Annotated in this window: 55 protein-coding genes and 1 tRNA gene (1 of these 56 only partly in view); 32 read left to right on the forward strand and 24 right to left on the reverse strand. The window is 68.5% G+C overall.

From position 1 onward, the window contains the following. The 5 genes from GT007_RS09100 to GT007_RS09120 form a co-directional block, all read right to left on the reverse strand. Window positions 1-482 (reverse strand): hypothetical protein (locus GT007_RS09100; protein ID WP_408015538.1); only part of this gene is annotated, 482 nt, incomplete at its 3' end. A gap of 190 nt (window positions 483-672) precedes the next feature. Next, the gene (locus tag GT007_RS09105; RefSeq protein WP_160121292.1) at window positions 673-1,047 is read right to left on the reverse strand and encodes a phage tail fiber protein; all 375 of its coding nucleotides are present in this window, start codon (window positions 1,045-1,047) and stop codon (window positions 673-675) included. A 28-nt stretch (window positions 1,048-1,075) separates the two neighbouring features. Beyond that, window positions 1,076-1,390: a hypothetical protein gene (locus tag GT007_RS09110; protein ID WP_160121293.1), complete on the reverse strand. Its 315-nt coding sequence runs from the start codon at window positions 1,388-1,390 to the stop codon at window positions 1,076-1,078. 33 nt (window positions 1,391-1,423) lie between these two features. Continuing rightward, a complete protein-coding gene (locus GT007_RS09115) occupies window positions 1,424-3,991 on the reverse strand; it encodes a glycosyl hydrolase family 28-related protein (protein ID WP_160121294.1) in 2,568 nt (855 codons plus the stop codon). A gap of 42 nt (window positions 3,992-4,033) precedes the next feature. Beyond that, window positions 4,034-4,696, reverse strand: coding sequence for a hypothetical protein (locus GT007_RS09120; RefSeq protein ID WP_160121295.1), 663 nt, complete (start codon window positions 4,694-4,696; stop codon window positions 4,034-4,036). Between the two features lie 227 nt (window positions 4,697-4,923). Here GT007_RS09120 and GT007_RS09125 point away from each other — a divergent pair, with 227 nt between their 5' ends. From GT007_RS09125 to GT007_RS09145, 5 genes are all read left to right on the forward strand, one after another. Beyond that, a complete protein-coding gene (locus GT007_RS09125) occupies window positions 4,924-6,012 on the forward strand; it encodes an extracellular solute-binding protein (protein WP_160121296.1) in 1,089 nt (362 codons plus the stop codon). Beyond that, a complete protein-coding gene (locus GT007_RS09130; RefSeq protein WP_160121297.1) occupies window positions 6,009-6,947 on the forward strand; it encodes an ABC transporter ATP-binding protein in 939 nt (312 codons plus the stop codon). The genes GT007_RS09125 and GT007_RS09130 overlap by 4 nt, the downstream gene beginning before the upstream one ends. After that, window positions 6,944-7,774, forward strand: coding sequence for an ABC transporter permease (locus GT007_RS09135; protein WP_160121298.1), 831 nt, complete (start codon window positions 6,944-6,946; stop codon window positions 7,772-7,774). Before GT007_RS09130 ends, GT007_RS09135 begins: the two co-directional genes overlap by 4 nt. Then, window positions 7,771-8,547: an ABC transporter permease subunit gene (locus GT007_RS09140; RefSeq protein WP_160121299.1), complete on the forward strand. Its 777-nt coding sequence runs from the start codon at window positions 7,771-7,773 to the stop codon at window positions 8,545-8,547. The genes GT007_RS09135 and GT007_RS09140 overlap by 4 nt, the downstream gene beginning before the upstream one ends. Before the next feature lie 125 nt (window positions 8,548-8,672). Next, window positions 8,673-9,986, forward strand: a complete 1,314-nt coding sequence (locus tag GT007_RS09145) for an MFS family transporter (RefSeq protein WP_160121300.1) — start codon at window positions 8,673-8,675, stop codon at window positions 9,984-9,986. On the opposite strand, the gene GT007_RS09150 is transcribed toward GT007_RS09145, so the two are convergent. Next, window positions 9,983-10,642 (reverse strand): GntR family transcriptional regulator, encoded by a 660-nt coding sequence (locus tag GT007_RS09150; protein ID WP_160121301.1) that lies wholly within the window; start codon window positions 10,640-10,642, stop codon window positions 9,983-9,985. The two genes, GT007_RS09145 and GT007_RS09150, sit on opposite strands and share 4 nt — an antisense overlap. 53 nt (window positions 10,643-10,695) lie before the next feature. On the opposite strand from GT007_RS09150, the gene tcuA reads away from it, so the two are divergent. The 4 genes from tcuA (at window position 10,696) to GT007_RS09170 (ending at window position 15,635) form a co-directional block, all read left to right on the forward strand. Beyond that, the gene (tcuA, locus tag GT007_RS09155) at window positions 10,696-12,093 is read left to right on the forward strand and encodes an FAD-dependent tricarballylate dehydrogenase TcuA (protein ID WP_160121302.1); all 1,398 of its coding nucleotides are present in this window, start codon (window positions 10,696-10,698) and stop codon (window positions 12,091-12,093) included. 10 nt (window positions 12,094-12,103) lie between these two features. Beyond that, a complete protein-coding gene (gene tcuB / locus GT007_RS09160) occupies window positions 12,104-13,201 on the forward strand; it encodes a tricarballylate utilization 4Fe-4S protein TcuB (protein ID WP_160121303.1) in 1,098 nt (365 codons plus the stop codon). Window positions 13,202-13,281: 80 nt separating this feature from the next. Further along, the gene (locus tag GT007_RS09165) at window positions 13,282-14,415 is read left to right on the forward strand and encodes a M20 family metallopeptidase (RefSeq protein WP_160121304.1); all 1,134 of its coding nucleotides are present in this window, start codon (window positions 13,282-13,284) and stop codon (window positions 14,413-14,415) included. After that, on the forward strand, window positions 14,412-15,635 hold the full coding sequence (locus GT007_RS09170; protein WP_160121305.1) for a c-type cytochrome: 1,224 nt from the start codon (window positions 14,412-14,414) through the stop codon (window positions 15,633-15,635). Before GT007_RS09165 ends, GT007_RS09170 begins: the two co-directional genes overlap by 4 nt. A gap of 281 nt (window positions 15,636-15,916) precedes the next feature. Here GT007_RS09170 and GT007_RS09175 read toward each other — a convergent pair whose 3' ends face one another. Then, the gene (locus tag GT007_RS09175) at window positions 15,917-16,501 is read right to left on the reverse strand and encodes a cysteine hydrolase family protein (RefSeq protein ID WP_160121306.1); all 585 of its coding nucleotides are present in this window, start codon (window positions 16,499-16,501) and stop codon (window positions 15,917-15,919) included. Window positions 16,502-16,579: 78 nt separating this feature from the next. Between GT007_RS09175 and GT007_RS09180 the strand changes: the two genes are divergently transcribed. Further along, complete coding sequence (locus GT007_RS09180; RefSeq protein ID WP_160121307.1) at window positions 16,580-17,416, forward strand: LysR family transcriptional regulator; 837 nt, start codon at window positions 16,580-16,582, stop codon at window positions 17,414-17,416. Here GT007_RS09180 and GT007_RS09185 read toward each other — a convergent pair. Next, window positions 17,398-18,660 (reverse strand): D-amino acid dehydrogenase, encoded by a 1,263-nt coding sequence (locus GT007_RS09185; protein ID WP_160121308.1) that lies wholly within the window; start codon window positions 18,658-18,660, stop codon window positions 17,398-17,400. The genes GT007_RS09180 and GT007_RS09185 overlap by 19 nt on opposite strands. A 6-nt stretch (window positions 18,661-18,666) precedes the next feature. Beyond that, entirely contained in the window at window positions 18,667-19,818 is a 1,152-nt protein-coding gene (gene alr / locus GT007_RS09190; RefSeq protein WP_160121309.1) for an alanine racemase, read from the reverse strand. A gap of 135 nt (window positions 19,819-19,953) precedes the next feature. On the opposite strand from alr, the gene GT007_RS09195 reads away from it, so the two are divergent. Then, a complete protein-coding gene (locus GT007_RS09195) occupies window positions 19,954-20,406 on the forward strand; it encodes an Lrp/AsnC family transcriptional regulator (protein ID WP_160121310.1) in 453 nt (150 codons plus the stop codon). A gap of 4 nt (window positions 20,407-20,410) precedes the next feature. On the opposite strand, the gene GT007_RS09200 is transcribed toward GT007_RS09195, so the two are convergent. Both GT007_RS09200 and GT007_RS09205 read right to left on the reverse strand, forming a co-directional pair. Further along, on the reverse strand, window positions 20,411-21,628 hold the full coding sequence (locus GT007_RS09200; RefSeq protein WP_160121311.1) for an ABC transporter substrate-binding protein: 1,218 nt from the start codon (window positions 21,626-21,628) through the stop codon (window positions 20,411-20,413). A gap of 56 nt (window positions 21,629-21,684) precedes the next feature. Continuing rightward, window positions 21,685-22,662, reverse strand: a complete 978-nt coding sequence (locus tag GT007_RS09205) for a LysR family transcriptional regulator (protein ID WP_160121312.1) — start codon at window positions 22,660-22,662, stop codon at window positions 21,685-21,687. Between the two features lie 90 nt (window positions 22,663-22,752). Here GT007_RS09205 and GT007_RS09210 point away from each other — a divergent pair, with 90 nt between their 5' ends. From GT007_RS09210 to GT007_RS09245, 8 genes are all read left to right on the forward strand, one after another. Then, window positions 22,753-24,222 carry a 4-hydroxyphenylacetate 3-hydroxylase family protein gene (locus tag GT007_RS09210; RefSeq protein WP_160121313.1) on the forward strand — a complete coding sequence of 490 codons (1,470 nt, stop codon included), beginning with the start codon at window positions 22,753-22,755 and terminating at the stop codon, window positions 24,220-24,222. Beyond that, window positions 24,222-24,632, forward strand: a complete 411-nt coding sequence (locus tag GT007_RS09215; RefSeq protein WP_160121314.1) for a RidA family protein — start codon at window positions 24,222-24,224, stop codon at window positions 24,630-24,632. The genes GT007_RS09210 and GT007_RS09215 overlap by 1 nt, the downstream gene beginning before the upstream one ends. Window positions 24,633-24,738: 106 nt before the next feature. Then, window positions 24,739-25,779 (forward strand): ABC transporter substrate-binding protein, encoded by a 1,041-nt coding sequence (locus GT007_RS09220; RefSeq protein ID WP_160121315.1) that lies wholly within the window; start codon window positions 24,739-24,741, stop codon window positions 25,777-25,779. A gap of 4 nt (window positions 25,780-25,783) precedes the next feature. After that, complete coding sequence (locus GT007_RS09225) at window positions 25,784-26,632, forward strand: ABC transporter permease (RefSeq protein ID WP_201451847.1); 849 nt, start codon at window positions 25,784-25,786, stop codon at window positions 26,630-26,632. Then, window positions 26,629-27,423 carry an ABC transporter permease gene (locus GT007_RS09230; RefSeq protein WP_160121316.1) on the forward strand — a complete coding sequence of 265 codons (795 nt, stop codon included), beginning with the start codon at window positions 26,629-26,631 and terminating at the stop codon, window positions 27,421-27,423. Before GT007_RS09225 ends, GT007_RS09230 begins: the two co-directional genes overlap by 4 nt. Beyond that, the gene (locus GT007_RS09235; protein WP_160121317.1) at window positions 27,410-28,489 is read left to right on the forward strand and encodes an ABC transporter ATP-binding protein; all 1,080 of its coding nucleotides are present in this window, start codon (window positions 27,410-27,412) and stop codon (window positions 28,487-28,489) included. The genes GT007_RS09230 and GT007_RS09235 overlap by 14 nt, the downstream gene beginning before the upstream one ends. 46 nt (window positions 28,490-28,535) lie before the next feature. Further along, entirely contained in the window at window positions 28,536-28,778 is a 243-nt protein-coding gene (locus GT007_RS09240; RefSeq protein ID WP_160121318.1) for a type II toxin-antitoxin system ParD family antitoxin, read from the forward strand. After that, window positions 28,775-29,095: a type II toxin-antitoxin system RelE/ParE family toxin gene (locus GT007_RS09245; RefSeq protein WP_160121319.1), complete on the forward strand. Its 321-nt coding sequence runs from the start codon at window positions 28,775-28,777 to the stop codon at window positions 29,093-29,095. Before GT007_RS09240 ends, GT007_RS09245 begins: the two co-directional genes overlap by 4 nt. Here the strand turns inward: GT007_RS09245 and GT007_RS09250 are convergent, their stop codons facing one another. Continuing rightward, window positions 29,096-29,485, reverse strand: a complete 390-nt coding sequence (locus tag GT007_RS09250; protein WP_160121320.1) for a RidA family protein — start codon at window positions 29,483-29,485, stop codon at window positions 29,096-29,098. Between the two features lie 46 nt (window positions 29,486-29,531). Here GT007_RS09250 and GT007_RS09255 point away from each other — a divergent pair, with 46 nt between their 5' ends. Both GT007_RS09255 and GT007_RS09260 read left to right on the forward strand, forming a co-directional pair. Beyond that, window positions 29,532-30,731, forward strand: a complete 1,200-nt coding sequence (locus tag GT007_RS09255; RefSeq protein WP_160121321.1) for a Zn-dependent hydrolase — start codon at window positions 29,532-29,534, stop codon at window positions 30,729-30,731. A gap of 58 nt (window positions 30,732-30,789) precedes the next feature. After that, window positions 30,790-30,866 (forward strand) — tRNA-Arg (locus tag GT007_RS09260). Window positions 30,867-31,162: 296 nt separating this feature from the next. On the opposite strand, the gene GT007_RS09265 is transcribed toward GT007_RS09260, so the two are convergent. The 12 genes from GT007_RS09265 to GT007_RS09320 form a co-directional block, all read right to left on the reverse strand. Continuing rightward, window positions 31,163-34,330: a type I restriction endonuclease subunit R gene (locus GT007_RS09265; RefSeq protein ID WP_160121322.1), complete on the reverse strand. Its 3,168-nt coding sequence runs from the start codon at window positions 34,328-34,330 to the stop codon at window positions 31,163-31,165. Between the two features lie 7 nt (window positions 34,331-34,337). After that, window positions 34,338-36,119 carry a DUF262 domain-containing protein gene (locus tag GT007_RS09270; protein ID WP_160121323.1) on the reverse strand — a complete coding sequence of 594 codons (1,782 nt, stop codon included), beginning with the start codon at window positions 36,117-36,119 and terminating at the stop codon, window positions 34,338-34,340. 52 nt (window positions 36,120-36,171) lie between these two features. Further along, window positions 36,172-37,449, reverse strand: a complete 1,278-nt coding sequence (locus tag GT007_RS09275; RefSeq protein WP_160121324.1) for a hypothetical protein — start codon at window positions 37,447-37,449, stop codon at window positions 36,172-36,174. After that, a complete protein-coding gene (locus GT007_RS09280; protein ID WP_160121325.1) occupies window positions 37,446-37,970 on the reverse strand; it encodes a hypothetical protein in 525 nt (174 codons plus the stop codon). The genes GT007_RS09275 and GT007_RS09280 overlap by 4 nt, the downstream gene beginning before the upstream one ends. Next, window positions 37,967-39,202, reverse strand: coding sequence for a restriction endonuclease subunit S (locus GT007_RS09285; protein ID WP_160121326.1), 1,236 nt, complete (start codon window positions 39,200-39,202; stop codon window positions 37,967-37,969). The genes GT007_RS09280 and GT007_RS09285 overlap by 4 nt, the downstream gene beginning before the upstream one ends. Next, window positions 39,202-41,037, reverse strand: coding sequence for a class I SAM-dependent DNA methyltransferase (locus tag GT007_RS09290; protein WP_236571575.1), 1,836 nt, complete (start codon window positions 41,035-41,037; stop codon window positions 39,202-39,204). Before GT007_RS09290 ends, GT007_RS09285 begins: the two co-directional genes overlap by 1 nt. Before the next feature lie 143 nt (window positions 41,038-41,180). After that, entirely contained in the window at window positions 41,181-41,489 is a 309-nt protein-coding gene (locus GT007_RS09295; RefSeq protein WP_201451849.1) for a hypothetical protein, read from the reverse strand. An 80-nt stretch (window positions 41,490-41,569) separates the two neighbouring features. After that, on the reverse strand, window positions 41,570-42,898 hold the full coding sequence (locus GT007_RS09300) for a recombinase family protein (RefSeq protein WP_160121327.1): 1,329 nt from the start codon (window positions 42,896-42,898) through the stop codon (window positions 41,570-41,572). Next, on the reverse strand, window positions 42,895-43,395 hold the full coding sequence (locus tag GT007_RS09305; RefSeq protein WP_160121328.1) for a DUF2924 domain-containing protein: 501 nt from the start codon (window positions 43,393-43,395) through the stop codon (window positions 42,895-42,897). Before GT007_RS09305 ends, GT007_RS09300 begins: the two co-directional genes overlap by 4 nt. 240 nt (window positions 43,396-43,635) lie before the next feature. Next, entirely contained in the window at window positions 43,636-44,331 is a 696-nt protein-coding gene (locus GT007_RS09310; protein WP_160121329.1) for a hypothetical protein, read from the reverse strand. Next, on the reverse strand, window positions 44,328-44,609 hold the full coding sequence (locus GT007_RS09315) for a helix-turn-helix domain-containing protein (protein WP_111470928.1): 282 nt from the start codon (window positions 44,607-44,609) through the stop codon (window positions 44,328-44,330). The genes GT007_RS09310 and GT007_RS09315 overlap by 4 nt, the downstream gene beginning before the upstream one ends. Continuing rightward, window positions 44,606-45,340: an ImmA/IrrE family metallo-endopeptidase gene (locus GT007_RS09320; protein WP_160121330.1), complete on the reverse strand. Its 735-nt coding sequence runs from the start codon at window positions 45,338-45,340 to the stop codon at window positions 44,606-44,608. Before GT007_RS09320 ends, GT007_RS09315 begins: the two co-directional genes overlap by 4 nt. Before the next feature lie 297 nt (window positions 45,341-45,637). On the opposite strand from GT007_RS09320, the gene GT007_RS09325 reads away from it, so the two are divergent. The 11 genes from GT007_RS09325 to GT007_RS09375 form a co-directional block, all read left to right on the forward strand. After that, on the forward strand, window positions 45,638-46,213 hold the full coding sequence (locus tag GT007_RS09325) for a sigma factor (RefSeq protein WP_160121331.1): 576 nt from the start codon (window positions 45,638-45,640) through the stop codon (window positions 46,211-46,213). 63 nt (window positions 46,214-46,276) lie between these two features. Beyond that, a complete protein-coding gene (locus GT007_RS09330) occupies window positions 46,277-46,588 on the forward strand; it encodes a hypothetical protein (protein WP_236571576.1) in 312 nt (103 codons plus the stop codon). Then, a complete protein-coding gene (locus GT007_RS09335; RefSeq protein WP_160121399.1) occupies window positions 46,588-47,130 on the forward strand; it encodes a hypothetical protein in 543 nt (180 codons plus the stop codon). Before GT007_RS09330 ends, GT007_RS09335 begins: the two co-directional genes overlap by 1 nt. Beyond that, on the forward strand, window positions 47,130-47,972 hold the full coding sequence (locus GT007_RS09340) for an ATP-binding protein (protein WP_160121333.1): 843 nt from the start codon (window positions 47,130-47,132) through the stop codon (window positions 47,970-47,972). Before GT007_RS09335 ends, GT007_RS09340 begins: the two co-directional genes overlap by 1 nt. 35 nt (window positions 47,973-48,007) lie before the next feature. Next, window positions 48,008-48,724, forward strand: a complete 717-nt coding sequence (locus GT007_RS09345) for a hypothetical protein (protein WP_328798941.1) — start codon at window positions 48,008-48,010, stop codon at window positions 48,722-48,724. A 7-nt stretch (window positions 48,725-48,731) separates the two neighbouring features. Beyond that, complete coding sequence (locus tag GT007_RS09350) at window positions 48,732-49,187, forward strand: DUF6511 domain-containing protein (protein WP_236571577.1); 456 nt, start codon at window positions 48,732-48,734, stop codon at window positions 49,185-49,187. Window positions 49,188-49,564: 377 nt separating this feature from the next. Next, a complete protein-coding gene (locus GT007_RS09355) occupies window positions 49,565-50,344 on the forward strand; it encodes a hypothetical protein (protein ID WP_160121335.1) in 780 nt (259 codons plus the stop codon). Next, the gene (locus GT007_RS09360) at window positions 50,341-51,117 is read left to right on the forward strand and encodes a hypothetical protein (protein ID WP_160121336.1); all 777 of its coding nucleotides are present in this window, start codon (window positions 50,341-50,343) and stop codon (window positions 51,115-51,117) included. Before GT007_RS09355 ends, GT007_RS09360 begins: the two co-directional genes overlap by 4 nt. Beyond that, complete coding sequence (locus tag GT007_RS09365) at window positions 51,114-52,406, forward strand: ATP-dependent DNA helicase (RefSeq protein ID WP_160121337.1); 1,293 nt, start codon at window positions 51,114-51,116, stop codon at window positions 52,404-52,406. The genes GT007_RS09360 and GT007_RS09365 overlap by 4 nt, the downstream gene beginning before the upstream one ends. Then, window positions 52,399-55,344: a DUF7146 domain-containing protein gene (locus tag GT007_RS09370; RefSeq protein WP_160121338.1), complete on the forward strand. Its 2,946-nt coding sequence runs from the start codon at window positions 52,399-52,401 to the stop codon at window positions 55,342-55,344. The genes GT007_RS09365 and GT007_RS09370 overlap by 8 nt, the downstream gene beginning before the upstream one ends. Window positions 55,345-55,471: 127 nt before the next feature. Further along, window positions 55,472-55,998, forward strand: partial view of a crossover junction endodeoxyribonuclease RuvC gene (locus GT007_RS09375; protein WP_160121339.1) — the 5' portion only. 22 nt of this gene lie beyond the right edge of the window; the window shows 527 of its 549 coding nt (coding positions 1-527); it begins with the start codon at window positions 55,472-55,474; its stop codon lies beyond the right edge, outside the window.

Genomic DNA, 55,998 nt, shown 5'->3' on the forward strand with positions numbered 1-55,998 from the left:
GGAGGCTGCGGCGGTTGCGGCAGCGGCGGCGGCGGTTCGGGCTGGGGCTGCGCCTCGGCCAGCTGGGGCGGGGCGGGGGGTGTCGGCGGGGCCTCCGGCAGCGGGGGCGCGGGGCGCGGCGATTCGGCAGGGGCCGGCGGTTCGGTCACGTCGGGCACGTCGCCCTCGGGCGCGCCGGCGGCCTGGGGCGTGGGCTCGCCGCTCTCGAACACCATCTCGATCGCGGGCGAAGGCAGGTTGGAGGAGGATTCGGGCCGGTGCAGGTCCAGCAGCAGCACCGCCACCACCGCCGAATGGGTCAGCAGCGAGGCCAGGAACCACCAGGGCAGTGTGTCGCGCCCCGGGCGGCGGGGGATTCGCGCATGGTCGGGCGCGGGCCAGCTGGGGGGCTGGGGCTCCAGGCGCGGACGCGCACGTCCGCGCGCGCCGAAGCGCGGCAACAGGCTGGGGGCGGCTGGCGTCTGGCGCGCCTGCCTCGTCATGCGGTGCGGAAAGCCAGCATTGGCCCATGGATGGGCCGCCGGGGCGCTTCCCGCAAGCCGCCAGCCTGTTTCAAAGCGTTCAGCTTCAGGCGCGGGGCCGGTTCCGGGCGCCGCCCGCGTGCCCTGAAGCCGCGCGCGATGCGGCGAATCGGGGGCGATGGCCGGCATGGCCACCGCCCCCCGCCCTGGCTTAGCCCGCCGTGATGGTCAGGTTGCCCGGGTTCACCGTGACGGTGCCCGCCCCGGTGACGGAGGTGGCGGCCGACAGCGCGCCCCAGGTCAGCGGGTTGCCGCCGGCCGCGGCATCGAACAGGCCGATATGCGTCAGCGTGCCGACCGCGCCCGTGAAGGTGAAGCGCACCGCCTCGGCATTCGACTGCACGCCGGTGCCGGTGAAGGTGACGCGCTGGCGGGCATAGCCATTGCCCGAGGGCTCGCCGGTGATGCCGGTGGCGTCCGTGCCGCCGGTGCCCATGGCGCAATACACCGCCGTGGGCAGCGCGGGGGCGCGGCCGCAGAGCGAACGGCCGACCAGGTTCTTCGCGAAATCGGAAAGCGTGGACATGCGGGGGTTCCTTTCGGGGGAAGGGGGATCAGATGTCGGTGGCGGCGGCGAAGCGGGAGGGCAGGGGCTCGCCCTGCGCATCCTGGCCGGAGGGGGCGGCGCGCACGGCGCCGTAGATGGCCGGGATGCTCAGCTCGCCATCCGCCATCAGGCCCGCGGTGGCGAAGCGGAAGTTGAAGCGCGCCAGCGGGTTCTTGCCGGCCTGGCGCGCGGCCTGGTCCAGATAGCCGTGCAGCTGGGCCTCGACGACGCAGGCCGGGAAATCGGCCTGGACATGGGTCAGGCGCCAATAGGTGGCGGAGGCGCCGGTGCCTTCGACCTCGATGGGGCAGGAAAGGGCCATGGGGGGTCTCCTTGGAAACAGTGGGGGAAGGGATCAGCTGGCGGTCACGACCTCGACATCGGCGTAGCGGGCCACCCAGTTGATGGTGGTGCCGGCCGCGCCGGTGCCGCTGATGGCGATGCCGCCATTGGTGGTGTCGGCCGTGATGGTCAGGCGCCAGGCGCTGCCGGTGCCGTTGCTGGCGGTGGGTGCGATGCTGGCGCCAGCGCCTTCGAACACCGCGACGGAAGCGGCGCCCGAACCGCGCACGGCCGACAGGTCCACCAGCCACTTCGCGGCGGCCGTGCCGCCGGTGGCCTTGGCGATCACGGTCAGGCGCCCCGAATAGGCAGCGAAATCCGGCAGGTTGAGGGTGTTGGCCGTGCCGGCGGGGGTCGCGTCGGCCGTCAGCCGCGTGACCGTCGCGTCGGTGGTCTGGCGGCGCAGCACGTATTCGCCGGCCTGGGCATCGCCGGATGCCGCGATCTGACCGCTCGCCCAGGCGCCGCGGCCGTAATGGCCCCGCGTGTTGGCTTGCAGCCCGCCGAGAACCCAGGCAGCCACTCCGTTCGCGATATTGGATTGGCCACCCAACACCACGCCGTAGCTGTTATTCGCCGCATTGCCTTCACCGCCCAGCACCGCGCTGCGATTGCCCTGGGCGATATTGGAAATGCCGCCGCCAACGACCGTGTAGCCGTTGGTGGCGGAGTTGCTTCCGCCGGAAAGCACCCCGCTGTTCCCACCGCTGGCCACCTGCGTGGCGGCACCGCGGCTCGTCTGCAGATCCACCGCGTTGGCGCCGCGCGCGTTGCCGCCCGTGACGGCGTTGTCGGGGAACTGCGCCAGCAGCGCGCCGGTGCCCTTGGGCTGGCCCGCCACCGCGCTGATGTTCGCGTCGGACCCCGCGGCCTGCCAGCCGACCCGGCCGGGCGAACCCGTGGCACCGCCCACGAACTGCAGCACGTTCACGGCGCTCGGCTGGCTGAGGACCTGGGCCTGGGCGCCGCCGCCCGTCTGCAGGGAGATGATGCCGCTGCCCTTGCTCTGCATCACCATGCTGACATTGCTGTCGCTGCCGTCGGCCAGCAGATAGGGCGGGGAGCCGGTGACATTGCCGGTGACGTTGATCCGGTTGACCGTGCCGGCGGGGGTCGTCACCTCCAGCGCATGGTTGGGGCTGGCGCCCCCCAGCGTGACGGTGCCGGACTGCGCGACGCGCGCCACCTCCGCCCCATTGGCCGTCAGCGCGAGGGAGGTGCCGGTGGGGGCCGACAGGCCGGTGTTGTCCTGGCCTACCGCCAGGCCCGGCGCCGTGCCGGCCCCGGCCGGCGCGCGCATCTGCACCACGCCGTTGGTGCCACCGTTCTGCAGGATGCCGGCATAGGTGCCTTCCAGCACCGGCGGCGTGCCCAGATGCACCCGGTTCACCCCGCCCGAGGCCGCGTTGGCCACGTTGATGGCGGCCGAGCCGTTGTTGCGCGTGTTGTAGTTCACGCAGCGCAGGGCGAAGACATCGACGCGGTTGTTGAAGGCGCCGAGGCGGATGGCGCTGTCCTCCACCGTGTCCACGCGCATGTTGCCGACCTGCACCTTGCAGTTCTGCGCGCTGATCAGCAGGCCGGCGGAATCGGTGCACGGCGCGCCCGAGGCGTTCCAGCGCTCGCTCTGGGAGGTGAAGTTGGACACCAGCCCATCCACGCCCGCCGTGTCGATCAGGATCCCGTAGCGGATGAAGTCGGCATAGGCCTGGCCGATGTAGAATTTCGTGGTGTAGCCGGTGGCCCCCGCCGTGAAGCGGAACAGCGAGCGGTAGCCGAAGCCGAAAGCCTGGTCGATGAAGGGGCCGTCCACGCGCTTGAAGACCATGGCGTCGCCATTGTCCTGCTGCCAGCGCAGCACGTTGGTGTCCGAGGACCAGAACGGCCAGAAATGGATGTTGTGGTAGCGCGGCACATCGAGGGCCTGGTCCATCTCGATGCCGCAGGTGAAGACCTGGCCCCGGATGCGCCGGAAATCCGTGCGGCCGGAGTTGTAGCAGTAGAAACCCTTGTTCACCGCCGCCAGCAGGATGTTGTCGAAATCCACCCCGCCCAGGCAATCCACGATCCGGAAGAACCAGTCGTAGTTCGTGGGCGCCCAGCTGGCGTTGAAGGTGGCGCTATGGCTCTGCGTCACCGCCAGGTCCGACACCTTGGACCCGCGGGCATTGCCGGTGAAGGTGATGGGGGTGAAGCCCGTGCTGTCCACCTTCAGCCAGGTGCCGTCGCCGGGGCCGCCGCCCTCGGTGAAGCCGCCGCCGCGGATGTGCACGGTGGCGTTGCTGATGGTGATGGCGCTGGCCAGGCGATAGGTCTTGGGCGCCAGGATCACCACGCCGCCGCCATTGCCGGCCAGCGAGTTGATGGCCGCCTGGATGGCCGGCGCATCGTCGGTGATGCCGTTGCCCACCGCGCCGAAGTCACGCACATGCACGCTGCGGCCATCATGGATGGCGCTGCGCAGCTGGGCGAAGGTCGCCTTGCGGGTGGCGGGAGAGCCGGTGAGCTGGGAGATGGCCGTGACGTCGCTGTCCGCCAGCGCGGTGAGCGCTGGCAGCTGGCTGATACGAAGATCGGACATGAGGGGTTCCGTCTGCGAGAGGAAGGAGCGGGAGGCTGGGGCTCAGCTGAAGTCGCGCAGCAGGGCGTAGCCGTTCTCCATCACGATCACCGCGCCGTTCTCCTGCTGGAGGGCGTTCAGCGGCGGCGTGACGGAAAAGCTGCGGGAGACGGCGGCGATGGCCGGGTCCTGCGCGTCCTCCACCCGGATGCGATAGCCGGAGCCGACGGGGGGCACCGGCACGGCCGCGGTGGCGAAGCCGCCCGAGACGGTGACCAGCTGCGGCGTGGGCAGGATCTGGTTGCTGGCGTCGCGCACCGAGACCACCACCTGGCTGATCGGCCCTTGCACCTGGGCGGAGACGGGGATGGAGCCGCCGGTGATGAAGCCGGCCGCGAGCGGGGCCAGGACAATCGTCCTGACCACGGCGCCCACCGCCTGCACCACCGGGAAGCTCTGCGCGGCGCTGCGCAGCAGCGCGAGGGGCGAGACGGCGCCATCCAGCGTCACACCCGGGCCGGTGGCCGGGCCCGGGCGCAGCGGCAGCAGCGCCATGGCGTCGATCGTCTGCAGGATCATCAAGTCGCCGGGCTTCAGCTGGGCCGCGACCGGGTTGAAATAGCCGGCGGCCGTGACATCCGTGCGGATATCGTCCGTGCGGTAGTGCCACAGGGAGAAGCTGCTGGTCTGGATCAGCGGCGTGAGGCCGGAGGCGAGGAAGGGCATGGCGGAACTCCTGGGACGGGAGGGGCACGCGCAAAAACGCCGCCCGGGGTGAGCCGGGCGGCGTGGCGGATCTCGTGATGGGAGAAGGGGGGGAAGGGAGGTGGCGTATGGACGCACCTCACCCGTTGGCGAGGAGTGATTAGCAATATAATCCGAAACAAGTCAAGAAAAAAAGCCGCGCCATTTCGGGGCTTTCTGCGCGGGGCAGGGGGTGCGAGAAATCGGGGATGCGCCGCCTGATTCTCCTGCTGCTCACCTGTGCCGTGCTGGCCGGCCCCGCCGCCGCGCAGCCCGTGCTCAACGTCTTCAACTGGGCCGACTACATCGACCCCTACGCGATCGACCGCTTCCAGCGGGAGACCGGCATCCGCGTGCGCTACGACGTGTACGACAGCCTGGAGACGCTGGAGGCGCGGCTGTCGGCCGGGCGCTCCGGCTTCGACATCATCGTGCCGACCAGCGAGCCCAGCTTCGCGCGGCTGGTGCGCGCGGGGGCGCTGCTGCCGCTGGACCCCGCGCGGATCCCGAACCTGGCGAACCTCGACCCCGCGCTGATGGCGCGCGTGGCCGGGGTGGATGCGGGCAACCGGCATGGGGCGATCTATCTGTGGGGCACGGTGGGGCTCGGCATGCGGCCGGACCGCATCCGGGCGCTGGCGCCCGATGCGCCGCTGGACAGCCTGGCGCTGCTGCTGAACCCCGAGAACGCGCGCCGCCTCGCCCGTTGCGGTATCGCGGTGATGGACAGCGCGATCGACGTCATCCCCTCCGTGCTGCGCTTCCTGGGGCGGGACCCGAACAGCGCGGATGCCGCGGACCTCGCCGCCGCCGAGGCCGCGCTGCGCGCCATCCGCCCGCATCTGCGCAGCATCCCGGGTTCCGCCGCCATCGTGGACGCGCTGGCGAGCGGGGAGATCTGCCTGGCGCTCACCTATTCCGGCGACGTGATCCAGGCGGCGGCGCGCGCGCGGGAGGCGAACCGGGGTGTCGAGATCACCTATGCCGCGCCCCGCGAGGGGGCGCATCTGTGGTTCGATATGCTGGCCATCCCGGCCGACGCGCCGAACCCGGATGCCGCGCATGCCTTCATCAACTTCCTGCTGCGGCCCGATGTGATGGCGGGCATCACCAACCAGGTGCGCTACCCCTCCGCCGTGCCCGCCGCGCGGGCGCTGCTGCGGCCGGAGGTGGCGAACGACCCCAACATCCACCCCGATGCGGCGGCACTCGCCAACGCCTTCGTGCCCGGCACGCCGCCGCCGGCGGCCGAGCGCGCGCGTTCCCGCATGTGGTCGCGCTTCAAGGCCGGGCGTTGAGCCTCAAGGTCGAGGCGCTGGCCAAACGCTTCGGCGATGTGCCTGCGCTGGAGGGGGTGAGCCTGGAGGTGGGGCGGGGGGAGTTCGTCTCGCTGCTCGGGCGCTCGGGTTCGGGCAAATCCACCCTGCTGCGGCTGGTGGCGGGGTTCGAGGCGCCGGATGCCGGGCGCATCCTGATCGAGGGGCGGGACATGGCGGGCCTGCCGCCCCAGGCGCGGCCCTGCGCCATGATGTTCCAGTCCTATGCGCTGTTTCCGCATCTGAGCGTGCATGAGAATGTGGCCTATGGCCTGCGCCGCGCGGGCCAATACAGCGCGGCGCGGGTGGAGGAATGGCTGGCGCTGGTGGGGCTGGCGGGCTTCGGCGCGCGGCGGCCGGCGCAGCTTTCGGGCGGGCAGCAGCAGCGCGTGGCCCTGGCCCGCGCCCTGGCCCGCAAGCCGCCGCTGCTGCTGCTGGATGAGCCGCTGGCGGCGCTCGATGCCGGGCTGCGCGCGGCCACGGGTGCCGAGCTGCGGCGCCTGCAGCGCGAGACCGGCACCAGCTTCGTCATGGTCACCCATGACCAGGCGGAGGCGCTGGCCCTGTCCGACCGCATCGCCCTGCTGGAGGGCGGGCGTGTGGTGCAGATCGGCCCGCCGGATGCGGTGCATGCGCGCCCGGCCACGCGCTTCGTCGCGGAATTCCTCGGCGCCGCGAATATCCTGGAGGAAGCGGGCGCCAGCTTCGCCCTGCGCCCGGAACAGATCCAGCTGGGTGGCGACATTCCGGCCCGGGTGCTGACGCGGCAGTTCCGGGGCGAGGCCTGGATGCTGGAATGCGAAGCGGCCGATGGCCGGCGCCTGCGCGTCAGCGTCCCGGCCCAGGGGGAGGTCCCGGCCGAGGGCGATGCCGTGGCACTGGGCTGGCCGGCCTCGGCGCTGGTGCCGCTGGCATGATCCGTGCCGCGGCCGCGCTGTGGCTGGGCCTGCTGGTGGCCGCACCGCTGCTGGTGGTGGGTGCGATGTCGCTGGGCGTGCCGGCGGATGGCGTGCCGCCCTATCACATCCCGCTGCTGTCGGGCGAGGGGCTGGGCGAGGCGGAGGCCTGGTCCGTGCTGACCGAGGATGGGCATTTCCTGGGCGCGCTGTGGCGGTCGCTGTGGCTGGCCGGGATCTCGGCGGGGTGCTGCGTGGTGCTGTCCTATCCCATGGCGCTCGGGCTGTTGCGGCTGGCGCCGCGTTGGCGGGGGGCGGTGCTGGGGCTGGCGCTGCTGCCCTTCTGCGTGGGGTTCGTGCTGCGCATGGCGGGCTGGGTGGGGCTGCTGCGCGACAGCGGGGTGCTGAACCAGGCCCTGCTGGCGGCGGGGCTGATCGAGGCGCCCTTGCCCATGCTGTATTCCGACGGCGCGATGCTGGCGGGGATGGTGCATGGCTATCTGCCCTTCGCCTTGCTGCCCATCCTGGCGGCGCTGGCCGCGCGCGACAGGGCGCTGGAGGACGCGGCGGCCGATCTGGGGGCCTCGCGCCTCACCATCTTCCGCACCGTGACGCTGCCGGTGACGGCGCGGGCGGGGCTGGCGGGCTTCCTGCTGGTGTTCATCCCGGCGGCGGGGGAATTCGTCATCCCCGAATTGCTGGGCCCGCCCGAGGCGCTGCTGGCCGGCCGCGCCATCTGGCAGGAGTTCTTTTCCTCCCGCGATTGGCCGCTGGCGGCGGCGGCTTCCGTCGCGCTATTGGGGGTGCTGCTGGGGCCGATGCTGCTGTGGCAAAGGGCGCAGCGGTGACGCGGTTCGTGCTAGTCCTGGCGCTGCTGTTCCTGTGGGCACCGGTGGTGCTGCTGGCGGGCTTCGCGTTTTCCGATGCGCGGCAGCCCTTCCTGTGGGGCGGGTTTTCCCTGCGCTGGTTCCACGCCCTGGCGGGCAATGCGCGCCTGCTGGAGGCCGCGGGCCTGTCGCTGCTGATCGCGGCGGGGGCGGCCACGCTGGCGGTGCTGGCCGGCGGCGCGCTGGGCTGGGTGCTGGCCCGGCAGGGGCGCTTCACCGGGCGGCCGCTGTTCGGCGCGCTCGCCGCCGCGCCCCTGGTGCTGCCGGAGGTGGTGAGCGGCCTGTCCCTGCTGCTGCTGTTCGTGGTGCTGGAACACCTGACCGGTTGGCCGCGCGGCCGGGGGGCGGGGACGGTGCTGCTGGCCCATGCCAGCCTGGGGGCGGCCTATGTCGCGGTGCTGGTGCAGGCGCGGCTGGCGGCGCTGGGCCGGGTGCTGGAGGAAGCGGCGGCCGATCTCGGCGCCGGGCCCTTCACCCTGTTCCGCACTATCACCCTGCCGCTGATGCTGCCCTCGCTGGCCGCCGGCTGGGGGCTCGCGGCGTTGCTGTCATTGGATGACGTGGTGCTGGCCAGCTTCACCGGGGGGCCGGGGGCCACCACCCTGCCGGTGCTGCTGTTCAGCCAGCTGCGCATGGGCCCGACGCCGGAGGCCAATGCCCTGGCCGCCCTGCTGCTGGCGGTGGCGCTGCCGCTCGGCGCCGTGTTCTGGTGGTGGAAAGGCCGGTCGCGGTGATCGTCCATCCGGTTTGCATCCCTTGAGATGCATCCGCGTTGCAGGGCTGTACTGTCATCAAGCCAGGGCCTCCATTGCCTCCTGAAATGTCACTATCCCTGCCATAATCGTTCCGGAGAATCCCGATGAGCACGATGGCCGGCCAAGAGGCCCCCGCACCCGAGCACGACACCCGAAAACGCGTGATGGCCATCGTGGCCGGATCCTCCGGCAATCTCGTCGAGTGGTATGATTTCTACGCCTACGCCTTCTTTTCCCTGTACTTCGCGCATGTGTTCTTCCCCCGCGACAACCCCACCGTGCAGCAGCTGAGCGCCGCCGGCGTGTTCGCCGTGGGCTTCCTGGTGCGCCCGGTCGGCGGCTGGCTGTTCGGCATGCTGGCGGACCGCAAGGGCCGGCGCTTCTCCATGATGCTGTCGGTGCTGATGATGTGCGGCGGCTCGCTCGTGATCGCGATCCTGCCGGGCTACGACCAGATCGGCGTCGCGGCCCCCGTGCTGCTGCTGCTGGCGCGCATGTTCCAGGGCGTGTCGGTGGGCGGCGAGTACGGCACCTCCGCCACCTACATGAGCGAAGTCGCCACCTCCCGCCATCGCGGCTTCTTCTCCTCCTTCCAGTACGTCACGCTGATCGGCGGGCAGCTGCTGGCGGTGCTGGTGGTGGTGGCGCTGGAACAGACGGTGGGCGAGCAGGCGCTGCGCAACTGGGCCTGGCGCATTCCCTTCTTCATCGGGGCGCTGGCCGCGCTGGTGGCGCTGTTCCTGCGCCGCAACCTGCATGAGACGAGCAGCAAGGCTGACCTGGCGAAGAAGGATGCCGGCTCCATCCGCGCGCTGCTGCAGCACCCGCGCGCGGTGCTGGTCACGCTGGGCCTGACGGCCGGCGGCAGCCTGTGCTTCTACGTCTTCACCACCTACATGCAGACCTATCTGGTCAACACGGTGGGCTACCCGGCCAGCAGCGCCAGCCTGCTGATGACGGCGGCGCTCTTCCTGTACATGTGCATGCAGCCGGCCTTCGGCGCCCTGTCCGACCGCATCGGGCGGCGCCTGCAGCTGATCATCTTCGGCGTGCTGGGCACGGTGGGCACCATCCCGCTGCTGACCGCCATCGCCGGCAGCGGCGGCAGCCCGGCGCTGACGCTGGGCCTCGTGCTCGTGGCCCTCGCCGTGGTCAGCCTCTACACCTCCATCAGCGGCGTGGTGAAGGCGGAGCTGTTCCCCGCCGAGGTGCGCGCCCTGGGCGTGGGCCTGTGCTACGCCATCGCCAATGCGGTGTTCGGCGGCAGCGCCAACTATGTCGGCCTGCGCTTCAAGGCCGAGGGGCATGAGGGCTGGTTCTACTGGTACATCGCCGTCATGGCGGCGGTGGCGCTGGTCTCGGTGGTCGCCATGCATGACCCCCGCAAGCTGGGCCACATGGAACACGACCCCCGCTAACCCCCTGGGGCTGCCACCGGCAGCCCCCCTTGCCCGATCAGCCAGGCCAGGCGGTGGCGCAACGCCGCCCTGGCATGGGCCCGGGCCGCTTCTTCGGCCGCAGCCTGGTCCCGCCGGGCCAGGGCGGCCACCAGCGCCTGATGCTCCGCATGGGCCTGCTCCGCCCGCCCGCCCTGGGTGAGCAGTGATGGCAGCAGCGCCATGGTGGCGCCCAGCTGCTCCAGCGATTTCAGCAGATAGCGGTTGTGCGCGGCCAGATACATCAGCCCATGCAGGCGCTGGTTGATGGCGGCCAGGCGGGGTGCGTCGCTGAAGGCCGCGGGTTCGTCCGCCACCACCTCCTCCATCGCCGCCAGCTCCGTCACGCTGGCGTGCTGGGCGGCCAGGCGCGCGGCGGCACCTTCCAGGATCTCGCGCATCACATACAGTTCGACCACGCCCGAATGGTCGGGCCGGGTCACGGCCAGGGCGCCGCCCTCGCGGTTCAGCAGCCCCTCGGCCTCCAGCCGCGCGATGGCGCGGCGGATCGGCGTGCGGGAGACGCCGAACCGCCCGGCCAGCTCGGTCTCCGTCAGGCGCAGCCCGGGGCTGAGGCTGCCGCTGGCGAGGGCCGCGCGCAGCAGCGTGTAGGTCTGTTCGGCGAGATCGGAGCTCATGGGCGCCTTTTCGCATCTGGACAGGGCTGGATACAAGTGGATACAAAAGCCCCATGCCCGACTTCGACAAACTCTGGGATGTGCTGGTGGTGGGCGGCGGCAATGCCGCGCTCTGCGCCGCCATCACCGCCCGCCGCGCCGGTGCCTCCGTGATCGTGGCGGAGCACGCGCCCAAGCACATGCGCGGCGGCAATTCCCGCCACACCCGCAATGTGCGATCCCTGCATCCGGCCCCCACCGATGTGCTGACGGAATCCTATCTGGAGGACGAGTACTGGGACGACCTGCTGCGCGTGACCAAGGGCCGCACGGATGAGCACCTGGCCCGCACCTGCATCCGCGCCAGCCAGCACGCGCCCGATTTCCTGAAGAGCTGCGGCGTGGTGTTCCAGCCCAGCCTGTCGGGCACGCTGTCGCTCAGCCGCACCAACGCCTTCTTCCTGGGCGGCGGCAAGGCGCTGGTGAACGCGCTGTACCGCACGGCCGAGGCGCTGGGCATCGAGCTGCTCTATGACGCGGAGGTGCAGCACATCGCCATGGAAGGCGGCCACGCCACCGAGGCGATCGTGAACCACAAGGGCTTCCCGCAGCGGGTGCGGTTCAAGGCGGTGATCGCGGCCTCGGGCGGGTTCCAGGCCAACCGGGAATGGCTGCGCCAGTACTGGGGCGACGCCGCCGACAATTTCCAGATCCGCGGCACCCCCTATGCCCAGGGCAAGGTGCTGAAGGACCTGCTGGCGCAGGGCGTGCAGGAGGTGGGCGACCCCACCCAGTTCCACGCCGTCGCCAACGACGCCCGCGCCCCCATGGAGGATGGCGGCCTGGCCATGCGGCTGGACTGCGTGCCGTTCTCCGTCGTGGTGAACGAGAATGTCGAGCGCTTCTACGATGAGGGCGAGGATACCTGGCCCAAGCGCTATGCCATCTGGGGCCGGCTGATCGCGCAGCAGCCCAACCAGCGCGCCTTCGCCATTTCGGACGTAAAGGCGATCAACGACTACCTGCCCAGCGTGTTCCCGCCCATCCGCGCCAATACCATCGGCGAGCTGGCGCGGGAGCTGGGGCTGGATGCGGAGAAGCTGATCCGGGTGGTGGCCGACTACAACGCCGCCGTGCGCCCCGGCACCTTCAACGGCCAGAAGCTGGACGATTGCTCCACCGAGGGGCTGACGCCGCCGAAATCCCACTGGGCACGGCTGATCGACACGCCGCCCTTCCACGCGCATCCGCTGCGCCCGGGCATCACCTTCACCTTCCTGTCGGTGAAGGTGAACGACCGCGCGCGGGTGGTGATGGCCGACGGCACGCTGGCCAGCAACCTGCTGGCCTGCGGCGAGATCATGTCCGGCAATATCCTGGGCCAGGGCTACCTGGCCGGCTTCGGCATGGCGATCGGCACCAGCTTCGGCCGCCTCGCCGGCGAGGAAGCCGCCAAAGCCGTGCTCAATTGAGGGCCATCCGATGAACGTCGAGACCGAAGCCACCGCCGATGCCCGGCGGCAGATGGCCATCTGCAACGCCTGCCGCTATTGCGAGAGCTATTGCGCGGTGTTCCCGGCCATGTCGATGCGCCGCGATTTCTCGCTGGGCGACATCACGCACCTGGCCAACCTCTGCCATGGCTGCAAGGGCTGCTACCACGCCTGCCAATACGCGCCGCCGCATGCCTTCGGCGTGAACATCCCCGCGACCTTCGCCGAGGTGCGGCAGGAAAGCTATGCCGCCTATGCCTGGCCCGAGGGCGCGGGCCAGTTCTTCCAGAAGAACGGCACGCTGGTGACGGCGGCGGCCGTGATCGGCGCCACGCTGGCGCTGCTGCTGTCGGTGCTGCTGGTCGATCCCGCCGTGCTGACCACGGCGCAGCGCGGGGCCGGTGCCTTCTTCCGCGTGGTGCCGCACGGGCTGATGATCACGCTGGGCTTCGGCACCTTCGGCTGGGCGATCCTGGCCATGACCATGGGCGGTATCCGCTACTGGCGCGGCACCGGGGCGGGGGCCTCGGCGCCTGGCCCCTATGCCGCGGCGGTGGCGGCGCATGACATCGCCACGATGCGCAACCTCGGCGGTGGCGGCCATGGCTGCAATGACGAGGATGACAGCTTCTCGATGCAAAAGCGCTGGTTCCACCAGGCGCTGTTCGGCGGCTTCATGCTGTGCTTCGCGGCCACCTGCGTGGGCACCATCTATCACTACTTCCTCGGCTGGCGCTCGCCGCACGCCTTCCTCAGCTTGCCGGTGCAGCTGGGCTTCTGGGGCGGGGTGTTCATGTGCATCGGCAGCATCGGCCTGACGCGGCTGAAGATCATCACCGACCCGGTGCCGGTGGCGAAGAAGCTGCTGGGGGGCGAGTTCGCCATGCTCGGCCTGCTGTTCCTGATCGCCGCCACCGGCCTGCTGCTGCTGGGCCTGCGGCATACCGGGGCGATGGGGCCGCTGCTGGCGCTGCATCTGGGGCTGGTGTTCAGCTTCTTCCTCGTCATGCCCTACAGCAAGATGGTGCATGGGGTGTATCGCGGGCTGGCCCTGCTGCGGCACGCGGCGGAGAAGCGGAAAGGGTAGCAAGGCGAGGGGGCGCCGCCCCCTCGATCACACCCTTCGCCCGGCGTAGAATGCCCTCAACGCATTGAGAGGCATCGAGCATGACGGACATCGCCATCGGCACCAGCGAGGAATTGCTGGAGGAACTGCGCGGCTGGGTCGAGATGGAGACCCCCAGCACGGACGCCGCCGCGGTGAACCGCCTGCTGGACAAGGCCGAGGCCGGGCTGCGCGCCGCGGGCGCCACCATCGAGCGCATCCCCGGCCGCGACGGCTTCGGCGACACGCTGATCGCGCGCACCAACACCGGCAGCGGCAATGCGCCGGTGGTGGTCTCGGGCCATGTGGACACGGTGTGGGACATCGGCCACCTAGCCACCGACATGCCCTTCCGCGTCGAGGGCGACCGCGCCTATGGCCCCGGCATCTACGACATGAAGGCCGGCAGCTTCCTGGCCTTCAACGCCGTGCGCGCCATCCTGACGCAGAAGATCCCGACCAACCGCCCCATCACCCTGCTGCTGACCCCGGATGAGGAGGTGGGCAGCCCCACCAGCCGCGCGCCCATCGAGGCCGAGGCCGCCCATGCCGCCGCCGTGCTGATCCCCGAGCCCGCCGGCGGGCCCAATGGCTGCGCCGTGACCGCGCGCAAGGGCACCGGCCGCTTCACCATCAAGGTGCAGGGCCGCAGCGCCCATGCCGGCGGCAACTGGACCGAGGGCCGCAGCGCCACCGTGGCGCTGGCCAAGCTGATCCTGCAGGTGCACGCCATGACCGACCTGGAACGCGGCGTGACCACCAATGTGGCGCCGATCTGGGGCGGCACGCGCGCCAATGTGGTGGCGCCGGAGGCCGGCTGCCATGTGGACCTGCGCGTGGCCGCCCCCGAGGACGGCGCGATCTTCGCCCAGAAGATCAAGGACCTCGCCTATGAGGAGGACGGCATCGTGGTGACGGTGACCGGCCAGATGAACCGCCCGCCCATGGCCGAGAGCCCCGAGGGCCTGCGCGTGTACGAGGCGGCGAAGGCCATCGCCGCCAGGCACGGCTATGACCTGCCGAAGCAGTATCGCGGCGGCGGCTCGGACGGCAATTTCACCGCCGCGATGGGCATCCCGACGCTGGATGGGCTGGGCTGTTCCGGCCATGGCGCGCATGCGCCGGAGGAGCATATCCGGTGGAAGGAGCTCTCCCAGCGCGGCAAGACGCTGGCGGACCTGCTGCGCACGCTGTGATCCGGCGCGCCGTCCTCGCGGCGCTGCTGCTGGCGTCCCCCAGCTGGGCCCAGCCCCCATCCCAACCCTTGGGCCATGGCGGGCCGGTGCGGGCGCTGGCGGTGGGGCCGCTGGGTGCGGCCAGCGGCGGGCTGGACCAGGCCGTGATCTTCTGGGCGCCGGATGGCACGGCGCGCCTGGCCGCGCGCTGGCACCGGGGCGCGGTGGAGGCGATGCTGGCCATCCCCGGCGCCGGTTTCGCCAGCGCCGGAGAGGACGGCCGCATCGCCCTGTGGCCCCCCATCGGCGCGCCGGCGCCCGATGCGGTGCTGGAGGGGCATGAAGGCCCCGTGACGGCCCTGGCCAGCGCCGGGGTGGTGATCGCCTCGGGCGGGTTCGACGGCACGGTGCGGATCTGGCGCGCCCCGGGCGATGCCGATGTGCTGCGCGGCCATCAGGGGCCGGTTTCCGCGTTGGTCTTCGGCCCGCGCGGCCTGGTCAGCGGCGGGCAGGATGGCACGCTGCGCCTGTGGCCCTCGGGCGAGGTGCTGGCCGAATTCGGCCTGCCGGTGACCGCGCTGGCCGCTCTGCCGGAGGGCGTGGCCGCGGGCGGCGCCGATGGCGTGGTGCGCCTGCTGGAACCCGGCGGCACGCGCGAACTCGCGATCGGCCAGCGCCCCATCGTGGCCTTGGCCGTGCGGGCCGGCCTGCTGGCGGCCAGCGGCGTGGGCGGCGACGTGGCGCTATGGGAATGGGCCCCCGGCCGCCTGCTGCGCGTGCTGGAGGGGCCGGGCCTGCCGGTCTGGTCGCTGGGCTTCGCCCCGGATGGCACTTTGTGGACCGGGGGCGCCGATGCCGTGCTGCGGCGCTGGAACCCGCTGACCGGCCGCCCCGTTTCGGAAACCCCCGCCGCCGCGCCCTTGCCCCCGGGGCTGGACCCGGAGGGCGCGCGGGTGTGGCGCGCCTGCCAGGCGTGCCACGCGCTGCGGGCCGACGCGCCGCCGATGGCGGGCCCGCATCTGCGGGGGCTGTTCGGCCGGCGCATGGGCAGCGTGCCCGGCTATGCCTACTCCGAGCGCCTGGCGCAGGGGGACATCACCTGGAACGAGGCGACGGTGGCCGAACTGTTCACCCAGGGCCCGGACGTGTTCACGCCCGGCACCCGCATGCCGGTGCAGCGGCTGAACGACCCGGCCGAGATGGCCGCGCTGCTGCGCTTTCTGCGTGAGGCGACGCGCTGAAGGCGGGGGCTTTGCCCCCGGAGCCCCCACCGAGGGGCTCTGCCCCTCGGCTCCCCGCCAAAGGCCGAAAGGCCCTTGGAACCCAGGAGTTTGGCGTTTCATCCTGGCAGGTGGGGCACCAATTTTATATTAAAAATCAATAGGAAGTGCGTTTCCAAGGCTTGGCGCCAAACTGCTCTAGGTCCAGGACCGAGCACGGTCCTGGCGGGGGTCCAGGGGGCGGCGCCCCCTGGTGGGGGTTCACGGGGGCGACGCCCCCGTTCGCTTCCCTCGGGCTTCCCTCACACAATCCCAGCCACATCCACCACGCAGGCGTGCCGGTCCGCCAGCGCTGCCAGCTCCGCCCGGTGCAGGTCCTCCGCCTTTACCACGCCGCCCGCCAGCGGCAGGTCGCGCGTGGCGCAAGCGTCGCCCGCCACGGTGATGCCGTGCCCCAGGTCCAGCGCCGCGCGCACGGTGGAGGAGACGCAATTGTGCGTCATGAACCCCAGCACGATCAGCTTCGCGGGTTCCGCCTCCAGCAGCTCCGCCAGCGGCGTGCCGGAGAAGGCGTTGGGGCGCGGCTTTTCCACCACCGCCTCGCCGGGGGCGGGTTCCAGCCCGGCGATGAAGGCGCCGCGATGCGCCGCGCGGTCGAAGGGCCCGCCCGGCCCGCCTTTGTGCGCCACATGGACGATGCGCGCCCCGGCGGCGCGGGCGGCGGCCAGCAGGGTCTTGGCGCGTTCCACCGCCTGCGCCGCGCCGGTCAGGGCCAGCGGGCCTTCCAGATATTCGTTCTGGTAGTCGATCAGGATCAGGCTCGCCTCGGCCAGGGGCGGCGGGGTGGGGATTCGGCCGGCGAGTTCGAACAGGGTGAAGGCTGGCATGGGGTGCTCCTGTGTTGAGGCGCATCCTATGCTCTGCGAATTCGCCGCAGAATCGGCGATTTTTGGAGGGTATCCTGCATGAACGCAGAAAGCTGGGCCGATCTGGAGCTGCTGGACCACATCCTGCGCGGCGGCAGCCTGAGTGCCGCCGCCCGCAGCCTGGGGGTGGACCAGACCACGGTCGCCCGCCGCCTGGCCGCGCTGGAACGCCGCTGCGGCATCGCCCTGCTGGAGCGCTCGGGCCATCGCCTGGCCCCCGCCCCGGCGCTGGAGGGCGTGCTGGGCCGGCTGCGCGCCATGTCGGAGGAAGCGGCCATGGCCATGGCCGCGCTGCGCCGCGCGCAATCGGAACTGCGCGGCCATGTGCGGCTGACCAGCGTGGGTTTCGTGCTGGCGCGCATCCTGGCCCCGGCGCTGGGCCGGCTGGCCGCCGCGCACCCCGGCATCACGCTGGAGATGGTAGCCGACGACCAGCCGCTGAGCTTCGCCCGGCGGGAGGCGGATATCGCCCTGCGCCTGGGCGACCGGGCGGAAGCGGAGGCACGGATCAGGCGGCTCGGCACGCTGCCCTTCGGCCTGTATCGCCCAGTGGGCGCGCCCGGGGACGGCCCGGTGGTGCGCTATACGGAGGGGCTGGCCCATCTGCCGGAGATGCTGGCGCTGGATGCCGCCTGCCCGGGTGCCAGGGTGGCGCTCGCCTGCGACCGGCTGGATGTGCTGGCCGAGGCCGCGCTGGCCAGCGGGGCAGGGGTGATGCTGCCCGAGATGATGGCAGCGAAGGACCCGCGCTTCCGCGCCATGGGCGTCAGGGGGGAACGCCCGCTCTATCTGCTGCTGCACCCGGACCGTGCCCGGGTGCCCAGCGTGGCGCGCGTCGCGGAGTGGGTGGAGGCGGCCTACGCCGCGGCCACGTAGCGCTCCACAGACAGGTCGGCGCTGTCGATGCCCGGCGTCTTGCCGTCGATGATATCGGCCAGCAGCCGGCCGGAGCCGCAGGCCATGGTCCAGCCCAGCGTGCCGTGGCCGGTGTTGGTGAACAGGTTTTTGATCGGCGTGTCGCCCACGATCGGCGTGCCGTCCGGCGTCATCGGGCGCAGCCCGGTCCAGAAGCTGGCGGCCGCGATGTCACCGCCATCGGGGAACAGGTCGCGCACGGAATATTCCAGCGTCTCCCGCCGGGGGCGGCGCAGCGTGTGGCTGAAGCCGGCCAGCTCCGCCGTGCCGCCCACGCGGATGCGGTCGCCGAGCCGGGTGATGGCGACCTTGTAGGTCTCGTCCATCACGGTGGAGACCGGCGCCGCGTCCGGGTTGGTGATCGGCACGGTGATGGAATAGCCCTTCACCGGATAGACCGGCAGGGTGATGCCCAGCGGGCGCACCAGCGCGGGCGAATAGCTGCCAAGGGCCAGCACATAACGGTCGGCCGTCAGCACGCCCTGGTCGGTGCGCACGCCGGTCATGGCGCCCGCTTCCGTCTCCAGGGCCTGGATGTTCACGCCGTAGCGGAACTTCACCCCGCGCTCGGCGCACAGGGCGGCCAGCCGCTGGGTGAAGATATGCGCGTCGCCGGTTTCGTCGCCCGGCAGGCGCAGCCCGCCCACGAACTTCTCCTTCACCCGCGCCAGCGCGGGTTCGGAGGCGATGCAGCCCGCATTGTCCAGCACCTCGAACGGCACGCCATAGGCATCGAGCACCGCCGTGTCGTCGCCCACATGGTCCAGCTGCTGCTGGGTGCGGAACAGCTGCAGCGTGCCGCCCTCACGGTGGTCATAGGCGATGCCGGTCTCGGCGCGCAGCTCCTTCAGCATGTCGCGGGAGTATTCGGCCACGCGCACCATGCGGGATTTGTTGATGCGATAGGCGGCCTCGGTGCAATTGGACAGCATGCGCGCCAGCCACCAGGCCAGCCGCCCCTCGGGGTTCGGCCAGATCACGAAGGGGCGGTGGCGCATCATCAGCCATTTCAGCGCCTTGAAGGGCACGCCCGGGCCCGCCCAGGGGGCGGAATAGCCGGGCGAGACCTGGCCCGCATTGGCGAAGCTGGTTTCCAGCCCCGCGCCCGGCTGGCGGTCCAGCACCTCCACCTCATGCCCCGCGCGGGAGAGATACCAGGCGGTGGTGGTGCCCACCACGCCGCTGCCGAGGATGAGGATCTTCATGAGGGTTCAGGCTTCCGCTGCGATGTAGCGCCGGTGGTAACGCCGGCCGAGGCTGGTCAGGATTTCGTAGCCGATGGTGCCGCAATCGGCGCCCACGGCGTCGATGTCGCGCTGCGGCCCGATCAGGGTGACGAGGGCGCCTTCATGCAGCGCGCCCTCCGGCAGGGCGGAGGCATCGAGGATGATGCTGTCCATCGACACCCGGCCGAGCACGGGCAACGGCACGCCCGCGAACCAGGCGGCCCCGGTGTTGCTGCCGGCGCGCGGATAGCCGTCGGCATAGCCCACCGCGATGGTGGCCAGCCGCGCGGGCCCCGCGGTGCGCGCGGTGTGGCCATAGCCCACCGGGGTGCCGGCCGGCACGTCGCGCAGCTGGATCACGCGCGCATCCAGCCGCACCACCGGGCGCATCGGGTTCATCTCGCCGGGGGAGGGGTTCACGCCATACAGCGCGGCCCCCGGCCGGGCCATCTGGTAATGGAAATCCGGCCCCAGGAAGATGCCGGAGGAGGCCGAGAGGCTGGCGGGCAGCGGCGGCAGCAGGGCGCGCAGCGCATCGAAGCGCGCGCGCTGGGCGGCGTTGGCGGGGTGCCCCGGCTCATCCGCGCAGGCCAGGTGGGACATGACGCCGCGCGGGTCGATGGCGGCCAGCGCCCGGCCATCGGCGATGGCGGCCTTGAGGTCGGCCTCGGTGAAGCCGAAGCGGGCCATGCCGGTGTCGATCTGGATTAGCGCCGGCAGGCGGCGGCCGCGCGCCACCCCCAGCGCGGCCCAGGCCGCGAGCTGGCCCGGGCTGTTCAGCACCGGGATCAGGTCATGGGCCGCGCATTCGGCCTCGGTGCCCGCGAAGCAGCCGTGCAGCACATGGATGCGCGCGCCGGCCGGCACATGGGCGCGCAGGGCGATGCCCTCATGCAGATGCGCCACGAAGAAGTTCTCGCAGCCGGCGGCGGCCAGGGCCGGGGCCACCTGCGCGGCACCCAGCCCATAGGCATCGGCCTTGAGCACGGCGGCGCAGGCGGCGCTGCCCAGCCGGGCCTGCAACAGCCGCCAATTGGCCTGGATCGCGCCCAGATCGATGGAGAGCACGGCGCCCGCGCGCATCTCCGCGGCATCCGGAAGGGCGGAGGAAGGGTAGGGCGCGGTGCTGTCGGGCATGGGCGGCTCGGTTCTGCGGTGCGGCAAAAGGCTACCGGCTGGGGCGCACAATGTCGCGGCGAAGTTTCGCAGATTCTTGCGAATGGGGTGGGTTTGTGCAATTTTCCGCACCCATATTCGCAGGTTTCACCAGCCATGGAACTGGACAGCATCGACGAGCGAATCCTCGGCCATCTGCGCGCCGATGGCCGCATGAGCAACGCCGACCTGGCGGCGGCGGTGGGGCTGTCGCCCTCCGCCTGCCTGCGCCGGGTGCGGGCGCTGGAAAGCCGGGGGGTGATCCGCGGCTATACCGCCATCCTCGATGCCCGGCGTGCCCGGCAGGGCATCGTGGTGTTCGTGCAGATCTCCCTGGAGCGCCAGACCGACGATTGCCTGGGCCGCTTCGAGAAGGCGGCCCGCCGCTGCCCCGAGATCCGCGAATGCTACCTGATGACCGGGGTGGCGGATTACCAGCTGCGCCTGGTGGTGGCGGACATGACGGAATACGAGCGCGTGCACCGCGACGTGCTGTCGGCCCTGCCGGGTGTCGCGCGCATCCAGTCCAGCTTCACCATCCGGGCGGTGATCCAGCCGATGGAAGGCTAGACCTTCACCCCGGCCGCAGCGCCGGGCATTCGCTCTCGGCCGCCGGGCGGAAGGCCTCGTCGCCGGGGATGGTCTTCACCACCTCCAGCAGGTCCCATTCCCCGCGCGACTGGTCCGGCCGTTTCGCCCGCATCAGGTACATGTCGCGGATGATCCGCCCATCCTCCCGGATGCGGCCGTTGCGGGTCATGAAGTCATTGATGGGGGTGGCCCGCATCTTCGCCATCACGGGTTCGGCCGCATCGGTGCCGGCATCGCGGATCGCGTTCAGGTAATGCGTCACGGCGCCCCAGATGCTGGCCTGGAACATCGTGGGCGGCTTGCCATGGATGCGCTGGAACCGGGTGGCGAAGGCGCGGGTCTGGTCGTTCTGGTCCCAGTAATAGGCTTCGGTGAAGACCAGCCCCTGGGCGGTGTCCAGGCCGATCGCCTTGATGTTGGTCAGCAGGCACAGCAGGGCCGCGGGCTGGATGCCCCGGCGCAGCAGGCCGAATTCGCCCATCTGCTTCACCGCGTTGATCAGGTCCGTCCCCGCCACCGCCAGCCCCACGGCATTCGCGCCCGAGGATGCGGCGCGCAGCAGATGGGCGGAGAAATCGGCCTCGTTCAGCGGGGCGCGGCTGGTGCCCACCACCTCGCCGCCCAGCGCGCGCACCACCGCCGCGCCATTGGCCTCCAGCGAATGGCCGAAGGCGTAGTCGGAGGTGATGAAGTACCACTTCCGCCGCCCCTCCGCGATCATGGCGGAGACGGTGCCGCGCGCCAGCGCGTAGTTGTCGTAGGTCCAGTGCAACCCGTTCGGCGTGCAGCCGCGCCCGGTCAGGTCGGTGGTGCCGGCGGCGATCGAGACATTGATCTTGTTCTTCTCGCGCGTCAGCTGCTGCACGGCGAGGGCCACGGCCGAATTGCCGATGCCGAAGATGGCGTCCACCTTCTCCTGGTCATACCAGCGGCGCGCCATGCCGAGCCCCACATCGGGGCGGTTCTGCATGTCGCCGAAGACCAGCTCGATCGGCGCGCCCAGCACGCGGCCGCCGAAATCCTCGATGGCCATGCGCGCGCCGACCACATCGCCCATGCCCTGCTGGTCGGCGAAGGGGCCGGACATGTCGTCCATCACGCCGATCTTCACGACATTGTCCGAGGCTTGGGCGGAGGCGCGCGACGACAAAGCGGCGGCGGCCAGGCCGCCTGTCAGCAGGCGGCGGCGAATGGGGAGCATGGGCGTTTCCTCTCCTCGACGGCCCTCTTGATCGGGGCGCGTTCCTGGAAAGGGTATCATTGCGGGTTTGCTGAGGCGTGGCCAGGGGCGTTGCCCCCTGCCGGCGACCTCCGAGGATCAAAGATCCCCCCATCCCCGAACGCCGCGCGCACGAAGCGCGCCAGGGCCCGCACCGCCGGCCGGCTGGCGGGGCCTGGGGCCGCCGCCAGCACCAGCCGGGTCGGTTCCAGCCGCCGGTCCAGCGGCACGCCGGTGATGCGGCTGCCGTCGATGGCGTAGGGGGTTTCGGGCTGCACGTTCTGGATGGTCCAGCCCAGCCCGTTGCCCACCAGGCCGCGCAGCAATTCCTGGCTGCGGCTGCGGAAGGCGATGCGCGGCGTCAGCCCGCAGGCGCGGAACAGGCCCTGGAAGTAGTCGCGCGAATGCGGCAGGTCGAGCAGCAGATAGGGTTCCTCGATCAGCTCCTCCAGGCCCAGGCTGCCGCGCCGCGCTAGGCGGTGGTGCAGCGGCAGCACCACCACGGGGGCCAGCATCGCCACGGGGGTGACGACCAGCCCCTCCGGCAGGCCGAAATCATAGGTCAGGGCGATTTCGGTGCGCCCGGCCTCCAGCGCCGCCAGCACCTGGTCGTGGTCGCCTTCCTCCACGCGGATGGACACGCGCGGCGCCCCCCGCCCGAAGCCGGCCAGGATGGAGGGCAGGTAGCGCGGCGCGATGGTCAGGAAGCAGCCCATGGAGACCTCGCCGGCCAGTTCCTCGCCCAGCGCGGTGGCGGAATGCATGAAGTCCTCGGCGTGGCGCAGCAGCAGCCGGGCCTCGGCCACCACGCGGGTGCCGGCGGGGGTCAGGGTCACGCCGCGGGCGTGGCGGCGCAGGAACAGGGCGATGCCCATCTCGCGCTCCAGCCCCGCCACCGCCTCCGACAGGGAGGGCTGGGAGACGTTGAGCCGGCGGGCGGCGGCGGTCAGGGATTGCGCTTCCGCAACCGCGACCAGGTAGCGCAGTGCCCGCAGGGAGAGGTTTCCGATCTGCATCGGTGATTCCTATGCAAAAGCCCGGAAAACAATATTTCCCCGATATGAAGTGCCCCTGCAATCCTGCGCGCCAGTATCAGGAGCGTAACGATGATCCGCACCGGCGAAGACTACCGCGCAGGCATCCGCGACGGCCGTGAGGTCTGGGTCGAGGGCGAGCGCGTGAAGGACGTGACCACCCACCCCGCCTTCAAGCCCATCATCGACGTGAAGGCGCGCATGTACGACATGGCGCATGAGGCGAAGTTCCAGGATGCCCTGACCTATGAGGAAGGCGGTGCCCGCCACAGCGTGTTCCAGCAGCCCCCCCGCACGAAGGAGGACTGGCAGCGCAAATGGCATGCCGTGGACCTGCTGCTGAACGACATCGGCGGCGTGGCCACGCGGCTGGGCGACGAGACGGTGGGCGAGATGTGGTCCCTGCAGGATGGCCGCGACATCCTGGCCGAGATCGACCCGCGCTTCGCCGACAACATCGATGCCCATATCCGCCGGGTGGTGGAGCTCGATCCCTTCCATGTCTCCGCCAACACGGACCCCAAGGGCGACCGGTCCCTGTCGCCGGCCGAGCGCGACCCGGACATGATGATCCGCGTGGTGAAGGAGACCGACGCCGGCATCATCATCCGCGGCGCGAAGTTCGAAACGGCGGCGGCCTATGCCGACCAGGCCTATCTGAAGCCCACCGTCGGCGCCTGGACCAGCGAGGCCGAGAGCCCGCACGCGGTCGGCTGCATCGTGAAGATGGGGGCGCCCGGCGTGCGCCACATCTGCCGCATGCCCTATGCCAACCGCGCGCCCGCCCAGGACATCCCGCTCGCCTCCCGCTTCGATGAGGTGGAGGCGCTGGTGGTGTTCGACGATGTGCTGATCCCGTGGGAGGACGTGTTCTTCTACCGCCACACCCGGGCCGCGCAGCAGGTGCGCGCGACCCTGCACCGCTACAGCGCCTTTCCCTATGTGCTGCGCATTCTCTACGTGGCCGACATGATGATCGGCGCGGCCATGTGGAACGCCAGGCAGACGGGCCTGGAGAAGCTGCAATCGGTGCAGGAGAAGCTGGCGGACCTGGCCGTGTACCGGGAGGGCATCCGCGCGCACCTGACGGCCTCCATCGCGCTGGCCGAGACCTCGCCGGCCGGGCTGCTGATGCCCAACCAGTCCATTCTCTATGCCGGGCGCGTGCTGGCCTGCAGCCAGCTGCCGGCGATGATGCACGCGGCGCGGGAGCTGATCGGCGGGCAGATCTGCGTGACGCCGGAACTCGCGCAGTTCCAGGGCGGCGCCGGGCATTGGCTGGAGAAGTTCTACACGCTGAACCAGGAATGGGGCGCGGAGGATCGGCGCAAGCTCCTCGCCTTCGCGCGTGACCTGCTGAACAGCGACTATGCGGGCCACCGCCTCGCTTTCGTGCAGTTCGCGCAGGCGCCGCACTTCAACCACCTGAATGCCGTCTACAAGAATTTCGACTTTTCAGGCCCACTGGATTTCGTCCGCCGCAGCGCCGGCATGTCGGACCGCATCCTGGGTGAGGCCGCCAAGAGCAAGGACAGGAACTGATGCCCACGCATACCCGCATCCGCGCCTTCAACACGAAGGACGCCTACCCCGAGCAGAAGCTCGACAACGACGTGTGCATGGCCGTGCGCGCGGGCAACACCGTGTACCTGCGCGGCCAGACCATGATGGACCTGGACGGCAATCTGGTGGGGGTGGGCGACCCCGCGGCCCAGGCGGACAACGCCATGCGCTGCGCCGAGATCCTGCTGAAGGAGGCGGGGTCGGAGCTGTCGCACATCGTCAAGATCGTGATCTACATCACCGACCGCGCCTATCGCGAGCCGGTGTACCAGACCATCGGCCGCTGGCTGAAGGGCGTGTTCCCGGTCAGCACCGGCATCATCGTGAACGGGTTGGCCAAGCCCGAATACATGATGGAGATCGACATCATCGCCGAGATCCCTGCCTGAACGCGCCTTTGGGTCCGGCGGGAATTTTCAACCGGGCTCAATTTTGCACTTTTAGTGGGGCTGAAAGTCATTTTACTTTCATTTACCGGACGAGAGGAGGCATAGAATGGTCGAGATCACCCGGCGGCGCGCCGCGCTGCTCCCTGTGGCTGCCCTGGCGGCGCCGCATATCGCCAATGCCCAGGCGGGGCGCATCTCCGTCTCGATCTGGGGCGGCTCCTGGCGGGATATGGTGCAGAACGCCATCGCCGCGAAGTTCACGCGCGAAACCGGCGCCACGGTGGAATTCCAGACCGGCGGCACCATCGACCGGCTGAACCGCGCGAAGCTCGCCAAGGGCAGCCCGGAAAGCGACCTGACCTTCACCACCTCTCATGTCGGCTGGCTGTACCAGAGCGACGACCTGTTCGAGACGCTGGACACCTCCCGCATCCCGAACGCGGCGAACCTGGTGGAGCAGGCCAAGATCAGCCCGGGCCATATCGGCACCTGGGCCTATGTCTACACCATCGGCTACCGGCCGGACCTGCTGCCGGGTGTCACCTTCGGTTCCTGGAACGACCTGTGGGCGCCGAGCCTGCGCGAGAAGCTGGCCGCCCCGGACTGGGACCCCTCCCACCTCATCGCGGTGGCCGCCAAGCTGTCGGGCGCCGATGCCGCCACCTGGGAGCGCGGGCAGGACAAGCTCCGCGCGCTGAAGCCCAACTTCAAGGCCTTCTACACCAATGACGCCAATGGCCAGCAGCTGCTCGCCAGCGGCGAGACGCCGGTGCAGGTCATCCTGTCCATGAACGCGCATCACCTGGTGAACCAGGGCATGAACGTGCGCCTGTCCATCCCGCAGGAGGGCGGCGTGCTGGGCGTGGATACGGTCGCCATCATGAAGGGCAGCCGGCGCCAGGAGTTGGCCTACAAGTTCATCAACACCTGCCTCGACCCCGAGGTGCAGGCCGCGATCGCCAATGACAAGAAGGGCTCGCCCACCGTCACCAACGCCCGGCTGGACCCGGCGGTGGCCGCGCTGCCCGGCGTGTTCACCACCCCCGAGCAGTGGCGCACCCAGGCGCTGATCATCGACCACCGCCTGCGCGCCGAGAAGACCAACGAATGGCGCCGTTGGTTCCAGGAAAACATCATCGCGCGCTGAGCCGGTGCAGCGCCCCTTCCTCAGGCTGTTCGTCACCCCCGCCGCGCTGGTCGCGGCGGGTTTCCTGCTGGCGATGGCGGCCATCCTGCAATACGCGGTCCTCGCCCATATCCCGGGCGAGCTGACGCCCGGTGGCTTCACCCTGCGCAACTTCCAGGAGATGCTGAAGCCGCTCTACGCCGGCGTGTTCTTCGATACCGTGCGGCTGTGCTTCCTGACGGCCGTGCTGGCGTTGCTGGCGGGCTATCCGCTGGCGCTGGCGATGGTGCGGGCGCGCAACCCCTACATCAAGTCGGCGATCCTCATCATCTCCGTCACGCCGCTGTTCCTGGGTGAGGTGGTGCGCACCTATGCCTGGCTGATCGTGCTGGGCAACCAGGGCTTCATCAACGGCTTCCTGCTGTGGCTGGGCATCATCGACCGGCCGCTGACGCTGATGTTCAGCACTGGCGGCGTGGTGATGGGCCTCGTGCATGTGACGCTGCCGGTGGTGGTGATCATGCTCTCGGCCGCGATTTCCCACATCGACCGGGATCTGGAAAAGGCCGCCGTGGCGCTGGGCGCCAGGCCGCTGCGCGTGTTCCTGACGGTCACGCTCCCGCTCTCGATGCCCGGGATCGTGGCCGCCCTGACCACGGGCTTCGCCTGGACCTTCTCGGCCTTCGCCACGCCGCAGATCATCGGCGGCGGGCGGGTGAACATGGTCTCCAACCTCGTCTATTCGCTGGGGTTCTCCAGCTTCAACTTCCCCTTCGCGGCGGCGCTGTCCATCGCGGGACTGCTGCTGACGGCGCTGTCGCTGGCCCTGTTCAAGCTGCTGCTACGGCCGCTGGAAAGGATGGGTGCGAAGTGAAGTACGCCTTCCGTGCCCTGGTGGTGGCGCTGCTGGGCTTCGTGCTGCTGCCCGCGGTGGTGGCCTGCGTCAGCGCCTTCGACACCCGCGCCCTGATCGCCTTTCCGCCCCAGGGCTTCACCTGGCGCTGGTTCCACCGCGCGCTGACCTATGAGGATTTCCAGGTCGGTTTCGTCAACAGCCTGTATGTGGCGGCCATCGCCTCCACCCTGGCCATCCTGGTGGGCAGCGCGGTGGCCTATGCGATCGACCGCTATGATTTCGCGGCCAAGCGCGTGCTGGAGGCGGTGCTGCTGGCCCCGCTCGCCATCCCGCATTTCACCATCGGGCTGGGGGCGCTGATCGTGGCCTCGCAGGTGGGGGCTGCGCGGGGGTGGTTCGTGGTCGTGGCGTGCCATGTGGTGCTGGTGCTGCCCTTCGTGTTGCGCAGCCTTTATGTCTCGCTGAAGAACATGGACCCCAGGCTGGAATCGGCGGCGCTGTCGCTGGGCGCGAAGCCGGGCAGGGTGCTGCTGACGGTCACGCTGCCGGGGCTGGCACCGGGGCTGGCGGGCGGCTGGATCTTCGCCGCCATCCTGTCCTTCAACGAGTTCACGGCCTCGCTGTTCGTCACGGTCCAGCGCACCCAGACCCTGCCGGTGGCCATGTACAACTACGTGCGCGAATACGCGGACCCGTCCATGGCCGCGCTGTCCGCGCTCTATATCCTGCTGACCACGGTGGTGCTCACCCTGGCCAATCGTTTCCTCGGCCTCGGCCGCATTCTCGGGACCGAAGATGTCCGGCACTGAAGACGCCCTCCGTCTGGACGGGGTGGGCAAGCAATTCGGCACGTTCACCGCCCTGCATGAGGCCTGGCTGCGCGTGCGGCCGGGGGAATTCGTCACGCTGCTCGGCCCCTCGGGCTGCGGCAAGACCACGTTGCTGAACCTGATCGCGGGCTTCCTGGAGGCCGATGCGGGGGAGATCTTCATCGGCGGCAAGCTGGTGACGCAGACCCCGGTGTGGGAGCGCGACATCGGCATCGTCTTCCAGTCCTATGCGCTGTTCCCGCACATGGATGTGGCGCGGAACGTGGGCTATGGCCTGCGCGCGCGCGGGGTTTCCCGCGCCGAGGAAGCGGCGCGCGTGGCCGAGGCGCTGGCGATGGTGCGCTTGTCCTCCATGGCCGGCCGCCGCCCGCGCCAGCTTTCGGGCGGGCAGCAGCAGCGCGTGGCGCTGGCCCGCGCGCTGGTCATCCGCCCCAGCCTGCTGCTGCTGGACGAACCTTTCTCGGCGCTCGACCGCAATCTGCGGATGGAGATGCAGTTCGAGCTGAAGGAGATCCAGCAGAAGCTGGGCGTCACCACCATCTTCGTCACCCATGACCAGGCCGAGGCGATGTCCATGTCGGACCGCATCGCCGTGATGTCCGAGGGGCGGATCCTGCAGCTGGACACGCCGGAGGGGGTGTACCGCCGCCCGGCGCACCGCTTCGTCGCGGGCTTCATCGGCGATGCGACGGTGCTGCGCGGCCGGCTGAAGGGGATGGATGGCGTCTCGGCCGGGGTGGAGGCGGGGGGGCTGACCTTCTCGGTGCCCGCGGCGCCACTGGAGGGCACGGCCCCCGGCGCCGAGGTGGATGTGTTCCTGCGCCCCGAGCACCTGCAGCCGGCCGAGGGCGAGGCCGGGCTGGCGGGCACCGTCGTCAGCCGCGCCTATTTGGGCGACCGGGCGGAGCTGCTGGTGCAGACCGAGGGCGCGGGCCGGGTGATGCTGCGCGTGCCGGGTTTGGCGGCGCTGGAACGCTGGCCGGCGGGCGCGCCCATCCGCATGGCGGTGGGCAGCGCGGAGCCGGTGGCGTTCCCGGCGGGGTAGGGCGGTTTCGGTTGGCAAATTTTGCCAAGGTCATTATCCTGCCCGCATGAGCACCATGAACATCTCCCTGCCGGAGGCATTGAAGAACTTCGTGGATGAGCAGGTGGCCGGGCGTGGCTATGGCACCAGCAGCGAGTATGTCCGCGAATTGATCCGCCGCGACCAGGACCGGCAGCGCCTGCGCGGTCTGCTGCTGGAGGGGGCCGCCTCCCCCCCCGCCGCCGAGGCGGATGACGCCTATTTCGAGACCCTGCGCCAGCGCGCCACCCGGCCCCCCATCGAGGCGTGAGCGGCAAGCCCGTCATTCCGCGCGAACTGGCGCGGCGGGATGTGGAGCAGGCGCTGGACCACTACCTGGCCGAGGCAGGGCGGGACGCCGCGCTGGGCTTCGTCGAGGCCCTGCGCCAGGCCTATCGGTTGATCGGGGACCATGCCGGGGCGGGTTCCTCCCGCCATGCGCATGAGCTGGCGCTGCCTGGGCTGCGCAGCCTGATGCTGCGCGGCTATCCCTATCTGGTCTTCTACCTGGAGCGGGAGGCGCATGTGGATGTCTGGCGCGTGCTGCACGCCCGGCGCGACATCCCGGCCTGGCTGGGCGAGCCCTGACTACCCCACCGCCGCCACGCACTCGATCTCCAGCAGGAATTCCGGCACCGGCAGCGCCGCCACCACCGCCGTGGTGCGCGCGGGCAGGTGGTCCGCCGGGAAGGCCGCGCGGTACAGGCGGTTCATCTCCGCCACGTCGCCGGCACGGGTCAGTAGCACGTTGGTTTTCAGGATGCGCGTCATGTCCGTGCCGGCATCGGCCAGCACCTGCTTGAGGTTCGCGATCACCTGGGCGAATTGTCCGGCGAAATCGCCCACCGCGATGTGCCCGGCCGCATCCAGCGGCGCCAGGCCCGAGACATAGAGCGTGTTGCCATGCGCGACTGCCATCGAAAAAGGCGGAAAGGGCCTGGCATCGGCAGGGGTGGCGTAGCGGGTGATGTTTTCCATGGGCGGCACGCTACACGGCGGGCCCCGGGCGCTGCAAACTGCGTCCATGGCACAGATCGACACCGCCCGTTTCATCGCTGATCTCCAGGAGCTTCGGAAGATCGGCGAGTTCCGCACCGGGGTGCACCGCCCCACCTATACCCCCCAGGACATGGAATCGCGCCGCTGGCTGATGGCCCGCATGGCCGAGATCGGGCTGGAGCCCGCCATGGATGGCGTGGGCAATGTGCTGGGCAAGCACAAGGGCCCCGGCATCAAGCTGCTGGCCGGCAGCCATATCGAGACGCAGAACGAGGCCGGCTGGCTGGATGGTGCGCTCGGCGTGGTGGCGGGGCTGGCGCTGGCGCGCGCCGGGCTGCCGGTGGATGTGGTGGCCTGCGCCGATGAGGAAGGCCATTACGGCGGCTTCGTGGGCAGCCGCAGCCTGACGGGCATCCTGACCGAGGAGCAGATCGACGCGGCCAGCAACCGCACCACCGGGCAGAGCCTGCGCGACGCGCTGGCGGGCGCCGGCCTCGCGGGGCTGCCGCGCCCGCCGCTGGAGGCCGGGCGCTACAAGGGCTTCTTCGAGATGCACATCGAGCAGGGAACCCAGCTGGAAAGCGCTGGCCTGCGCGCGGGGGTGGTCACCGGGATCGTCGCCATCTGGCAGTGGAAGATCATCATCGAGGGCAACCAGGACCACGCCGGTGGCACCACCATGGCCGAGCGCCGCGACGCGGGCCTGACGGCCGTGCGCCTGCTGGCCGCGATCGACCAGGAATTCCCGCGCCATGTGAGTGAGCGCACGACCTGGACCACCGGGCGCATCGCGCTGGAGCCGGGCGCGCCCTCCATCATCCCCGGCCGGGCCGAGATCCTGTTCCAGTTCCGCGACATCAGCACGGAGAAGCTGTCGGAGTTGGAGGCCGTGCTGCGCCGCCTGATCCAGGAGAGCAACCGGCGCGAGAAATGCCCGGCGCGGCTGGAGGCGGTCTCCCTCTCCAAGCCGGCCATGTGCGACCCGGTGATGATGGACTGCCTGGCGGCTTCGGCCGAGGCCGAGGCGCCGGGCGGCTGGCAGCGCATGCCCTCCGGCGCCGGGCATGATTCGCAGTACATCGCGCGGATCATGCCGGTGGCGATGCTGTTCACGCCCTCGATCGGCGGGATCAGCCATCACTGGAGCGAGGATACGAAGATCGAGGACCTGGAATTGTGCATGCGCATTCTGGGCGGTGCCGCGGAGCGCTTCCTGGCGGCGTGAGAACTGTCACCGGCCCGGTATTGAACCCGGGCCGGGGGGCGGGGTAGGAAGGATGAGTGTCTCCGTAGCTCAGCAGGATAGAGCACAGGATTCCTAATCCTGGGGCCGTGGGTTCGAATCCCGCCGGGGACGCCACTTCCACTCCCACCAATCTGTCTCTCTGCCTGGCGGCCACGCCAATAGGCGCAGGTGTTCCGCGATTTTTGTGCACAGGCTGGCTACGGCGCCAGAGGAACGAGGGCTGAAACAGCCTCTCTCCGTGCCCCCATTCTCCAGACCTGGTGACTTGGCCGATTATCGAGACACGCAGAAAGTACTGAAAAGACTTGTTTTTCTGAAGCGGAAGCGCGGTGGAGTTCACGGCGCGGATGCGGCGGCGAAGGAAACTGATACCGAATCGTTGATCGGTAGCCACTTCGCCGAGACGACGATCAGGCCGCCCACGCCGCTGACAGCGCCTCGGCCTGCTGCAGAATCGTCTGGACGGCCGCGTCCTGCAGGTCCGGCGGATAGCCGTACTTCCGAAGGATACGCTTCACGAGCACACGGATGCGCGCCCTGGCCGCCTCCCGGTGGACCCAGTCCACGGAGACGCTGCCGCGGATGCTTGCCACCAGTTCGTGAGCGATCACCCGCAGCGCGGGCTCTCCCATTGCCTGGCGCGCGCTCTCGTTCTCAGCCAGCGCATCGTAGAAGGCGATCTCCTCATCGGTGAGGCCGGTCTCCTCGCCTCGAGCCCGCGCCGCCCGAATGTCCTTTGCGATCTGGATGAGTTCTTCCAGCACCTGCGCCGTGGTCAGTGCATTGGAGTGGTAGCGAGCAATTGCTGCCTCCAGCCGCTCCGTGAAGGCTTTCGACTGAGTTACGTTGCGCTGCGCCTGGGACCGCACCTCGCCGTTGATCAGCTTCTTCAGCGCCTCGATAGCCAGGTTGCGCTTATCCATCTGCCGGACCTCGGCCAGGAACTCGTCCGACAGGATGGAAATGTCGGGGCTCTCCAGCCCGGCGGCACGCATGATGTCGACGATCTCGGTCGAGATTACGGCGCGGCTCACGATCTGTTGGATCGCCAATTCCCGATCGGCAGCACTCCGGCCACCGCCCGCGACGCTCTTCACCAGCGCCGCCCTGATGGCCTGGAAGAACCCAACCTCTTCTCGGACCGTTCGAGCCAGGTCGCTGGCTGCCGCAAGGGCGAAAGCCTTGGAGAGCGCCAGGACGGCATCAGCATAGCGCCGGTGCGCCCGCTTCTTGCCTTCCTCCGAGGTTTCGCGCGCCGCCTCCTCCTGTTGAAGGGTCAGGATCCAGTCGATCGCCCCGGCCATGATGGTCAGACGCTGTCCCGGTGGCGTCTCGGCGGTCAGCGCGGGTCGATAGTCTAACCCGCCCGCCATATCGGGGCGGAACATGGCCCGAACGATCTCATGACGCTCCTGCAGGACGCGGACCGCTTCAGCCTCGTCTATGCCTGTCTGTTCCTGGTCCTGCCCCGAGTATTGGCCGAGCGCGCTCTTCAGGTTCTGCGCGATGCCGATGTAGTCCACGACCAAGCCGGCTGGCTTGTCGCGGAACACGCGGTTCACTCGGGCGATGGCCTGCATCAGCCCGTGGCCCTTCATCGGCTTGTCTACATACATCGTGTGCATGCAGGGGGCGTCGAAGCCCGTGAGCCACATGTCGCGCACAATCACTAGCTTGAGCACGTCCTTCGGGTCCTTCGCCCGCTTGGCCAGCAACTCGCGCCGAGGCTTTGGCCGCTTTCCGATATGCGGCTGCCAGGCCGGCGGATCGGAGGCCGCGCCCGTCATGACCACCTTGATGGCGCCTGCTTCGTCCTCGTCGCTGTGCCAGTCCGGTCGGAGTTTGATGATCGCGTCATAGAGGGCGACGCAGATGCGCCGGCTCATGCAGACGATCATCGCCTTGCCGTCCAACCCCGCGACCCGGTCCTCGAAGTGCCGAACCAGATCCTCGGCGACCAGGCCAAGACGCTTTTCTGAGCCGACCAGGGCCTCGACGCTGGCCCAGCGACGCTTCAGCCGCTCCTGCTCGCTCTCTGCCTCGTCCTCGGTGAGCTCGGCAATCTCAGCGTCGATCTTCGGTTTCTCGTCCTCGTCCAGTTCGATCCGCGCGAGCCGGCTCTCGTAGTAGATCGGCACCGTGGCGCCGTCCTCGACCGCGCGACTGATGTCGTAGACGTCGATGTAGCTGCCAAACACGGCCGGGGTGTTCACGTCCTCCTTCTCGATCGGCGTCCCGGTGAACCCGATGAAGGAGGCGTTCGGCAGCGCGTCCCGCAGGTACTTCGCGAAGCCGTAGGAGATTTCGCCGCTGGCACGCGCCACCTTCGCGCGGAAGCCGTACTGGCTGCGGTGCGCCTCGTCGGCGATCACCACCACGTTCCGGCGGTCGGTCAGCACCGGATAGTCGGAGGCGCCGGCTTCGGGGGCGAACTTCTGCAGCGTGGTGAAGATCACCCCGCCCGCTGGCCGATCCAGCAGCCGCCGCAACTCATCCCGGTCGCTCGCCTGCTGCGGCGTTTGGCGGAGCAGGTCGCGGCACATGCTGAAGGTGTTGAACAGCTGGTCGTCGAGGTCGTTGCGATCCGTCAGCACGACCAGCGTCGGGTTCTCCATCGCCGGGTGCTTGATGATCTGTCCCGCGTAGAAGGCCATCAGCAGGCTCTTGCCCGAGCCCTGGGTGTGCCAGATCACCCCCACCTTTCGGTCCCCATCCTGGCTCGTAGCGGACAAGGTGCGCGTGACAGCGTGGCGAACGGCGTGAAACTGGTGGTAGCCGGCGAGGATCTTCGACACCTTGCCGTCCGCGTCGCCGAAGACGAGGAAGTCCTTCACCAGATCCAGGAAGCGCCGCTTCGCAAACACGCCCTTCAGCACGGTTTCGAGCTCGGGGCTTCCCTTAGGCGCCAGGTCGTCGCCCGCGACAGTTCGCCAGGGCATGTAGCGCTCGCGATCGGCCGTGAGTGAACCGACGCGGGCGAGCAGCCCATCCGAAATGACCAGGACAGCGTTGGTACGGAATAGGGATGGGATTTGCGCTTTGTAGGTCTGTAGCTGATTGAAGGCACCATCCAACGTGGCGTTCTCGTTTCCTGGTGTTTTCAGCTCCACGACGGCCAGCGCCAGACCGTTCACGTAGAGCACCACGTCGGCCCTGCGGTTGGCCTTGTTCTCAATGACGGTGACCTGATTCACCGCCAGCCAATCGTTCGCCTCGAGGTCGTCGAAGTCGAGCAAGCGCGCTTGCTCGCCGCCAATCGAGCCGTCCGGCCTGCGCACCTCGACCGGCACGCCTTCCACCAGATAGCGATGCAGGCGTCGGTTCTCGTCGATCAGGGAGGGCGTCTCGGCTTGCAGCAGCTTCGCCAGGACCGCCGCGCGCGCATCCTCCGCCAAGTTCGGATTCAGTCGGGCGATTGCCGATCGCAGCCGACCCGTCAGCGCGACATCGCCATAGGATGCACGCTCGGCTCGGACGCCATCTGGACCGATTTCGATGCCGGAAACGGTAGCGAAGCCAAGCTCTGTGAGCCAGGCCAGCGCTGCTTCCTCGACATGGCTTTCGGCGACCGCTGCCATGGCTCGCTCAGGACTTCCCAAGGTTGGGCATATTCCAGGTGCGCCGAGCCAGTGCGACCAACTGGTCTTGGCGCGCCGCGACACTGGTTCTTGTCCATGTTTGGAAAGACGGGAAAGGTGCCACCGCAACATCGATCTTTGTGTCACGGCCTACTTCTGGCGTTTCGGCGAGAGAGCGTGTCAGCAGAACTTGCGAATGCTTGTAGATCGGCGCCTTTTGGCTGAACGGCTTGTTTCCGAGTGAAGCGTTGATCGACTTCTCAACCAACAGCAGATTCCCCAGCCGGGACGAGACGGCAGGATCGCTTAGATCGCCGAATTCGAGCGCCGCTTCATTGCTCGGATTCTGAGGAAGGATGTGCTCAATCTCGAAGTCGCTCCCAGCATAGCGCCCCAACCACATGGTTCCTTGCTTGATGCCGAAACCGTCCAGATCGACGCGCTGGGTCAACTTTCCAAGAATGTACCGGAGGCGGTATTTCTGCACGTCGTTCGAGGTGAGCCGCCGTAGGGCGTCGTCGAACCGCACCGAAAGGTCGGTTTTAGCGGGCGTGAACCGCTTCTCGATGACGGCATCGAGTTCCGCCTGAGTTGTAACTCTGCGGACATCCATCGCCCACCGAGCAAAGTTACGCTCGAAGTCACGGGTTGGCTCCCGCGTGATTACGTAGACGAAAAAAAGATCCTCGACCTCATTGCAGAGCCGCGTGAACAAACCGGCAGGGAGGTGCCGCCCTGCGAGAAGAAGGATCAGGTGCTGCCGTGCCGCACTGCCGCCGAGCAGCTGGATGTTCTCGAGAATCGGGCTCTCTTGCCCTTGTTGATCCCGACCGCGGAGGAAATTTCGGTACGCGAGGGCTGCGATCCGTAGTTCTTCCGCAAAGCGCAGTGGTGCGGAGGCATATCCGCACAAGCTCTCGTTCTTGACCAACCAGGAATAAATCTGATCCTCGCGTAGCAGATCAACGTCGTATCGACTAAAAATGAAGTAGCGGAGGAAGCGCAGCGGCTTCTCGCCCATCTCGAAGATAGTGTCCTGGAGAGCCTTCCAACTATCCTTGAGTTTGCCGAACTGTTCACGGTTCGCCTTCATAAACAACAGATTCTTGAGGAGATCCATGGAATTCAGACCGACACCACGGTCGTTGATGGTCTCGAATATTTTCAACGCCTTGGCGACATCCTCTGTTTGGATGCGAATGAGCTTCACCTTGTTGTTCAGATAACCGTGAAAGCCGCGAACGGCCGCGACGTCATCCGCAAACTGTGCCACCAGAAATTCCCGGGCAACCTGCAGAGCGTTGACGATGTTGGCGATTGAGCGCGTAGCCGCTGGTTCAGGCGGCATCTGACCCTTTGCAACCAACTCAAGGACGTCGCCGCTGTCCTCATATTGGAGGTCAAGCCGATAGCGGAAAACATCACGGCCGGCTGCGTCCACCGTCTCAGCGGCAATCTGATGCCCGATCGCCGCTGACGGCGTTTGACCGAGTTCGCGAATACGATCCCTGATCGCACATAGCACGACAAACAGCGTCGTCATCCTCTGTTGGCCGTCGATCAGTTCCAGAACGCCGCCGTCACCTGGACAGACAACGATACTTCCAATGAAGTACTCTGGGGCGGTCGTGATATTCGTGCCGCTGAGCTCCGCATTGATGTCACTCAGCAGCTGCTCAACCTGTTCGGTTTTCCAAACATACTCCCGCTGGTAGTCTGGCACGGTATAAAAGGCCTGAAAGACGTTCGCGATGTTCAGGTCGTGCGCCTGAATTGATTGCACGCTCATGTGGATGGCTCCGAAACCGGCTCGGCACCCATCACTCGAAGCATGGCGTGCATCACGGTGGTGATAAGAAAGTTTTGGGTTGCGGTAGTTGCCCGCGCAGCAGGTCAGGCAACCGCGAGATCGGGTAACCACCGAACACGCCGAGGACCTGCTTCACCATCCCCGGCGAGACGACCGGCCGGTTGCCAGGAAGGTGAATGTTCGGCGCGTTCGGCTTCACGAGCTTCACGTGGGAGCCCTTGCCGCCGGGCGCCTGCGAGTAGCCGTAGTGGCGCGTGAGGGCCGAAGTCAGCTGTGCCGTCGAAGCCGTCGCGCCCGGGTCGATGCTGCCCGCGCGGAAGATCGGACGAGCTCCCGCGGGCAGGATGACGTAGATGTCGGCGTCGATGCTCATCAGCGACGTGATGACGTCCGGCGCCACTGACCAATGCGTGGCCGGGGTCGTCAGCGTCAGCGACCCGTCGAGGACCTGCGACTGAAGGGTGTAGAGGCCTTTTCGATAGGCGCCCTCGGGCACGTAGTGCATCCCTTGAGCGTAGCCTGGCGGCTGCCGGGGGATGGACCATGCGAGGTAGGCCTGCACTGCCTCCAGCATCGGGCGTGCGTGGCGCTTCTTGTAGCGCGGCTCGGTCAGGCGCCGATAACTCTCCGCATTCGCCAGGCTCTCCTCGAGGCAGGTCGGCTTGAGGAAATTCGGGCGGTAGACCTTGGTCTTGTATGGCCGGTAGCGATCGGTGCCGGTGGTGACGAGCAGGCGAAAGCCGAGGCTTTCGACCTTGTGGTGGAACTGCTCGTGCAGGAAGAAGACGTAGAAAGCGCTGCGCAGAAGCTGCCGCACGATTTCCGCTGGTCGCAGGCCCGATGCCTTGACCGCCGCCCAATCCACATGCACCGCAATGTCGAGGGCGACGTGGAAGATGCAGCGCTCGCGGATATAGATGCCCCAGCCGTGCCCGAAAAAGTGGATCGGGCAGTACCAGGCGCAGAGCGGCTCGGGCGCTTCATAGGTCTGCCGCTGACGCCGGCGCTGGCTGAAGAGGGGTCCGTCCTGCCCTTCACTGGCGCGGATGATCTCCCGGATCTCGCGCCACCATTCGCTCAGGCGTTCGTCGTCGCGGTTCGGCTCCCACCAATCCCATTCGGGAGCCAGGCCCTCCGATGTTTCCGTGGGTTCATCGCGAAAGATGTCTTCGAGCGAGGTCGCGTAGACCGTCTCGCCCTCCTCGATCGTGCCGACGCCGGGCAGGTCCGCGATGTCCTCCTCGGCTTCGTAGGGATCAATGTCATGGGCACGCAGCACCGCCAGGGCGTTCTCAATCGTCTGGCTCATGCGGCGGCCGCCCCTGCCGATCCAACGAGGCGCAGCCGATCGAGCGCGTCGAACAGCAAGGCCGCGCTGGTCTTCAGGTGGTGGAAGTCCACCCAAAGCTCAGGGGCGCGACCGGCCGGGACAGCGTCGGCGTAGCGGAAGGCGGTCGAGCGCGGGTCAACATGCTCGAACTCCGCGATGCGGTCGCTGAGCCACGCCAGCTGACCCGCGGGGTATTGGCCTGCGAGGCGTGGGAGCAGCGCAGCCCAGAGTTCTCCGAGGCCGTGCTTCTGCGGTGCGCCTGGCACTAGGGATTTGAGGCTGATCTCCAGCCCGTGGCGATAGCAGAACAGGATGGGATAGGCGGCTTCCCAGGTCTCGTTATTGGCCAGCGCGGCATCGAGCAGGCGCTCGGCTGCGACGCGGAAGGCGCTGCTGACTTCCGGGGCCGCGACGCCGGCGTTGTCATTCCAGTTGACGAGGATCGCGCCGGAACGAAGCGCCATGTCCTCGGGCGGCTCTTCGAAGATCGGGCGGGTCATGCCGCCTCCTCGACGGCGCGCTCGGCGTCCTTCACACGAAGTTCGCCGGACATCAGGCGGGGGAGGAGGAGGTCGCGGGTGGCGGCGAGGGTGCGCGATTCACGGCGGTTCGCAAGGATGCGCTCGAGCAGTGGTGTCGCCTGATGATGAAATGCGGACATGACGACAGGTGGAGCCGTGAAGACAGCGGCGTCCAAAACGGATCGCGGGTTCACTCGCTGATGGCTCTTGGACGTGCCTGTAACCTGTGCTTCCAACCGCTGCTTGAAGCCTGGATCAGTCAGCGCGCAGTAGAGAAACGCGCGGTCAGCCTCGATGTTCGGCATAAGGACAAGGAATTCTGTCGAACAAATACTCCGGATCGCCGCGTCAGCATCAACAAGCCAGACCCGCGGGATCTCAGGATTCAGCTTTGAAAGCAGGACGGCATGCCGCGAAACGAGTGTCTTGTTGCTGAGGATGCCAGCGCCAAGCTCTCGAACTGCCATTTGGCCGGCGTCGAACGCCGGAAGGCTGTAGTGATCGAAAAGCTCGTCGGGGGCAGACATCGGGGAAACCGCTTCGCGGCCCAGAGACGCGAAGGACGATATGGGGCTTGCCTGCCACCCCTCCGGCTTACCTTCCCCGTCGAGGGCATCGGGGAACAGGGCCCAGAGGTCGGGGGCGAGATAGGGCGGGCGGGCTTCCATCTTGGCGCGAATGGGGCCAAAGGCGACGAACCAGTCCTGGAAGATCGCCCGCGCCATGGCCTCCAGCGTCTCGTTCATCCGCCGGTTCAACTCGATCTTGTCGTCGAGCGCACCAAGTATGGAAACGATCTCATTTTGCACCTGTACGGGCGGGCATGGGATCGTAATTCTATTCAAACTGCCTTGAGAAAGTTTGGGTATTGTGGACCCTGTTATGTATCCTGCGATATCGGTACTGTTGATTGCATAAAAAAGAAACCGTGAATTCGCATTTTTATTGCCGCGGACAATATGGGCATGGTTGTTCACCCAGAAGCGTCCCTTAGCCATCAGCGCGATGGGAGCTTTTCTCGACCGCAGATTTTCACCATCCTCGGCAACGAGCACATACTCTCCGTCGAACAGAAAGCCGTCGACGTGGTCCACCACACCCTGGGCGCCGTAGTAGGGATAGGGGCCCGACCGGCGGTCGCTCGCTTTCACAGGCCTACGCTCGGCGTCGAAGTTCTCGGTCAACTCACCTAGGGTTCGGGCAGGAAACATCAGAGCGTGCCGGCTTCGACGCGCGCAAGGCGAGCGCGAATTAGATCGACGAGACGTCCGCTGTCAGAGAACTGCTTCTCGAGCGCGTCGCGCAGCGCATCGAAGCGAACTTCAAATGATGCGTCATCATCCTCAAGATCAGCAGCGCCCACATACCGCCCCGGCGTCAGCACATGCCCGTGTCCGCGGATGTCCTCCAACGATGCGGAAGCGCAGAACCCCGGCACGTCGGCGTACGCGCCCCCATTCTTCTCGCCGCGCCATGCATGATAGGTATCGGCGATGCGGGCGATGTCGTCGTCCGACAACTCGCGCCGTGTCCGGTCGACCAGCGTGCCCATCTTACGCGCGTCGATGAACAGCACTTCACCGCGGCGGTCGCGCCAGCCGCTGCCTGGATTTTTGCCGCGCGCGAGCAACCACAGGCAAGCCGGAATCGGTGTCGAGTAGAAAAGCTGCCCTGGCAGGGCCACCATGCAGTCTACCGCGTCCGCTTCCACCATAGCGCGGCGGATCACATCCTCCCCGCTCTGGCCGGAAGACATGGAGCCATTTGCCAGCACGACGCCCGCCGTGCCCCCCGGCGCCAGATGCCACCAGATGTGCTGCAGCCAGCCATAGTTCGCATTGCCCGCTGGCGGCACGCCGAACACCCAGCGCGCATCCTCCCGCAGCCGGTCCCCGCCCCAGTCCGAGATGTTGAAGGGCGGGTTGGCCAGGATGTGGTCGAAGCGCAGATCCTTCAGCTCATCCTTGTGGAAGCTGCCTTCGTTGTTCCAGCGGATGTCAGCGTCGATGCCGCGCACCGCCAGGTTCATCTTTGCCAGGCGCCAGGTGGTATAGTTGCTCTCCTGCCCATAGATCGCGATGTCGCCGATGCGCCCGCCATGCTCCGTGACGAACTTCTCCGACTGCACGAACATGCCGCCCGAGCCGCAGCAGGGATCGTAGACGCGGCCCTTGTAGGGCTCCAGCATCTCGACCAGCACGCGCACGACGGAGCGCGGCGTGTAGAACTCACCGCCACGCTTCCCTTCCGATCCGGCGAAGCCGCCGAGGAAATACTCGTACACCCGGCCGAGCAGGTCCTTCGCGGCGCCGCCGGGCTCCCCGGTGGCGATGCCGGAAATCAGGTCGATCAGCTCGCCCAGCATGACCTTGTCGAGGGCGGGCCGGTTGTAGTCCTTCGGCAGAACGCCCTTGAGGCCCGGGTTGTGCGCCTCGATGGCCGCCATGGCGTCGTCGATGATCTTGCCGATGGCGGTTTGGCGCGCGCTGGCCTGGAGGTGCGACCAGCGCGCTTCCTTCGGCACCCAGAAGACGTTCTCGGCCAGGTACTCGTCCGGGTCCTCAGCCGCGGTGGGGTCCTCGGCCAGCAGGGCGGCGCGCTTCGCCTCGAAGGCCAGCGAGATGTGCTTGAGGAAGATCAGGCCCAGGGCGACGTGCTTGTAGTCGGAGGGCTCGAGGTTCTTCCGCAGCTTATCGGCAGCCTGGAAGAGCTGCGCCTCGAAGCCGAGGGTGGCGCCGTTGTTGGCCGCCCGTTTCGGGGCGGGCTTCGGCGCGGCGGCTGGCACGGTGGTTGGAGCGAGCAGGTCCGGCTGGGGTGCCGGCTTAGCCGGGGGCGGGGTGGCCGTTTTGGGCCGCGCAGCAAGTGCAACGGACCCGCCACGTCCGCGGCCGGCAATAATGGTGCCGTCCTCGATCAGTGCGGCGTGCACCGACCAGTAAGTATCGTCCTGCCAGCCGATCGTCTCCCGCAGGCGGCCATTGCCGGCACTCCCGCCGAGTTCGGTCAGGGTCTCAATGAAACGCTCGCGTAGGACTTCGCGGACCATGGGTTCCCGATATCATATTGGCGCAAGACCCCGACGATTCGGACTGCGGCAGCATATGATTATCCATAGGTGGAATGGATTCAATCGTCTGGTGTGTTTGATCCATCTGGGGACCGCGGATTCATCCCAGCGCCGGTGCTGCCTCACCCTGAAGCGAGGCGCTGCTCCGGCCAGGCGTCCGGGATCGGGGCGCTTCGACGCGTGATGTTCGCGGCCCCGGTCTGCCGCCCGTCCAGGATGGCCTCCACCAGGTCCGGCGCCAGCAATGTGAGGTTCAGCAATCGGCCGATGTAGGTCCGGTTCACTCCCTCGGCCCTAGCGAGCTCTCGGATCGAGGCGTAGCGACCTTCCTCCAGCATCTGCCGCCACCGAAACGCCCGCGCCAGCGCCTTCACCAGGGCGGGATCTCCGCGGGTGGTGGCCCCGCCTGCTGCGTCGTTGCCTGCCCGCACCGGCGCCCCATCCGGCCCGATGATTTGCTTTCGGCCGCCGCGACGTCGGATCGCCATGGGGACTACCACCGTCACGCTGGTCATGCGGCCATCGCGCCATGCTTCGCCGCCATGTCCCGCGCCAGCCCGGCGAGCCCATCCAGGTTCAACCTGATCTCCGCCCCGGCCTCGCCGACCGTCACGCGCTCGACCAGCAGCCGCACGATCCGTTCCTGTTCGCCGGGGAATAGCTCGTCCCACAGAGGATCGAGCCGCCCGAGCGCGCCGCGCACCTCGGCCTCGGTCAGGTCGGGCGCTTCGGCACGCGCTGCGCGCCACGTGCCGACGATGACCTCCGGCTGGCGGAGCAGGGCGCGGACCTGGGCCATCACCAGACCCTCGATTTCGCCTGCCGGGAGGCGGCGGTGTGGCGCGTCATTGGCGCCGCCCTGCAGCACCGCCTGGCTGACGTAATAGCGGTAGAGCCGCCCCTTCTTTCGGGTGTGGGTGGGGGACATCGCCCGCCCGTCGGGCCCAAACAGCAGGCCGCGGAGCAACGAAGCCGCGTTGGCGCGGTTCTTCGCGCCGCGCACCCGCGGGCTCTCAGCCATGATCGCGTGTGCACGGTCCCATAGTTCCCGCGGAACGATGCCTGCGTGCTCGCCTGGGTACGACGTCCCCTTGTGCACCGCCTCACCGAGGAAGGTACGGTTCATCAGCAGCTTGTAAACGGCGCCCTTGTCGAAGGGGCGGCCGGTCTTCGTCAGCAACCCCTCGGCGTGCAGCACCGGCAGCAGCTTGGTGGCGGAGCCGATCTCGGCGAAGCCCTCGAACACGCGGCGCACCGTCGCGGCGCCAGCTTCCTCCACCAGGAGCTTGCGATTCTCGACGCGATATCCGAGCGGCACCGGGCCACCCATCCACATGCCCCGCGCCCGCGAGGCGGCGACCTTGTCGCGCACCCGCTCGCCAATCAATTCGCGCTCATACTGTGCAAAACTGAGCAGAATGTTGAGCGTGAGCCGGCCCATGCTGGTGGTTGTATTGAACGATTGAGTAACCGAAACAAACGTGACTTCGTGTTCGTCGAAGGTCTGTACGAGCTTCGCGAAATCCATCAGCGAGCGCGACAGCCTGTCGATCTTATAGCAAACGATGACATCCACGAGGCCGGCCTCGATATCGGCCAGCAGGCGGCGCAGGGCGGGGCGTTCGAGCGTGCCGCCACTGACCCCGCCATCATCATAGCGGTCGTGCACCAGCACCCAGCCCTCGGATCGCTGCGACGTGATGAAGGCCTCGCACGCGGCGCGCTGCGCATCGAGCGAGTTGAACTCCTTCTCCAACCCCTCGTCGGTGGATTTTCGGGTGTAGACGGCGCACCGGAGCTTGCGCGTCTTCGCCGGCATGGGGGCGTCACGACGGCTCATGCGCCGGCCCTCCGGATCCCGAAGAACACCCAGCCATTCCAGCGGGTACCCGTGATGGCGCGAGCGATTGCCGACAGCGACTGGTATGGGCGCCCCTGCCAGTCGTAGCCATCGCGCGTCACAGTCACGACGTGCTCGACACCCTGGTATTCGCGCAGCAGTCGCGTGCCAGCGATCGGGCGCTGGTCGTGGCGAATCCGGCGGAGCGTGATGCTGCGGCCGTCGAATTGCTCGCCTAGCGCCTCGAGGCGCTCCAGCGTCTCGCGCTTCAAGCCGCCATAGGCCAATTCCTGGATGCGGTAAGAAAGGCGGCTTTCCAGGAAGCGACGATTGTAGGGCGGCGGCTCGGTGCCAAAGAGCCGGCGCCACTCGGCCTTCAACTCGCCGATTGGCATGCTGGGCAGTGCCGCCAAGCGCGCGGGTACGTCCGGCTTCGGGATGGCGGGAATGGTCGGCGCCGGCGGGGTGCCGGGTTTGGATTTGTTGGCGCGTGTCATGCGGGTCTCCGGTTGGTCCGGGTTGCATGGAGGCGCTGGGGTGCCGGGAAGTGGAGGCAACTCTCTCCCTGGTTCGCCTCCTCGCGCGCAGCTTCCTCGGCAGCGCGGCTGCGGAGCCGCACCAGGCCACGCGCCAGGATGCCGCAGACCTCGCGGAGGTGCGGCGGGAGGTGAGCGTTCAGTCCCGCGGGCGATGGCTTCATACTTAGCCCTACCCGCCACGGTGGCAATCCGTCCCAATCAGGCGCGGCGGCGTTCCAACTGAGGCGCGATCCGCCGCCAGGGCTGACTCAACTTCTTCTTGATCGTGCTGGAGTCCGGATGTTCGCCACGATCAGCGAACCAAGCCTCCATGCGGCGAACGTATTCTGCCAGCGTCGCCGGCGGCCCGTCCTGGAACATGCTGACCAGTGCCTCGGCCCAGAAGGCATCCCAGTCATAGCGCGGTGCTGCGCCACGCGCGGCCGGTGGCGGCGCCACGGCAGCGGCTCCGCTGCTTGCCGGCGCCGCACCCACCTCCTGCTCCGCCTCAAATCGCAAACGCTCGGCGTGCCGGACGACCAGCCGTTCGCGCGAAACCACGATCGTGCCCGCGTCATCGCCGCGCGCTTCAATACTGATGTAGCGACCTGGCTCTGCCTTGAAGCTGCTGATCGTCTCGGACCCATTCATGAGGGTGGCCCAGGCCTGCGACTGGTGGAGATCTGCGGCGCCCGAGAGGTAGCTGCGCTCGTCCGGGATGTGGCACCAGTCCCGATCATTCACGTCCTCGATGCTGCCCTTCTCGACAGCGAGGCCCGCGACGACGACGGACAGGGTGAGCTCATTGGCCGCGACGAAATTCGCCACGTCCAATTCCGTCACGCCCCAACGCTCACAGATCTCGGCCAGCCCATAGCAGGGCTTCCTCACGATTCGGCCGCCCACGACATTCATCCCTTCCCGACAAAGCGCAACCGCCGATACGCCTGCACTACTTTCGCCATATCCTTCCGCATGTCGGGCGGCAGTCGCTGCGCCTCGACGAACAGATCATCCATCCGCACGCCGAGAATGGCGGCGGCGCGCTCTATCAGCTCGTCGCGGGGCGGATTCTCCTGGTCGCGCTCAATGCGCGACCAATAGGCCGCCGAGATTTCCAATCGCTCCGCGAAATCGTTCAACCCGATGCCGAGCGCAGTCCGTCGCTCGCGGATGACCGATCCAAAGCTCACCGTTGCTCTCCTTGAACCAGGCCGTAGCGGCTCAGCCGTACGGCGATAAAGCGCTCCGATACGCCGAAGTCGCCCGCCAGCGCGGCGACCACGCCCTCGATCACCTCGGGCGGGTTGTCGGCCGCCAGGACGCGGCAGCCCTGCCGACCCCGATGCGCCGCATGCACCGTGCGCAGCCGCTCCGACCGCGCGTGCACCAGCATCCGGAGATGGAGCTGCACCGGGGGAGCGAGTAGCGCACCCATGAATTCATTCGCCCGACGCTCGGAGGCCGCTGTGGTCCGATCGAGCAGCGCGCTCGGGCCGGCCGTCACTGACCGATACCGCCGCGCTGGCGTGCCGAGTGCCACAGGCACGTCGAACACCACGTGGCCAAGCTCGTGGGCCGCGGTGCTGATCGCGAGGTCCGGCCGGCCGGCCACCATGCGCGCATTCACCGAGACCAGCGCCGTGCCTGGCATGTCGGGATCCGTCTCGCAGACGCCGAGCACCGCCTCCCCGGAGCCATCATGCACAGGATGGTCCAGCTCCCAGGCGACTACGATGGCCCGACCGTTCGCCGACACTGTCCGCGTGGCGGCGACCAGTGCGGCGAGCGGAAGCGCGAATCCACCAGGCTCCGTCATGGCCTGGCGGCGCACCTGCGCGGCGACGGCCCAGAGGGTCTGGGCGGACAACGGCCGAGGCGCGCCCGAGGCGGCGTGATGCGGGTACTCAACGGTGATGGACATGCCGGGATCATGACGAATTGCTGTGCGATTGGTCAACAGCATTGTTCCCTTCCTGTTCGCCCATCCCCGATATCCACAGGCGACCGGCTGAGGGAGCAGTTCCCGCGTCGGTGGGGCGGAAATCGCCGGGCTATCCATCTGATTTCGGGCGAAAGAGGCCATAAGTCTCTGATTTGGCGATGGGGAATAAATCCCAACCCTCTTCAATTCCCCATTGCGCCCCATTCGGCCTCTCCGCCCCGGCAGGTCGTGTGGTTGTTTCTGGACGTCATAGCCGTCCTCCAGGAGCCACGCCCGATGCCCACCGAGCTTTCCCTCGCCGATCTCGACGTCGTTCACCCCCTTGCTGAGCGCTACGCGCGGCGCCTCTGCCGCACCCTCGGGCGGCCCAGCCATGAGCGGGAGGACATGGAGCAGGACATGCTGCTCGACCTCCTGGCGCGGTTGCCCGGCTTTGATCCGGCGCGCGGGACGTTGGCGGCCTTCGCCACGGTCTGCTTCCAGCACCGCGCATCCCGTCTTGCCACACGCCTTCGCCGCGAGAAGCGCGAACGGCACGAGGCGTCGCTGGATGACGCAGTGCCGGGCCAGGAGGAGGAGCTGACGCTCGCCGACATCATCCCCGAATCGGAGGGGTATGCGGCGTGGTGCGGCCAGCAGACCGACGCGGTGGCCGCGCTGGAGCGCCGCCTCGATCTGGATCGCGCCGGCGCCGTCCTGGACCAGCGCGACCACAGCATCTGCGCAGCCCTGACGCAGTGCACGCCGCACGAGCTCGGCCAGCAGGGTCCCCTGCCGCGGTCGGTCCTCTACCGCCGCATCAGGGAAATGCGCCTGCGGCTGCTCGCCGGTGGCATCGCCGCGGCGGCCTGAGACGCATCGGCGAGGGGCTGGGTAGGGCTAAGTATGGACACCAACATCACCGACATCCGCGCAGTGTCGAAGCCTCTCACCGAGGCGTCGCTCTGCACCTGGCTGGGCGCCGCGGCTCCCGGCGACCGCATCACCTATCACCGCGGCGCGCTCGCCCGGCAGGTCTGCCCGCAGTTGCAGTGCCTGCCCGAGCCGGAGCGCACGGCGCTGCAGCGCCTGGCAGCCCGCGCCTGGAAGCTGGCCGATCTCGGCCTGGCGGATATCGTGCAGCGCCGCCACGGCTATGAGGACTACGCCTACATCCTCGTCGCCCGCCACCGCCCCCGCCGATATGCGTCGTCCATCCTGCCGCTGCTGCTCGCGGAGGCCGCGTGATGGACGCGCTCCGCACCAACCGCCCCACTCTCGACGCGCTTCGCCACATGCCGGTGAGCGACGTCATCGCGCTTCCCGCCGAGCATCTGGCGCTGCTGCAGACGGATGCGCGCGAGGCGCTGGATGGCGCCAAGCGCATGCAGGACTGGATCGAGGCCGCGATTGCGCTGCGCTACGAGCAGCGCGCCGTCGGCGCCCGTTCCGCCGCCGGCAAGGACACGGGCACGGTCCGCTTCCAGGACGGCGTCGTGGAGATCGTCGTCGATCTGCCGAAGCGGGTGGAATGGGACCAGGCGCGTCTCGCCTCCCTGTCCGAGCAGATCCGCGCCGGCGGCGAGGATCCCGGCCAGTATGTCGAGGTCAGCTTCAAGGTCTCGGAGCGCGCCTATACCGTCTGGCCGGAGCGCATTCGCGCCGCCTTCGAGCCGGCGCGGACCGTGCGCACGGGTCGCGCCACCTATCGCCTCGCCATCATGTCGGAGACCGCGCGGCGGGACAGCCCACATGCCGGCGCCCTCCATCCTCTGCGGGGGGCTCTCTGATGGCGCTGCGCATCGTCACGGCCGACGACCGGCTCTCCGCCGCCGCGAACAAGACCACCATGGTCATCGTCGGCGAGAGCGGGTCGGGCAAGACCACACTGGTCAAGGTACTGCCCGCCGTCGAGACGGCCTTCCTCGACCTCGAGGCCGGCATGAAGTCGGTGCAGGACTGGCGCGGCGACAGCATCCCCGTGCGCTGCTTCGAGGACATGGTGGTTCTTACCTCCCTGATCGGCGGCCCGAATCCTGCCGCCCCGCCCACCGCCTTCTTCTCGAACGAGCACTACGCCCACTATGCCGCGCAGCATCCCGAGCTCGTCGCAATGCTCGCCCGCAAGTCGATCATCTTCGTCGACAGCATAACCGATCTGACGCGTCAGGCCATGGTCTGGGCGAAGAAGCAGCCCGAGGCCTTCTCGGACAAGACCGGTAAGCCGGACACCCGCGGCGCCTATGGGCTGCTAGGGCGCGAGGTCATTGGCCTGCTGAAGCACCTCCAGCACGCACCGGGCAAGACCGTGATCCTGGTCGGCATCCTGGAGAAGCACACCGACGACTTCGGCCGCGTCACCTGGCAGCCGCAGATGGAGGGCGGCAAGGCCGGCCGCGAACTCCCCGGCATCGTCGATCAGGTCATCACCCTCTCGCTGTTCTCCCGCGATGGCGACGGCGCGCTGGTCCACGACCCTCAGCGCGGCACGGAACGCCGGCTGGTCTGCCAGGCGGGCAACCGCTTCGGGCTGCCGGCCAAGGACCGCTCCGGCCGCCTCGATGAGACCGAGCCGCCGGATCTGCTCGCGCTGCTCCGCAAGATCAACGCGCCCGCCCCATCCCCGGCCTGACCCGAACCCGAGAGGCACACCGATCGATGTACGACATGAACGACGCCGAACTGCCGCGTGGCTCCGACCTCATCCCGGACGGCACCTTTGCCAAGGTGACCATGGTGATCCGCCCTGGCGGGGTGGACGGTCAAGGCGAGGCGGACCGCGGCCTCCTGAAGGCATCCCGTGGCGGCGGCGACACCGCCATGGTCGACGGCGAATTCACCGTCGCTGCGGGCCCGCACATCCGCCGCAAGTTCTGGCAGACCTTCACGGTGGTCGGCGGCAAGGTCGATGAGCACGGCGTGTCCATCGCCTGGAAGATCTCCAAGGGGACTTTCCGCGCCATGATCGACAGCGCGCTCGGCCTCGACCCGCAGGATATGAGTGAGGCCGCAAAGGCGAAGCGGGTCCTGCGGGGGTTGTCCGACCTGTCGGGCATCACCTTCGCCGCCAAGATCCGCGTCGAGCCGGCGAACGACCCTCGCTACAGCGACAGCAACCGCCTCGACCGCGTGGTGCTGCCGGGCGAGCCCGAATACGCGCGCATCATGGCGGGCGAGTCGGTGCCGGCTTCGCCCAGCGGCCAGCGCGCGGCGAAACCTGCCGCTGCTCCCGCGCCCGCCGCCCCCGCCTGGGCCAGCGCGGCAGCGCCGCAGGTCGCCGCCCCAGCGTCGCCTTCCTGGGCCGCACCGGCGGCTACGCCGGCCGCCCCGCCCCCCCGTTCGGCACCCCCCGCCGCCGGCGGCCCGGCCTGGCTGAACGGATGATGCGCCGATGGTCCGTCGCCGCTGGACGCGGCCGGCGCAGCCGCGTGCTGCGGCCAAGTCCCTGCCACCGCCGCGCGGCTGCTCGCCCGATGATCAGGTGCGTCGCCTCACATGCGCGCTCTGCAGCCGGGAGGCGAAGGGCTTCGGCTACATCCACGAGATGCGGCTGGGCGAGTTTCCCCATCACCGCTTCTGCTCGATGCGGTGCTGCGACGCAGGCGGGGCGATGGCCCGCAGGTCCAACGGCGTGATCGACAAAACGCAGATGGAGGAGCGCGCGGTGAAGGACGCGCGCCGGCCGCTCGCCGAGGTGCTGGTGGAGTTGAACCTCATGGCGCCGTTCCACGACCGGAGTGCCACGGAGATCGACCGCATCATCGAGGCCTGCGTCGACGGCTTCCAGGCATCCATGCAGCGCCAAGCCGCCGAGCGGGATCCGCTCGACGACCCGATTCCATTTTGACCCCTCAAGCAGAAGGCAACCATCGATGACGTGTGTACCCGATAATCCCGACGCATTGCTTCGGCGCGAGCTTACGGCCGCGGCACTCACTGAACTTGGCTATCCGGTTTCGCCACGCACTCTCGCCACCAAAGCCACGCGCGGCGGCGGCCCGCCCTACTCGATGTTTGCCGCTCGCGCGCTCTACCGCTGGGGCGATGCTCTGGAATGGGCTCGCAGTAGAACGACCCAGCCCTTGCGCTCGGCGCGCGGCACCGCGGCTGGCGAGAGAAGCGAGTGATGGGCACCGCCGTGATCACCCCGTCGCATATTCACGGCGCATCGATCGTGATCGCGACAAGCTGCCGCACGTCCCCGCCGGCCGGGCGTGCGGGTCAATGATCGATCTGAACCACGGCTCCGGCCTCGTCTACGGAGGGCAAAGCATGGCCCTCTGCGACGCCCCAGCGGTCACCGCCCGCATCAACGCGCATGTCGATGCGGCGCTGGTCGCGCGCAATCAGCAACAGCGCCCCCGCGACTATCTCGGCGGCAGCCGCATCGGCGAGGCCTGCGCGCGAAAGCTGGTCTACGAGGTAGCCCACGCGCCGAAGGATGCTGGCCGGGACTTCGACGGTGGCATCCTGCGCATCTTCGATGCGGGGCACCAGTTCGAAACGCTGTCCATCCGCTGGCTCCGTCAGGCCGGCTTCGACCTGCGCGATCGTGGCGCCGATGGCGAGCAGTTCGGCTTTGCCGCCGCGGGCGGAAAGCTGCGCGGCCATGCCGATGGCGTCATCGTGGCAGGGCCCGACGTCGGCATCCGCTGGCCTTCCCTGTGGGAGCACAAGGCTCTCGGTCAGAAGTCATGGACCGACTTGGTCAAACACGGCCTGCGCCAGTCCAAGCCGATCTACTTCGCCCAGGTGCAGCTCTACATGGCCTACCTCGAGCTCGAGGTGGCGCTCCTCACGGCGCTGAACCGCGACACGCTCGCCCTGCACCACGAGGCGGTGCCCTTCGATGCAGCAGAGGCGCAGCGGCTGTCAGATCGCGCGGTCGATATTCTCCGCGCTGCTGAGGCCGGCGAGTTGCCGCCGCGCATCGCAGCGCATGCCGATTTCTACCTCTGCCGCTTTTGCGCCTACGCGGCACGCTGCTGGGAGAATGCCCAATGACGCCTGCCACCACCTCGCGCATGACGCCCCTTGCCTTCAGCTTGAAGCGTCATGTCCTACGTCACGCACATCGCTTCTGGTGCGAGATCGATGCCAAGGCGGTCGCTACCGCCCCGATTTACATCTTTCCAGATAGTCGCCGCTTCGACTCGGACGATGTTGAGCGGCTCGCCACCAGCAACCTGGGCGGCACGCTCAAGCTGCCGCACCCGCACTGCATCTTTGAACTTCAGGACCCTGAACAGCCCGAGGCATGTCTCGCCTCCTACGCACGTGCCACTGAGGCAGGCGTCGATAGCTTCCTGTTCCGCTTTATTCCATCGCGGAATTGCTGGAGCGACCTGATGGCCGCAGTGGAATTCCTGCCCAACGGTGTTGCCGAAGTCATGGGCCACCCGAAGGAGCAGGACCCGAACCATTACGCACCGACCTTTGAGGCAGCGACCTCCATGATCTGGCGTGCGCTGGGGCTGCTCTCCATTCCGACGCCGCTAGCAGAGCAGCAGCTTTCGCCACTGCGTCGGCGCCCCTTTGCGAAGGATGGCGTGCGCGGATGGACCTATCGCGTTGCCGACATCCAGCCGCACATCATCGCATCCGCGCTGGCTGAGCGGAGCGGCTCACATGCCTCACCCCGTTGGCACATTCGCCGTGGCCACTGGCGTGCGCTCGCCGATGGTCGCCGCGTCTTCGTCCGCCAATGCGAGGTCGGCGATATCGCCCGTGGTGGCGTGATCAAGGATTACCTGGTGAATGGCGGGGAGCTCGCATGAGCTTCACACCCTCTCCCCAACAGGCCGACGCCATCCGCGCCATCGTGGATTGGTTCCAGAACCGCACGCACCAACAGCAGGTCTTCCGCCTGTTCGGCTATGCCGGCAGCGGCAAGAGCACCGTCATCACCTACGCCATCCAGGCGATCGGCATCGACGTGGCTGCCAGCGGCGATGAGGAGGATGCAGCACGCCGTCGCATTCTCTTCGCGGCTTTCACCGGCAAGGCGGCGCTGGTGATGACCCGCAAGGGCACGCCTGCCTCCACCATCCACTCCCTCATCTATCGCGTCTCGGAGGCGACGCCCGAAGAAATCGACCGCGTCGAGCGCGAGCTCCTCGACCTTCAGCGTGGCCTCGGACGCATGGCACCCGCCGAGCGCGCGTTCGCGGAGATGCAGATCAGCAAGCTGCAGCTTCGCCTCGCCGACATCCACAAGCCCACCTTCCTGCTGAACGAGCAGTCACTGGTTCGGGACGCCGACCTCATCGTGCTGGACGAGGTGTCGATGGTCGGCCCCGAGATGGCCGCCGACCTGCTGGCCTTCGGCAAGCCCATCCTGGTGCTGGGCGATCCCGGCCAGCTGCCACCCATCAAGGGCACCGGCGCCTTCACCGAGGCAAAGCCGGACATCATGCTTACCGAAATCCACCGCCAGGCCGGCGAGAGCGCGATCATCCGCCTCGCCACCATGGCCCGGCAGGGCGTCGACATCCCGCCCGGTGAGCATGATGCGCATGTCTGGAAGCTGCCGCGCAACGCGGTGCGGCCCGAGCAGATGCTGCGCGGCGGCCAGGTCATCTGCGGCCGCAACGACACGCGGCGCTGGCTCAACAGCCAGATCAAGCAGGCAGCTGGCTTTCCGGCCCCCTATCCCGCGGGCCAGGACGAGAAGCTCATCTGCCTGAAGAACCGCCACGACCTCGGCTTGGTCAACGGCATGTTCCTGTCGCTGGCGGAGATCCGGCACGAGAGCGAGCTGGCCTTCTCGGCCACCATCACCACCGAGGATGGCGTCGCCATCTCCGGCCGGCACCGCTTCTACAAGGGCCACTACGACGACCACGTCCGCTACGACCGGGAGCGGCTGACCCGGGACTACCGCGAGATGCGTGGGCTGATCGAGAGCAGCTGGGGCTATGCCATCACCTGCCACAAGGCCCAGGGCAGCCAGTGGGAGAATGTCGTCGTCTACGATGACGGGCTGAGCCGCACGGCCGAGGATCGCAATCGCTGGCTCTACACCGCCATCACGCGCGCCGAACGCGGGTTGGTGATCCTTGATTGACCTGAACGACGCCGCACCGCCGGCATCCTCAGTCCGCTACGACCTGGACGCCATTGGTGCCCGCCTGCGCGACAGCGCCCATGCCTGGGTACCGGGGCTGTTCCCCAATGGGCGGCGCCAGGGCGATGAATGGCGGCTGGCCAACATCCAGGGCGCACCGCCGCGCAAATCCGGATCCTGCGTGATCATGCTGACCGGCGAACATGCCGGCGACTGGCACGACTTCGATGGCGCCCAGGGCGGTGGCCCATTCAGCACCTTGGAGCATGGCACCGGCCTGTCGGGCCGGCTGCTGTTTGCCGAGGCGGCAGCGCGGGTCGGTTGGACGGGCGACGCACCCGCACGGCAGGAGCCACCGCCGGCGCGCAAGCCGGAGCGCGACATGACGCACGAGATCGGCTTCGTGCGGGAGCACGCGGTGCCGATCGCTGGGACGGCCGCAGAGACCTATCTGAGTGCCCGCGGCCTGGCCGTGCCGATCGGCTCCGACCTGCTTTTTCACCCCGACCTGACGAACTTCGAGACCAAGGCCGGCTATCTGGCGATGATCGGCCTGGTCCGCGACGTCGTCGGCGAGGTGATCGCGCTCCATCGCACCTATCTGCAGCAGGATGGCGACACCGTCCGCAAGGCCGATGTCCCCAAGCCGCGCATGATGATGGGCAAGGTCAGTGGTGGCGCGGTGCGCCTGGCCCAAATCGGCACCCATGGCGTGCTCGGGCTCTGCGAGGGCATCGAGACCGGCCTGGCCGTCATGGCTGCCTGCCCAGGGCTGCCGGTCTGGGCCACGCTTTCCACCTCCGGCCTCGAGCAGGTGCAGCTGCCGCCCGAGGCCCAGCGCATCATCATTCTCGCCGACCATGACACCTCCGGCGCAGGCATGCGCGCCGCGGATGCCTTGGCGGGCCGCCTACGGCGCAACAGCGTCGTCACCGCCATCGCCAAGCCGCCCCAGCAGGGCGACGACTTCAACGACATGCTGGGCCGCGATGGCCCCGAGGCCATTGCCGCCCTGGTAGACGCCGCCCTGCGTGCGGCTGCTGCGCCTCCACCAGCAGCCGAGGACGAGACCGGCCGGCACCTGCCGCTGGGCTTCCTCGAACCCACAGCGCCATTGCCGGTGCTGCGCGCCGATGAGGGCAATCTCCGCCGCGCCACCGATCGCGCCTGGAGCGCCATCCTCGCCTCCAACCGCACGCCCTGGCTGTTCCGGCTCGGCGGGCTGCCCAGCTGGGTCACACCCGACGATGAGGGTCGGCCCGTCGCCGCCACGGTCTCCGAGGAGCGGCTGCGTCACATGCTGGCCAAGCTGGCAGATTGGCGGAAGGTCAACGCCAAGGGCGATGCCATCCCCGCGCCCCCGCCCACCGGCGTGGTGAAATCCCTGCTGGCCACCCCGGATCCAGGCCTGCCCATCCTCGCCGGCATCGTCACCACGCCGGTCTTTGGGCGCGGCGGCGTGCTGCTCACCGAACCCGGCTATCACCCCGACGCCCGCCTGCTCTATCGCCCGACCGCGGGCTTTCGCCTGCCATCCATTCCCGACCGTCCATCGGCCCAGGACATCGCGGCCGCGCGCTCCCTGCTGCTGGATGACCTCCTGGGCGACTTCCCCTTCACCAGCACCGCAGAGCGCGCCCATGCGCTGTCCCTGCTGCTGCTGAGCTTCCTTCGCGCCATGGTCGATGGCCCGACGCCGCTGCATCTGATCGAGAAGCCCACGCCCGGCACCGGCGCCACGCTGATGGTGGACGTCATCGCCACCGTCCTCACCGGCGTCGGCGCCTCGGTCATGACCGAAGGGCGCGACGACGAGGAATGGCGCAAGCGCATCACCGCCAAGCTGCGGCAGATTCCCTCGCTCATCCTGATCGACAATCTGCGCGAGCAGCTCGATAGCTCGGCCCTTGCCGCGGCCCTGACCGCCCCGTTCTGGGAGGATCGCATCCTCGGGCAATCCGAGATGACGCGGCTGCCCATCCGCTGCGCCTGGGTCGCCACCGGCAACAACCCCACCTTTTCGAACGAGATGGCGCGGCGCCTGGTCCGCATCAGGCTCGACGCGCACACCGACCAGCCCTGGCGCCGCGACACCTTCCGCCACCCCGACCTCATGGTGTGGGTGCGCGCCAATCGCGGCCGGCTGGTCTCCGCCTGCCTCACCCTCTGCCAGGCGTGGATCGTGGCAGGCCGGCCCCGCGGCGGCCGCAGCATCGGCAGCTACGAGATCTGGGCGCAGACGCTGGGCGGCGTGCTCGACGTGTCAGGGATCGAGGGCTTCCTCGGCAACCTCGACGAGATGATGGCGGCGTCCGACAGCGAGGGCGGTGCGTGGCGGGCTTTCGTGCAGACCTGGTGGGATCGCTTCGGCACGGCTGAGGTCAGCGCCAGCGACCTCTTTGGGCACGCCAGGCTGGCCGACCCGCCGCTGCCGATCAGCGCGAAGGATGAAAACGGCCAGCGCGTTCGCCTCGGTAGGGCACTCAGCAAGATGCGCGATCGCGTGTTTCGGGTCAGCGACAGGCGTGTGCGCCTCCAGTCCGGCGGCGCGTCGCACAACGCCCAGCGCTGGCGCCTGACGACGTCTCAGGAAAGCAACACCGGGAAATCCTCCCCTTCCTCCCCGGTGGGACCGCAGGCGGGGAGGATTGGTGAGGGTCGGGGAGGATTCTCCGACAATCCTAACCTAGCAACGATCCAGGTTTTTCCTGGGCCGGGGGAGGATGGGGAGGAAGGGGAGGATTTTTCCTCCCCCTACACATGCGCGCACGCGCACACACACATGAACCGAGGGCCGGGAATTTCCTCCCCTTCCTCCCCTTCCTCCCCGAACCCTGATTCTACCTCGGTTTTTCGAGGGGAGGATCGCGGGGAGGATGCGGCGCAACCCTCCCCATCCTCCCCTGGTCCCCCGGCCTGGCTGGATGGCGTGCCGTGATGCGCCGTCCGCACAGCACCGGCCCGCCCAGGCTCCGATCGACTGAAAGCCGGGCAGCGACGGCGAGCTCCGCCAAGAACCGCGCCGTCGCCGCCCTCACCAGGATCATCCCCTCTCGGAGACCACCATGGCACCAGCGACTCTCACCATGCCCGCCGCCCATGCAAGCGGCCCGCCCATCGCCCTCCCGCCCACGATCAGCCTGGCGCACCACGCGGTCCTCGCCCTGGATCTCGGCACCACGACCGGATGGGCACTGCGCCGCCATGATGGTGGCATCACCTCGGGCACGATGACCTTCAAGCCCAGCCGCTTCGAGGGTGGCGGGATGCGATTCCTGCGCTTCCGCGGATGGCTGGCGGAGGTCGCTGCCCTGTCCGGCGGCGTGGCGCGGATCGTGTTCGAGGAGGTCCGCGCCCATGCCGGGACGGACGCGGCCCACATCTATGGCGGCTTCCTCGGCACGCTGACCGCCTGGTGCGAGGAGCACGACGTCCCCTACGAGGGCGTCCCGGTCGGCACGATCAAGCGCTACGCCACCGGCAAGGGCAATGCCGACAAGGCGAAGATGGTCGCCGCCATCGAGGCCCGCGGCTTCCGGCCGGCCGACGACAACGAGGCGGATGCCATCGCCCTTCTGCTCTGGGCCACCGA

Source organism: Rhodovarius lipocyclicus (assembly GCF_009900765.1).
Lineage (GTDB): Bacteria > Pseudomonadota > Alphaproteobacteria > Acetobacterales > Acetobacteraceae > Rhodovarius > Rhodovarius lipocyclicus.

Coding starts and splice junctions, on each gene's coding strand:
- GT007_RS09195 (WP_160121310.1), top strand. CDS start 19,954: ATGGAACTGGACAGCATCGACGAGCGAATCCTCGGCCATCTGCGCGCC.
- GT007_RS09320 (WP_160121330.1), bottom strand. CDS start 45,340: ATGTCCATCACCGTTGAGTACCCGCATCACGCCGCCTCGGGCGCGCCT.
- GT007_RS09340 (WP_160121333.1), top strand. CDS start 47,130: ATGGCGCTGCGCATCGTCACGGCCGACGACCGGCTCTCCGCCGCCGCG.
- GT007_RS09345 (WP_328798941.1), top strand. CDS start 48,008: ATGAACGACGCCGAACTGCCGCGTGGCTCCGACCTCATCCCGGACGGC.
- GT007_RS09135 (WP_160121298.1), top strand. CDS start 6,944: ATGATCCGTGCCGCGGCCGCGCTGTGGCTGGGCCTGCTGGTGGCCGCA.
- GT007_RS09145 (WP_160121300.1), top strand. CDS start 8,673: ATGAGCACGATGGCCGGCCAAGAGGCCCCCGCACCCGAGCACGACACC.
- GT007_RS09115 (WP_160121294.1), bottom strand. CDS start 3,991: ATGTCCGATCTTCGTATCAGCCAGCTGCCAGCGCTCACCGCGCTGGCG.
- GT007_RS09355 (WP_160121335.1), top strand. CDS start 49,565: ATGATCGATCTGAACCACGGCTCCGGCCTCGTCTACGGAGGGCAAAGC.
- GT007_RS09210 (WP_160121313.1), top strand. CDS start 22,753: ATGATCCGCACCGGCGAAGACTACCGCGCAGGCATCCGCGACGGCCGT.
- GT007_RS09200 (WP_160121311.1), bottom strand. CDS start 21,628: ATGCTCCCCATTCGCCGCCGCCTGCTGACAGGCGGCCTGGCCGCCGCC.
- GT007_RS09120 (WP_160121295.1), bottom strand. CDS start 4,696: ATGCCCTTCCTCGCCTCCGGCCTCACGCCGCTGATCCAGACCAGCAGC.
- GT007_RS09165 (WP_160121304.1), top strand. CDS start 13,282: ATGACGGACATCGCCATCGGCACCAGCGAGGAATTGCTGGAGGAACTG.
- GT007_RS09305 (WP_160121328.1), bottom strand. CDS start 43,395: ATGACACGCGCCAACAAATCCAAACCCGGCACCCCGCCGGCGCCGACC.
- GT007_RS09265 (WP_160121322.1), bottom strand. CDS start 34,330: ATGGCAGCGGTCGCCGAAAGCCATGTCGAGGAAGCAGCGCTGGCCTGG.
- GT007_RS09175 (WP_160121306.1), bottom strand. CDS start 16,501: ATGCCAGCCTTCACCCTGTTCGAACTCGCCGGCCGAATCCCCACCCCG.
- GT007_RS09250 (WP_160121320.1), bottom strand. CDS start 29,485: ATGGAAAACATCACCCGCTACGCCACCCCTGCCGATGCCAGGCCCTTT.
- tcuA (WP_160121302.1), top strand. CDS start 10,696: ATGCCCGACTTCGACAAACTCTGGGATGTGCTGGTGGTGGGCGGCGGC.
- tcuB (WP_160121303.1), top strand. CDS start 12,104: ATGAACGTCGAGACCGAAGCCACCGCCGATGCCCGGCGGCAGATGGCC.
- GT007_RS09270 (WP_160121323.1), bottom strand. CDS start 36,119: ATGAGCGTGCAATCAATTCAGGCGCACGACCTGAACATCGCGAACGTC.
- GT007_RS09300 (WP_160121327.1), bottom strand. CDS start 42,898: ATGAGCCGTCGTGACGCCCCCATGCCGGCGAAGACGCGCAAGCTCCGG.
- GT007_RS09240 (WP_160121318.1), top strand. CDS start 28,536: ATGAGCACCATGAACATCTCCCTGCCGGAGGCATTGAAGAACTTCGTG.
- GT007_RS09285 (WP_160121326.1), bottom strand. CDS start 39,202: ATGTTTCCTGCCCGAACCCTAGGTGAGTTGACCGAGAACTTCGACGCC.
- GT007_RS09365 (WP_160121337.1), top strand. CDS start 51,114: ATGAGCTTCACACCCTCTCCCCAACAGGCCGACGCCATCCGCGCCATC.
- GT007_RS09350 (WP_236571577.1), top strand. CDS start 48,732: ATGGTCCGTCGCCGCTGGACGCGGCCGGCGCAGCCGCGTGCTGCGGCC.
- GT007_RS09150 (WP_160121301.1), bottom strand. CDS start 10,642: ATGAGCTCCGATCTCGCCGAACAGACCTACACGCTGCTGCGCGCGGCC.
- GT007_RS09205 (WP_160121312.1), bottom strand. CDS start 22,662: ATGCAGATCGGAAACCTCTCCCTGCGGGCACTGCGCTACCTGGTCGCG.
- GT007_RS09290 (WP_236571575.1), bottom strand. CDS start 41,037: ATGGTCCGCGAAGTCCTACGCGAGCGTTTCATTGAGACCCTGACCGAA.
- GT007_RS09280 (WP_160121325.1), bottom strand. CDS start 37,970: ATGACCCGCCCGATCTTCGAAGAGCCGCCCGAGGACATGGCGCTTCGT.
- GT007_RS09125 (WP_160121296.1), top strand. CDS start 4,924: ATGCGCCGCCTGATTCTCCTGCTGCTCACCTGTGCCGTGCTGGCCGGC.
- GT007_RS09335 (WP_160121399.1), top strand. CDS start 46,588: ATGGACGCGCTCCGCACCAACCGCCCCACTCTCGACGCGCTTCGCCAC.
- GT007_RS09220 (WP_160121315.1), top strand. CDS start 24,739: ATGGTCGAGATCACCCGGCGGCGCGCCGCGCTGCTCCCTGTGGCTGCC.
- GT007_RS09325 (WP_160121331.1), top strand. CDS start 45,638: ATGCCCACCGAGCTTTCCCTCGCCGATCTCGACGTCGTTCACCCCCTT.
- GT007_RS09185 (WP_160121308.1), bottom strand. CDS start 18,660: ATGAAGATCCTCATCCTCGGCAGCGGCGTGGTGGGCACCACCACCGCC.
- GT007_RS09105 (WP_160121292.1), bottom strand. CDS start 1,047: ATGTCCACGCTTTCCGATTTCGCGAAGAACCTGGTCGGCCGTTCGCTC.
- GT007_RS09215 (WP_160121314.1), top strand. CDS start 24,222: ATGCCCACGCATACCCGCATCCGCGCCTTCAACACGAAGGACGCCTAC.
- alr (WP_160121309.1), bottom strand. CDS start 19,818: ATGCCCGACAGCACCGCGCCCTACCCTTCCTCCGCCCTTCCGGATGCC.
- GT007_RS09180 (WP_160121307.1), top strand. CDS start 16,580: ATGAACGCAGAAAGCTGGGCCGATCTGGAGCTGCTGGACCACATCCTG.
- GT007_RS09110 (WP_160121293.1), bottom strand. CDS start 1,390: ATGGCCCTTTCCTGCCCCATCGAGGTCGAAGGCACCGGCGCCTCCGCC.
- GT007_RS09255 (WP_160121321.1), top strand. CDS start 29,532: ATGGCACAGATCGACACCGCCCGTTTCATCGCTGATCTCCAGGAGCTT.
- GT007_RS09275 (WP_160121324.1), bottom strand. CDS start 37,449: ATGAGCCAGACGATTGAGAACGCCCTGGCGGTGCTGCGTGCCCATGAC.
- GT007_RS09360 (WP_160121336.1), top strand. CDS start 50,341: ATGACGCCTGCCACCACCTCGCGCATGACGCCCCTTGCCTTCAGCTTG.
- GT007_RS09235 (WP_160121317.1), top strand. CDS start 27,410: ATGTCCGGCACTGAAGACGCCCTCCGTCTGGACGGGGTGGGCAAGCAA.
- GT007_RS09310 (WP_160121329.1), bottom strand. CDS start 44,331: ATGAATGTCGTGGGCGGCCGAATCGTGAGGAAGCCCTGCTATGGGCTG.